Source organism: Okeania sp. SIO2B3, assembly GCF_010672525.1.
Taxonomy (GTDB): domain Bacteria; phylum Cyanobacteriota; class Cyanobacteriia; order Cyanobacteriales; family Microcoleaceae; genus Okeania.
In genome coordinates this window covers 1-42,448 of the sequence record NZ_JAAHGH010000065.1, presented here as the reverse complement: position 1 = coordinate 42,448, position 42,448 = coordinate 1, and the positions used below count along the sequence as shown (strand labels likewise).

Annotated in this window: 29 protein-coding genes; 14 read left to right on the top strand and 15 right to left on the bottom strand. The window is 34.6% G+C overall.

The window, feature by feature from the left end; translation table 11 throughout:
- Positions 1-482: 482 nt before the first annotated feature.
- Positions 483-1,607: a C1 family peptidase gene (locus F6K15_RS27135; protein WP_293066902.1), complete on the top strand. Its 1,125-nt coding sequence runs from the start codon at positions 483-485 to the stop codon at positions 1,605-1,607.
- A gap of 1,092 nt (positions 1,608-2,699) precedes the next feature.
- On the opposite strand, the gene sigC is transcribed toward F6K15_RS27135, so the two are convergent.
- The 3 genes from sigC to F6K15_RS27120 all read right to left on the bottom strand — a co-directional run bounded on the left by sigC (position 2,700) and on the right by F6K15_RS27120 (position 7,666).
- Positions 2,700-3,950 (bottom strand): RNA polymerase sigma factor SigC, encoded by a 1,251-nt coding sequence (gene sigC / locus F6K15_RS27130; protein ID WP_293066912.1) that lies wholly within the window; start codon positions 3,948-3,950, stop codon positions 2,700-2,702.
- Positions 3,951-4,575: 625 nt separating this feature from the next.
- On the bottom strand, positions 4,576-5,478 hold the full coding sequence (gene lipA / locus F6K15_RS27125; protein WP_293066910.1) for a lipoyl synthase: 903 nt from the start codon (positions 5,476-5,478) through the stop codon (positions 4,576-4,578).
- A gap of 802 nt (positions 5,479-6,280) precedes the next feature.
- A complete protein-coding gene (locus F6K15_RS27120) occupies positions 6,281-7,666 on the bottom strand; it encodes an NCS2 family permease (RefSeq protein WP_293066908.1) in 1,386 nt (461 codons plus the stop codon).
- Positions 7,667-8,735: 1,069 nt separating this feature from the next.
- Between F6K15_RS27120 and F6K15_RS27115 the strand changes: the two genes are divergently transcribed.
- Positions 8,736-9,692 carry a DMT family transporter gene (locus F6K15_RS27115; RefSeq protein ID WP_293066899.1) on the top strand — a complete coding sequence of 319 codons (957 nt, stop codon included), beginning with the start codon at positions 8,736-8,738 and terminating at the stop codon, positions 9,690-9,692.
- Between the two features lie 553 nt (positions 9,693-10,245).
- Here F6K15_RS27115 and F6K15_RS27110 read toward each other — a convergent pair.
- From F6K15_RS27110 to dapF, 5 genes are all read right to left on the bottom strand, one after another.
- Positions 10,246-11,679 carry a phospholipase D-like domain-containing protein gene (locus F6K15_RS27110; RefSeq protein ID WP_293066896.1) on the bottom strand — a complete coding sequence of 478 codons (1,434 nt, stop codon included), beginning with the start codon at positions 11,677-11,679 and terminating at the stop codon, positions 10,246-10,248.
- A 582-nt stretch (positions 11,680-12,261) separates the two neighbouring features.
- On the bottom strand, positions 12,262-15,834 hold the full coding sequence (locus F6K15_RS27105; RefSeq protein WP_293066893.1) for a serine/threonine-protein kinase: 3,573 nt from the start codon (positions 15,832-15,834) through the stop codon (positions 12,262-12,264).
- Between the two features lie 995 nt (positions 15,835-16,829).
- On the bottom strand, positions 16,830-17,975 hold the full coding sequence (locus F6K15_RS27100) for a hypothetical protein (RefSeq protein ID WP_293066890.1): 1,146 nt from the start codon (positions 17,973-17,975) through the stop codon (positions 16,830-16,832).
- A gap of 212 nt (positions 17,976-18,187) precedes the next feature.
- Entirely contained in the window at positions 18,188-18,340 is a 153-nt protein-coding gene (locus tag F6K15_RS27095; RefSeq protein WP_293066887.1) for a hypothetical protein, read from the bottom strand.
- An 11-nt stretch (positions 18,341-18,351) separates the two neighbouring features.
- Positions 18,352-19,206, bottom strand: a complete 855-nt coding sequence (gene dapF, locus F6K15_RS27090; protein ID WP_293066884.1) for a diaminopimelate epimerase — start codon at positions 19,204-19,206, stop codon at positions 18,352-18,354.
- A gap of 76 nt (positions 19,207-19,282) precedes the next feature.
- Here dapF and F6K15_RS27085 point away from each other — a divergent pair, with 76 nt between their 5' ends.
- Positions 19,283-19,495, top strand: a complete 213-nt coding sequence (locus F6K15_RS27085) for an RNA-binding protein hfq (RefSeq protein WP_287279187.1) — start codon at positions 19,283-19,285, stop codon at positions 19,493-19,495.
- A 446-nt stretch (positions 19,496-19,941) separates the two neighbouring features.
- Here F6K15_RS27085 and F6K15_RS27080 read toward each other — a convergent pair whose 3' ends face one another.
- Positions 19,942-20,340: a cation:proton antiporter gene (locus tag F6K15_RS27080; RefSeq protein WP_363268801.1), complete on the bottom strand. Its 399-nt coding sequence runs from the start codon at positions 20,338-20,340 to the stop codon at positions 19,942-19,944.
- 555 nt (positions 20,341-20,895) lie between these two features.
- Here F6K15_RS27080 and F6K15_RS27075 point away from each other — a divergent pair.
- Positions 20,896-21,771, top strand: coding sequence for a M23 family metallopeptidase (locus F6K15_RS27075; protein ID WP_293066878.1), 876 nt, complete (start codon positions 20,896-20,898; stop codon positions 21,769-21,771).
- Between the two features lie 190 nt (positions 21,772-21,961).
- Entirely contained in the window at positions 21,962-22,492 is a 531-nt protein-coding gene (locus tag F6K15_RS27070) for a late competence development ComFB family protein (RefSeq protein ID WP_293066876.1), read from the top strand.
- Positions 22,493-22,882: 390 nt separating this feature from the next.
- Here F6K15_RS27070 and psb29 read toward each other — a convergent pair whose 3' ends face one another.
- From psb29 to hemF, 3 genes are all read right to left on the bottom strand, one after another.
- Positions 22,883-23,602 carry a photosystem II biogenesis protein Psp29 gene (psb29, locus tag F6K15_RS27065; RefSeq protein ID WP_293066873.1) on the bottom strand — a complete coding sequence of 240 codons (720 nt, stop codon included), beginning with the start codon at positions 23,600-23,602 and terminating at the stop codon, positions 22,883-22,885.
- 1,922 nt (positions 23,603-25,524) lie between these two features.
- Positions 25,525-25,899, bottom strand: coding sequence for an STAS domain-containing protein (locus F6K15_RS27060; RefSeq protein ID WP_293066871.1), 375 nt, complete (start codon positions 25,897-25,899; stop codon positions 25,525-25,527).
- A gap of 68 nt (positions 25,900-25,967) precedes the next feature.
- On the bottom strand, positions 25,968-27,002 hold the full coding sequence (hemF, locus tag F6K15_RS27055) for an oxygen-dependent coproporphyrinogen oxidase (protein ID WP_293066868.1): 1,035 nt from the start codon (positions 27,000-27,002) through the stop codon (positions 25,968-25,970).
- 504 nt (positions 27,003-27,506) lie between these two features.
- On the opposite strand from hemF, the gene F6K15_RS27050 reads away from it, so the two are divergent.
- From F6K15_RS27050 to F6K15_RS27010, 9 genes are all read left to right on the top strand, one after another.
- The gene (locus F6K15_RS27050) at positions 27,507-28,577 is read left to right on the top strand and encodes an Mrp/NBP35 family ATP-binding protein (protein ID WP_293066865.1); all 1,071 of its coding nucleotides are present in this window, start codon (positions 27,507-27,509) and stop codon (positions 28,575-28,577) included.
- A gap of 149 nt (positions 28,578-28,726) precedes the next feature.
- Positions 28,727-28,921: an NAD(P)H dehydrogenase subunit NdhS gene (locus F6K15_RS27045; protein WP_293066862.1), complete on the top strand. Its 195-nt coding sequence runs from the start codon at positions 28,727-28,729 to the stop codon at positions 28,919-28,921.
- A 1,051-nt stretch (positions 28,922-29,972) separates the two neighbouring features.
- Positions 29,973-30,638 (top strand): HAS-barrel domain-containing protein, encoded by a 666-nt coding sequence (locus F6K15_RS27040; protein WP_293066859.1) that lies wholly within the window; start codon positions 29,973-29,975, stop codon positions 30,636-30,638.
- Positions 30,639-30,917: 279 nt separating this feature from the next.
- Positions 30,918-32,390: a glycosyltransferase family 39 protein gene (locus F6K15_RS27035; protein ID WP_293066856.1), complete on the top strand. Its 1,473-nt coding sequence runs from the start codon at positions 30,918-30,920 to the stop codon at positions 32,388-32,390.
- Between the two features lie 679 nt (positions 32,391-33,069).
- Positions 33,070-33,891, top strand: coding sequence for a 30S ribosomal protein S2 (gene rpsB / locus F6K15_RS27030; protein WP_293066853.1), 822 nt, complete (start codon positions 33,070-33,072; stop codon positions 33,889-33,891).
- 1,287 nt (positions 33,892-35,178) lie between these two features.
- On the top strand, positions 35,179-35,838 hold the full coding sequence (tsf, locus tag F6K15_RS27025; RefSeq protein ID WP_293066850.1) for a translation elongation factor Ts: 660 nt from the start codon (positions 35,179-35,181) through the stop codon (positions 35,836-35,838).
- 216 nt (positions 35,839-36,054) lie between these two features.
- Entirely contained in the window at positions 36,055-37,047 is a 993-nt protein-coding gene (locus F6K15_RS27020; RefSeq protein ID WP_293066847.1) for a hypothetical protein, read from the top strand.
- A gap of 575 nt (positions 37,048-37,622) precedes the next feature.
- Entirely contained in the window at positions 37,623-40,115 is a 2,493-nt protein-coding gene (recG, locus tag F6K15_RS27015) for an ATP-dependent DNA helicase RecG (protein ID WP_293066844.1), read from the top strand.
- Positions 40,073-40,426 (top strand): hypothetical protein, encoded by a 354-nt coding sequence (locus F6K15_RS27010; protein ID WP_293066841.1) that lies wholly within the window; start codon positions 40,073-40,075, stop codon positions 40,424-40,426. The genes recG and F6K15_RS27010 overlap by 43 nt, the downstream gene beginning before the upstream one ends.
- 129 nt (positions 40,427-40,555) lie before the next feature.
- Here the strand turns inward: F6K15_RS27010 and F6K15_RS27005 are convergent, their stop codons facing one another.
- The 3 genes from F6K15_RS27005 to F6K15_RS26995 form a co-directional block, all read right to left on the bottom strand.
- Positions 40,556-40,720, bottom strand: coding sequence for a hypothetical protein (locus F6K15_RS27005; protein WP_293066838.1), 165 nt, complete (start codon positions 40,718-40,720; stop codon positions 40,556-40,558).
- A complete protein-coding gene (locus tag F6K15_RS27000; protein ID WP_293066835.1) occupies positions 40,720-41,949 on the bottom strand; it encodes a transposase in 1,230 nt (409 codons plus the stop codon). The genes F6K15_RS27005 and F6K15_RS27000 overlap by 1 nt, the downstream gene beginning before the upstream one ends.
- A 335-nt stretch (positions 41,950-42,284) precedes the next feature.
- On the bottom strand, positions 42,285-42,440 hold the full coding sequence (locus F6K15_RS26995) for a DUF2470 domain-containing protein (RefSeq protein ID WP_363268805.1): 156 nt from the start codon (positions 42,438-42,440) through the stop codon (positions 42,285-42,287).
- Positions 42,441-42,448 lie beyond the last annotated feature (8 nt).

Sequence of the window (42,448 nt, the reverse complement as noted above, 5' to 3'; positions counted from 1 at the left end):
ACAGCGGTTTTCATTTCAGTAGACCACAGTAGGGGCGAATGGCATTTGCTAACGCAAAGCTCCGCTAACGCCCTTACAAGGTTTTCGTTATGACGATGTGGTTTATCAATCTGAAAAGCGCTGTAATCAGCAGAGCAATAACTATTGGACAATAGATCAATAGAACATCAATAATCGCGAAACAGAGCGATATAGCTGCGGAATGGATGTTAAGAAACCTTTTCATGCAACAAAGCCATTAACAATTAACAATTACCTCTCCTTGAAAACGGATAGGATTGATAAAGCAGTTTTCATTTGAATAGACCAAGGAAGAAGAGGAGAAGGAGAAAGTTTTTTGATCACTAATTATCCGGACATGATATTACACAATAGCATCGTGTATGACAACTGTTCCGTAATTAATAGTTGCAAGATTGTATATCAATAATAGTGGGCATAACCTACCTACCAAGACTATAACTATATTAATGTAATGGGTAATGGTTAAATATTCAAAGTTATTACAATTTTGTACAATTGGGCTAATATTGGGAATAATCTCTCAAGGATGCACTTCTAACAGTCGCAACTTAAAACAAAATCAAAAACTATACAGTAATACTCACTCAACAACCACTACATCAACTCCTTTGTTGCTCAACTCACCCTTGACAAATACTAAAACCCCTAACTCAGAGCAACTACTATCCATGAGTCGAGAAGCATTCAATAGACGTTGGCAACAACTGCGTAACTTTGCAGAATCAAGAGGTTTTCAAGTTGGTCCGAGTTCTGCCTTATGGCGCAGCATCGATACACTTGCCGGAACTCAAGTTCCTGGAAACTTAGCAGAATTGGCAACACAACAGAATTTTCGCGCTCGGCAAATACTCTCCAACATGGAAGAAAGTCCAGGACAAAAACAATCTATCTGTTCTCCTGATGCTTTTACCTTTGACTGGCGCGACGCCGGAATTATTACCCCAGTGCGAGACCAGGGAGAATGTGGTAGTTGTTGGGCATTTGCGGCGATCGCTGCTTTTGAGTCTAGTGCTCTCTATCACAATAACCTTGTTTATTCTCAGGTCGGAGGTTTAGCAGATGGTTCAGAACAACACGTTCTTAGTTGTAGTGGTGGGGGAACCTGCAAGGGTGGTTGGTATGGACCTGTATTTAATTTTATGGTTAACAAAGGGAACTTACCAGAAAGAATGTTTCGCTATCAAGCAACAGATGCTGTCTGTCGTTTCCAACGCAATACACCCTTGAAAGCAGCGACTTGGGGATATGTGCGTAACGACGGTGGTATTCCTTCTGTGTCTCAGATGAAACAAGCTTTATGTAAACATGGTCCGGTTGTTTCTGCTGTATATATGACTGATGCGTTTCATGCTTACAAAGGTGGAGTTTATAACGAGAATGCCTATGGAACTCCTAATCATGCTGTGACTATTATTGGTTGGGATGATCAAAAACGTGCTTGGTTAGTGAAAAATTCTTGGGGTACTGACTGGGGTGAAGATGGTTATATGTGGATCGCTTATAATACTAATCGTATTGGTTATGGTGCAGCTTGGGTTGATGCGAGGAAATATCGTTTGCCACGAAGAAATGCCAGAAATTAGTAAGAGTAAAGAATATTGTGAAGTTAAATGAAATACAAACAATAATGCTAAAGTTATTTGATAAAAGCTGAAAGTTGAGCCAGAGAGTAATATCAAATCTGGTAGCATCGTTATAAAATCTTTTGAAGGTAGGAGTTAGGATGAGAGAGAATCACAAAGATTTAGTAGTTATAACAATTCGAGAATTTTTCTATGTTAAATCAAACGAATTTACAGCAGTTTTCTAGTTGATGAGGTACAAAGTTTTATTGCTTTAGGCAACAGCTCATCTGGCAACAGCGAATATAGGAATAAATAGTCTTATAGCTGTACCTCACTATCCTCAAAAGTGCTGTAATGTAATATAGCAATTTTATTTGAAATACAAGTAATTATGCTATCTGCTCATTTTCCCATCTCTCTATCAATCATTTTTAGTAAACATTAACCTATTTAATATTAAATCCTGGCATTGCTGAATGACTATATGATTTTGCTAGATTATGGGCAGTCCTACAGTAAGCATTCAGCCGTCAGCCATCAGCTATCAGCTAACCTCCTCCGGAGGAACTGCGGACTTCAGCTATTGCTTTTAGTTTAGGATAAAAGCTTGATTAATTGTCTTACTACAAAAGTTGGTTCCCTTGCCCTTAAAATCAGTTGTTAATTTAAACATTACCCTTGAGGAGAGAGTCTTGTTGCTGAGAGCTGACAGCTAATAGCTGTTTGCACAGCATTCCGTAGGAAATGCTTACGTCCTACAACCGTAATGGTATTAATTGAGTTGGGACAAATTACCTAATGATGTAAACTGTTATTACCGATGAAAAGAAAGAGGATGTATTTCGATTTCTTTCCTACTTACAGTAGTGCAGGATGGCAGAAATAACTAACCATTTACAATAGCCTAAAAGCCTTACCAATCAATACTTTTGACTCCCGCGTAGCGGCACTAGGTCTCCCCATCTCCCTCTACCATTACTATGCACCACTACCAAATTATGAATGTGGTTTATAGCTTTTAAGCATCTATTCATGCCCACTCATCAGCAGCGCCTAAATCCTAAAATGTGGCCAGGTACCGACAGCGCCACATTTTTATCTCTTCTTTTCTCAAGTCAAAGACTCCAAGTAATCCTGTACTTGACTACGACGCTTGGGTTGGCGCAGTTTCTGTAGAGCTTTTGCTTCAATTTGACGGACTCGTTCCCTAGATAATTTTAAAGAACGACCAATTTCTGATAAAGAGTAAGGATTACCATCTCCTAAACCATAACGCATCGAAATTACAGACTTTTCTCTTTGAGTTAAATCTTCTAGTAGTCCTTTTAATGTTTGTACTAAAGATTCTCGCATCAACATTTCCTCTGGAGAAGCATCTTCAGTTTCTAGGAGTTCCCCTAGCTCAGTATCCTTATCACTACCTACCTTAGTTTCAAGAGAAATTGAACGTGGAACTTTCAATAAAACTTCTCTTACTTGAGCTGGTGTCATATTTAGTTCTTGGGCAATGTCCTCAAGTTTTGCTATACGTCCTTTTTCTTGAGAAATTTTACGTTGCGCTTTTTTAATTTTGTTTAACTTTTCAGTAATATGAACGGGTAAGCGAATTGTACGACTTTGAGTAGCGATCGCTCTTGTAATTCCTTGACGAATCCACCAGTAAGCATAAGTGCTGAATCTATACCCTCGTCTTGGGTCAAATTTTTCAACTGCCCTTTCTAAACCCAAAGTTCCTTCTTGGATTAAATCTAAAAGCTCTAGGCCACGATTCTGGTACTTTTTCGCTACTGACACTACTAAACGTAAGTTAGCATTAATCATGTGGTCTTTGGCTTTAATTCCATCACTTTGAGCTTGCTCCAGCTCTTTGACACTTAAACCTGCTAATTGTGCCCAACGAAGTTTTCCTGCCGCGAGAGTTGGTTTTAGTTCTACCACAGGTATATCTGCTGCTTTTGCCCACCGTTCCAAAGATGGCTTATGTCCCAACTGAGCTGCCAGACGATTGCGAATTTCAATCAATCGAAGATAACACTGAATTATGCCTTCTTCTTTTGTAGCTGATTCATTGAGTAACTCCCATAACTCCACATAGCGTTTGACTTTTTGAGCTTCAGAGACTTCTTGATCTCTTTCTAGTAAGTCAACTCGACCAATTTCTTGGAGATACAAACGTACTAAATCAGTTGTACCACGGCTAGTACTTTTCTGAGCATTATCTGTTTCTCCATTCTCCATTTCTAGCTGATTGGTTTCTGCTCGATCAGTGATTTGCTCTATCTCTTCAGAAATTTTAGTCTGCAAATTATCATCTTGCAGTTGTTCTTCAGATTCTTCAGTGTAAGGATAAGTAGCTGACATAGCGATCATCTCAGTTGCTCCAAGTGACAAAAGGCTGTACTTAGTGGACAGTCTATGGATAAAATGCCTTAATCTGTGAGAAATTGGCATTTGGTCTAGTTTTGTTTCCTGATGGGTATTAACTACTTAGACTGAATGAACTTAGGCGATCGCTTATATTTAGATATATAAGCTATGACCTTGAGAGTTCATTTGCCTGTGTGTTTTTGCCCCAGGTAACTTCTCTAGGCTTGATTTTTAGTATAGGGAGACTTCTGCTATAGAAAAGTGACTATAGTCAGAAGTTATATTAATGTTCATCACTATTACTGGTTGTTTCCGATCACTTCGGGAATTTTCGGATTTTTGAGTTTAAATTATTATACATCGTTATTGTGATTTTTTCCTGGTTACACTTTTTATTCACTCAACTTAATCTTTTTAGAGCTTATAACTAAATTTATGTGTAGCGTTATCAATATAGTTACTAATTAATTTCTATCTATTAAGTTAGTCTAGACACAATAATAGGCGATCGGTATCACATTTTAGCAGTGATCATTTTTGCTATCAGGGGTGATGGGTGATGTACTTTGGAAGCGATCGTAGCTTTCCTGAGTCGTAAAAATGAGGCAAAATCTAAAATCTACTTCTGACTTTTAGCCTTTGGATGATTTTTCATTAATTCTTTTACCTGTTCTGCATGATATGAGCTACGAGTCAAGGGGGAAGCAACAACTTGTAAAAAACCCAATGAATAGCCCACTTCTCTCCATCGATCAAACTTTTCTGGTTTAACAAAATTAGATACTGGTAGGTGCTTAGGACTTGGTTGCAAGTATTGTCCAATAGTTAAAATGTCACAGTCAACACTCCGTAAGTCCTCCATTACTGTTTGGACTTCTGCTTCAGTTTCTCCCAGACCTACCATAATACCAGATTTTGTGTATACTTCTGGGGCAAATTCTCGCGATCGCCTGAAAAGTTCTAATGTCCGCAGATAGTCACCTTGAGGCCTAACTCGCCGATAAAGTCGTTTAACTGTTTCGGTATTATGGTTAAGCACTTCTGGTTTTGCTTGAAGAATTATTTCCAGAGCTTGCCAATTACCACACAAGTCTGGTATTAGGACTTCTATGCTTGTTTGAGGTGAAGTTTCTCTAACTTGGGAAATACATTTCGCAAATTGAGTAGCGCCCCCATCTTTCAAGTCATCTCTATTAACAGAGGTAATTACTACATGATTGAGCTTTAATCTTTTAACTGCTTCTGCTAGTCGCTCTGGTTCATTTGGGTCTAAAGGCTGAGGCTTTTTCTCAAAATCTATATCACAGTAGGGACAAGCACGGGTGCAAGCAGGTCCCATAATTAGGAAAGTTGCTGTACCAGCATTAAAACACTCACCGATATTTGGACAGGAAGCCTCTTCGCAGACCGTATTGAGATTCAAGTCTCGCAAAATTTCCTTGACATTACCAACTCTTTGCCATTGAGGGGCTTTTACTCGTAACCAGTTCGGCTTAACTACCACTTCTTCCTCTGCTGTGATTTTGACCTTAAGTTTAGTTTAACAAATGTCGCATAATAGCCACAAGAGGTTTAAGTAAGTTTTTCGGTAAATTCCTGAGTTTAGGAAGTAGCGAAAGATTGATAATCAAGTTTATACAAACAGGTATAAATTATTGTATGATAGTATCTAATTCCAACCTTATAAGACCACACTACAATAAAAAAAGTAAGGAAGAAGAAAAAAGATAAATAATATTATGGATAACAGCAATATTAATTATTCTAGTATTGAGAAAGCAGGGGCTATTGCCGTGAATTTACTCTAAATAATTAACACAAATTTATCGCTTTTTAACTCAGATTCCGCACCTCTAATTTGTCACATATAGTCATTTAACTTTAGATTGAGACAAAGCTTTCTTGCTATGAGGGAGTTTCAGACGAAAAAACGTCTCATCTTTAAGTTAAACTACTATAAAAATTACCACAAACATCAGTGGGTGGCTCAGTATTTATGTAAGCATTTCCTGCGGAATGCTGCGCAAACAGCCGTCAGCTATCAGCTATTATAGCAATGTGCGCTGGCATATTTACAAATTGCAGGAGGTGTCCAATAGCTAAAAGCCTTATATTATCAGCAATTTATTCCCCCAGATGAGCTGTTGCCTTCCGGAGCTGTTGCCTGCGCACAGCGCTATAATTTTGGGAAAAGTAAAAGCAACCTTTGAAATTGAGAAAGAATAAAAAGTTACTACCAAGGTCTCATTCCCCAACCTGATTTTTTTCAAGGATAGAATTGACGCGGTAGGGAAATTTTTTTTTATTAATCATCTGAAGTTTGCTTAATTAGAAGTTAATGATTCTTTTCCAACAAGTACAAATTTTAATATAAATATGATTGCTAATAGCCACATAGTAAAAGTAGTTTCATGTACTTTTCCTTGGAATGTTTTGAGAAGAGGATAAATAATTAAACCCATAGCTAATCCATCAGCAATTGAGTAACTTAAAGGCATGATTATAATTGTTAAAAATGCTGAAATAGATTCTGTTGGATCCTCCCAATGAATATTACGAACACTACCCATCATTAATACTCCTACAATTAATAATGCTGGTGCAGTTGCAAAGGAAGGAATTGCTGATAATAAGGGAATAAAAAATATAGATAAAATGAATAAAATTGCTGTAATAACTGCGGTGAATCCACTGCGTCCTCCTTCGGAAATACCTGAAGCTGATTCAATATAAGTTGTGACTGTGGAAGTACCCATTACTGCTCCAAATGTTGTACCAATTGCATCTGCCATAAATGCTTTTTTTAGGTTTAATGATTTTCCTGTTTGATTAAAATAACCTGTTTTTATTCCTAATCCTGTTAAAGTTCCTACTGTGTCAAATAAATCTACAAATATTAAAACAAAAATGATAGTTATTAGCTCCCAGATGTTAGTTTTTATTATACTTTTCAAGCCAATAAATGCTTGACCAAATAAGTGTGTTGGTAATTCAGGAAAACTGACAATTCCTTGAGGTAAAGGTGCAATTCCTAATATCCAGCTTAGTAAGGCAGTTGCTAAGATTCCCCATAATAATGCTCCAGTAATCCTGCGAGCTATGAATCCAGAAGTAATAATAATTCCAGCGATCGCTACTAATATTTCTGGTTGATTTAGATTCCCTAAAGTTGTAGTTGTTGTTTCATTAGCGACAATAATTTTGGTGTTTATCAGAGCTATATAAGCAATAAATAAACCAATACCAACTGTTGTCGCTTGTTTAATAGATTCAGGAATAGCATTAACTATTTGATTGCGGATTTTACTAATAGTTAAACCAATAAAAATCAAGCCTTCTACAAACACAGCAGCTAAGGCAATTTGCCAAGAAATTCCTAACTTCAACACTACTGAAAAAGTAAAATAAGCGTTTAACCCCATGCCTGGTGCTAAGGCAAATGGATAATTACCGTATATTCCCATAATTAGAGTAGCAAATGCTGCTGATATTGCTGTAGCAATTACTAATTCTCCAAATAAATCGCCCGAGTTCTGCAAAAAAATTGCTTTAGATAATATGTCAGGATTTACTACTAAAATATATGCCATTGTCACAAAGGTAGTTATTCCTGCTATTGTCTCTGTGCGAAAGTTAGTGTTGAGCTGGTTAAATTGAAAAAAATCAGCAATAATTCCTAATTTATTTAACTGGTCATTTTCTGGGGTCATGTCGCTACCTAACAATTGAAAATTTGGCTAAAAAACTTATCTTTATTTGTATATTTTGTCAAGTAAAAAAAAGTGTTTTTTCTACGATTCTAAATACCGTTTCTATCAACCGAGAATATTTTGAGATAGTGCTGTTTCAGTCTTTTGTAATACCAATTTCGTAAAATATGGCTATGGTCACGACACAAGGAACAGCGGTGCGACCCCGCGTCAGCGACATACCCAAGGGAATACTGACTCCTGTGAAGGAACAGGGAAAGAAAAACATCATAAAAAAAGAGGAAAAAAGTTTGAATTTTTAGAATTTATGTAATTTAGATTTTTTTATTGTAGAAATAAATCACAAATTTAAGATGTAACTACCTTTTTTTGAATTTTGTATAAAAAGTATTATGCCTACACTATCTTTAGTAATATTTAATTGATTTTTGCAAAAATACATAAATCTTAGTTTGATTATCATTTTCTTTTTATTTTAGGTTTAATACCCCATCATCTACACGGTGTTTACAATTGGTTGGGGTTTGAGTCCCCATCCACTTTTTCCTTTTTCTTCCTTCCAACTTAGGTCCTTCTTCCTTCTTCTTTGTTCAATTTTCAAATTTTATCTTTCATCATAAAAAAAAAATTGATTTTGTTAAAACCATACTGTATAATTATTTATATATTTATAATTTATTTAGAATTGTCACAGCAATTTTGCCGATAGATTCTAACCATGAGTAAACCCTAAATAAATTAGTAATTTTTTTTTGATTTTTTTTTCACATTCCCTGCTGTGGAAATCGTTTTTTTTTAATTCATCGATCAAAAAAAATCTTGAGTTATAGATTGTATTAAGAAAACTTATGCAAAAGAAGATTTTTCTGCAATTTCGAGCCCGTCAGCATTGCAGAGCAAAGCAATTTTAAACTCATAGGGTGCATCACAGACTCCTAAGTCCCGTTTGATTTTCATCGCTAAATAATTCAAATTACTAAAGAACTAAAAACTCTTTAGTTTTTCTACAAAACAGGACTAATATGTAAATTTTTTTCTAGCTTATACAAAACTTAAAGGTAAATTTAACATGACAAGTCAATTACAATTACTACCCCAAAATTCAGCACAAAAATCCACATTGTTATCTTTAATAGCATTATTAATAGGATTATTAGCCGTATCCTTAGCCGCAATTTTTATTCGATTAAGCGAACGAGAATTAGGACCTGCTAGCACAGTATTAGATCGTTTTGTCATCTCTGGTTTTGTCTTATGGTTTTGGGGTAATTTCCAAGCTCACAAAAATCAATCATCAACTAATAAAAACGAACAATATTCAACTTATACACTTAGTGATTGGATTTGCTTATTAGCTGGTGGTTTTACTTTTGCTCCTAGTTTACTTCTGTGGGCATGGTCTTTAACCCAAACTAATGTAGCGAATTCAACTATACTTCATAATATGATTCCCATCTTTACTGCTCTGGGAGGATGGATATTTTTAAGTCTTCGTTTTGACCGTAGATTTTTAATAGGAATGGGAATAGCTGTAGTAGGAGTAATTACCATTGGAGCAGATGATATACAAGTAGATTTAGAACATTTTACTGGCGACGTAGCAGCATTTGCATCTGCAATTTTATTTGGTGCTTACTACTTATTAATTGAAAAACTTCGCTCCAAATTTTCAGCGATAACTATCTTATTATGGACTTGTATAAGTGGTAGTTTATTTACTCTTCCTATTGCTTTGCTCACCGAAGATCATATTTTGCCTTTTTCTTGGGGAGGATGGTTATCAATTATTGGTTTAGCAGTAATTGCCCAAGTTTTAGGTCATGGGTTTGTTACTTATAGTCTCAAAACTTTTTCTTCTGGTTTTGTTGCTTTATGCTTTTTATTGGAACCTGTAATTACTGCTTTAATTGCTTGGGGATTATTTTCAGAACAACTTACTATAATTAGTTGGTTAGGATTTTCTATAGTATTGTTAGGATTATATTTAGCTCAATCAAGTCCTTCAATTCAGAAAGCTAGTAATTGAAATAGCAGTCAGCAGTCAGCATTCAGCTATCAGCTTTTCAAGGTGTGTAATAAGGGATTTAAATTCCTATTAAGCCACACCACTAATTTTTCAAATATAGTGGAGTGAGGCTCTTAAACTCTTAGATTTTTAACTGATAACTTAATGCTTTTTACAGAGTATTTCATCAGGAAAAGCTAATAGATAGTTAACTAATATCTAGTGAAAAATAACGTAGGGACGTTCCATGGAACGTCCCTAAAAAGTTTGAATAAAAAGTTTATTTATTTGGTATTTATCGAGATTTATAGTACATGAATAATTCATAAATCAATAATTGGTGAGTAAGCATTCAGCTATCAGCTATTGATTTGGAGGAGGATATAAAAGAAATTGAGAAATTGATGGAGAATTCAAAGTAACTATCAAAGCACTTTCCTTTAAACTTAGAAGTAATTATTCATTATTAATTGTGATTCTGTTTGTGTAACATTCGGCAGGAGAGGAAAAGCTGACTGCACTTAGCTAAATGCTTACCTGATTAGACCATAGCTGAATACTTACATTTATAAATTTAAATGCTTAAATTAATCCCACTATCAAATAAATCTTCTATAGTTTGTTTATCTCTGAGAATAACTCCTAGTTCATCTCTATATGTTAAATTAGGGTCTGCTCTAAATGATAAAAAGTTAAAACTGGTTACTATGGCAAATTTATCGTCACAAATAATTTGTTTACGATGACTATTTTCAGTTTTGTCAAATTGAAAATTTTTCTTGTAATTTTCCTTTAAAGTTTCTAATTGTTTAATCGACTGAGAATCATTTTGAGAATTTGAACCTTTAATTCCATAGATTATATGAACTTGAACTTTTCGTCTGAGGGTAGCTTCTAAAGTTGATAAAAATTCTTTGTCAACTACATTTGCTTTAATCCAAGGTGAAATTATCATTAATCTATTTTTTGCTTTTTTTAAAGCTTTAAGTAAATATTCGCGAATTTGATAAGTATGAACTACCTCTGAAATTCTAGTTTGAGATTTTATTTGTTGTAGCTCTTGTTTCAGCTTTTGTATTTCCTGTTTTAGTGAATTATTTTTAGTTTCGATAAAATTATCTGGGTCATCAAGAGAGTCAATTTTTGTAGTTAGCTTTTCTACTCTTTGAATATCATCATCTTTAATACTAAAAATAACCTCATTACCTAAACTTTCCGGTAGTTTATCCTGTTCCATTTGTTGAAAAATTGGCTCCAGTATTTTTTTTCCTTCAGCATACAATTTTTCTATAGTATTTCGATACTCTACTTGAATAGAACCTCTAGAAAAAAACTCATATTCAATTTCGCGATCGCCAGGATTATTTTTATACAAAACCAGCAAAATTTCATGCCATTGAGGATATATTATTTCTAGGTTATTAACTTGCAGTAATTCTATGGGATTAGAATTATTAGGATGAGAACTCTGCAAGAGTTTTTCAATCTCTGGATAATAATCAACTAAATCTTCTATATGACCTTTTCTCGGTTTTTTGATTACTTTATTTATCGAACTATTTTTATAATTTTTACTATCAAAAATTTTTAGAGAGAAAGAGTTTGTCAGTTTTCCATTTAGAGCGTCTAGATAAAATGTCTGAGTTTCAGAAATAGGAGCTAAAACTGTTTGTTGTTCTAAAACATCCACACCTGCTGCTGTTAACTTTAAATTTTCTTCTCTTTTAACTAAATCTCTGGAAATCAATTCTGATAATACTTTTTCTATTTGATAACTTTCCATACCAAGAAAACTAGAAATTTCTTTTGGTTTTACCAACCCATTAGTAATAGATTTCAATACAAATTCTTCTAGTAATTTTAATTCTCTATTCGCCAAATAAGTTAAGTCAAGACGTAAGACATAGAAAGGATAACCAACTGGTTTAGAATCAAGCACTATTGCTTCAGGAAGTGAATGATATTTTCTAATCTTATTTTCAAAGTCTTTAATTTCGTTCTCCATCATTAAGTTCCTCAAATAAATTTTTACAGCTTTTTATTTATTCTAGAGCTTTAGTCTCTAAACCCTTTTCAAAAGTTAGTTGCTATGATTTTCTTAATAGCTACATTCAAATTCTCATTTTCTGGAGCGCATAACTTCCGAATCAAATATTTCCATAATTCCTTCTCCATAGAAAACACCTCATCCAATCATTTTCTGGAGCGCATAACTTCCGCATCAAAGGTTTCCATAATTCCTTCTCCATAAAAAACACCTCACCCAATCATTTTCTGGAGCGCATAACTTCCGCATCAAAGGTTTCCATCCTCCCCCAAATTTTGATACTATAGTATTTAGATGAAGTCGTTCGTATATACCCATGACTTTTTATTCAACCCAAAATAGTACAGTTTTGAGCGCGATAGAACTCCATTCCGCTCCGCGATCGCTAAGGTTGTAGAAAGGAAAATCTTTTACAGCTTTTTAGAGGTTAATTGTAATAATTTTATTAATAACTCCATTTTTCCGAATTTTTCCAAATTTTCATCTGTAGGAGTTTGGTCTCTAAACCCCTCTTAAGAGTTCGTTGTAATAAAGAGTATTTCATCATATAAATTTACCAGACTCAAGTCGAGAGCAAACTTTACTACTATCAATATATTCAATTAAATCTTTAAATTGATTAGGAATGTTACGAGGAGTCTTTCCTTCATAAGCCATATTATCATTGCCTACCATAATTAATAACTGTCTAGCACGAGATAAAGCCACATTTAATCTGCGATAGTCGGAAGTAAAGCCTAATTTTTTCTCAGAATTACTCCTAACTAAATCATAAATAATAATATCCTTTTCTCCACCTTGAAAAGCATCAACTGTATGAATAACAATATGTAGATGTTTCCACAACTGCTTATTTTTAGGAGCAATAGTCGATTCCAAGATACCAATTTGTGAACGATAAGCAGAAATAACACCGACCTCTTTTGATAAATTATTCAACTCACAATTTTCTTGAATTTTTGCCAAAACTCCCTTAATAACTTTAGCCTCATAAAGATTACTAAAACTTTTTCCTATTCGTTTTTCTTGAGATTTTTCTTTTGAAACATCGCTAGTAGATATCCAATAAATACTGCTCTTAAATTCTGTCAAACCATGTTGTTTTTTCTCAAGATTGACAAATTGGCTTTTCACCTTACTTTCGTAGAATAATTCGCTGACTAAATTACCAATATCTGGGTGCATTCTATATTGATTAGTTAGAGTTATCTTATTATTATCTGGCAATTTTTCATAAAGATACTCAAACAAACTTATCTCCAGAATTTTCTTTTCAATCTGTTGTTCATTCCACGCTTTTTCCTGAATTTCTCTATCAATAATTGGCGGTAACTGTTGATGGTCTCCCACTAAAATAACTTTCTTTCCTTTCGACATTGGTACAAAACTTTCCGGTGCAGTCGAGCGAGCAGCTTCATCAATTATTACCCAATCAAAATTACGGTCTTTAAATCGCGCTACCCCTAAACAAGTTGCTCCTACAACATTTATTTCATCTAGAAATATAGACATCAAATCTTGTTGTTTTCTCTGCAATTTTTCATTCCATTCTTTATTTAACTTCTGTAAATTGATGAAATTCTGATAATTTTCTTGATTATCACCCAGGATAGTTTCCAAGAATTTTGACTCTTGATTAATCCAATTTGAAAGTTGCTTTTGTAGAGGATATTCGATGCCAAATTTATCAGTATATTTTTTTATCGATTTTAATATTTTTTTTTCCAACTCTAGCTTTTCATAAATTAGCTCTAAAGCAATATCAGAAAATTCTATAGATGCTAAATTATCAGGTTCAATAACCAATTCCGAATTAAGTCTGGCAATTGTTTTTGTTAATCTTGCCGCCAAACTTTTTAACTCTTGATTTTTATCTTTAATCTCTTCTAGCTCAGAAATCTTTTTCACCCCTGATAAAATTTGCTGATTTTTCTCCTGAGACTCCTGCCAATAAGCAACAGATTTTTTACTAATAGATTTTTGCCAGTTAATAATAGCCTTCCCCACTTCAAACTGTTTAGCACTTTCTTCTATTTTTTCTTCTCTACCAATTCTAATACACTGAATTTCTTCACCTTCCACATTAAATATTCTCGTCAAGACATTATCTACTGCCACATTAGACTGAGAAGAAATCAAAATTTTATCATTAGGATATTGTTTGAGAATTTGCCGAATAATTTCTGTAATCACAGAAGTTTTTCCAGTTCCTGGAGGTCTTTGAATTAAAAATATTTCTTCAGTAGCTAAAGCTTTACATACAGCATTTTTTTGTGACTCGTCTAGTTGTTGATTAAAAAATTCATTAATTAATATAGGCTCAATTAATTTAACATCAGAAGGATTAACTATAACCTGACATAATTCTGGATTTTCTGAATCACCATATCTAATTTCTCTTAAAGCTTTACGTCTTTTTTCAATTTCAGATTCTTGGTCTTGTAAATTTGTTTCGATTTTTCCTGTGTTCGATATAGACTGAATAATTTCATCAGGGCAAAAATCTCCTATACTGATATGTAGTTTTTCAATTAACTCTCCGTTACTAGATTTTTCCCCATCAATAATATCTCCAATAGGGAACTGCTTGAATTTTTTTCGACTAGAAGATGATTGTTTCGTAGTGGAAATATTTACAGGTAATGGAGGAGATGTAATTTTTTCCAAATCTTCACTAGAGATAGGTTTTGTTAAAGTTAAAATTACAATTTCTCTTTGCTGTTCATAAAATTTTTGTTTATATCCAAAAGTTGATTTTTGCTCTTGAATAATCTCTTTTTCAATATCAATTACAGATTGCCATTGTTCAAACGTTGCTGCTAATGTTTGATTATTTTCTCTTTCCTTTTTAACCTGTTGTTCTTTCTCCAAAATTTGATTAACTAACTCATTTAAATCGCCTAAATTTCTTTTCCTTCTTCTTGAATTAGAATCTATTTCAACGATTGGCTCAATTTTTATTTCTACTCCATTGTCAATAATTCTTTCTTGTATTTGAGGATTAACAAAGAATTGTTCGTTATAAATAACAATGTAATTAGGTTCATCTAACTCAATAAAACCTTGGTAAATTTTAGCTAAAGTTTCTATAAAAATTTCTACATTCAGCCGATTATCTTTTTCTTGCTTCCGATTCTTTTGAGTATGTTTTTTAATATATAAGATTCCTGAATTAGCTTTTAAATCTGACTCAATATGTCTTTGAACTCTTAAACCTTGTCCTTGATAATTATTGCTTTTATCTACTTTTTCTCTAAATCCAGGAGTCACCCTAAATACTATGTCCGTTGTTTCAGATAATATTTCTAAAAAATCCGCAATAACCTTTCTCAAAATATCAAGTTTAGGGCGTTTTTCGCGGTCTTTATTTGTCGCAGTTTTAAAACTTTCTATTAAATTTTGATAATTTTCATAACCATTTAAAAATTCTTCAACAGACTCATAAAGAATATTTTTATCCCTTTCATCTTGAAAATTAATTCGCTCCGACTGACTTGATAATAAATATAAAAAAGTCACGCCCAAAGAATAAACATCCGAATCTCTAGAAACTCTCTCAAGATTAATTTGCTCCGGCGCAGAAAATAAAGGTGTATGATAACTTCTAATCGTATTTGTTAACAAAGTAGTAGTAATAATAGCTATCCCAAAATCTAAAATTTTTGCTTCCGGTTCCTCATCAATATCTACCACCTTAATATTATCTGGCTTAATATCCCGATGAATAATACTCTTTCCATGAGCATGACTAATTCCATCAATAATCTGCAAAAATAAATTCAACTTTGTTTTTAAATCAATGCCACCATCAAAATAATTTTTAATATCTTGACCATCTAAATATTCCAATACCAAATAAACCAGTCTGTGACGCTCTTCATAACCAGCTTCGATAAATTTCACAATATGAGGATGATTTAAACGTTTTAAAGTTTGAGTTTCTCTCTCCAATAATTTAATTGCATTTTTTTCATCGGTAGAAAGTGTTTTGATAGCATAACGCTCCTTAGTATTTAACTTTTCAGTCAAATAAACAACACCACTTCCACCTTTGCCAATTTCAGTAAGAATGTCATACTTACCACCAATAATTTTACCTATAATAGAATCAGACATGATAATTTCTAACTTATTTAGCTTTAATAGAAAAATGTTATACCAATTTTATCTGAGACTGCATATAATTAGGCGTTATACCAATTTCAAAAAATAATTTTACTAATTAATTTAGGCAATTAAAATGCTTTACCGAATAATTAATAATTAATAATTAATAATTAAATAATTCGCGCCTTGAAGCCTCCCCTTTTAAGGGAAAAAAAGCGGTCGTTTGCGGAGCAGTCCGTTAGGATGGGATGGCGTTTGCTACCGCAAAGCTTTCCGTTCCGGAATGCTACCGCAAACGCTAACAGCGGAGCGGCTCTGATAAGAGCGGGTCTCCTCGCCATATCCATGAGACCAAGAGAAGAAATAATATTTCCTTATATTCAATTCCGTAGCGGTTTTAACCAGAGGTAATTATCAATTATAAATTATCAATTAATGAAAGGAGATGTCTCTTGAACTAAAAAGATAAATTCCGACCTAAAAACTGCTATTAAAGCCATTCATTCTTACTCCTGACTCCTAAGAAATATCCTATCTATTTGTAGCAAACATTTATCAATTTGGTATTAGATTTTAGGTGTTATACTAATTTGGAAAAAAATATTACGAATAATCAGAGCAGGACGAATTGCCATTCGCTTTACAGGAATGGCAAATATTACTTATTAATTATTAATTATTAATAATTAATTATTAATTATTAATTATTAATTATTAATTATTCAAGCGTATTTCCATTAATAGCTAATTAAAGAAACAAAATTTGAAATATAGCAGTCGAAGGAAAGATTAGGACGTATTAAAAGCTTAAAACTCAGACAACGCCACATTTTTTCTTCTTTCTTCTTCTTTCTGCTATATCTTTGAACTAGGCGATCGCCACTTTACCATTTTCAATCTAAATAACTTTTAAATACCTGGTTAATGGCTATTATTTCAGTCACCTTTATATTTAATTACAACTGATAACTGATAACTGATAACTGATAACTGAAATTACCAATTCAAACTTGATTAACTTCCTCAATAATCCAATGAAAAGTTTCTATTACTTGCTGTAATGCTACATCATCTTGTAATGTCGATAAACGTAAACTAGGCGCTCTAAATTCTTCTGAATTTCCAGGTAGAGCTAGACCAATTGAACTAAGTTTAGCTCTTAATTCCAACCATTTACCATTGTTATTAAATGGAGGTTGACAACTATATTTATTCGAGTAAATTTCTAGATGACCTGAAATATCAATACTAAATAACTCTAGACTCTTTTTTTCTGGTTGATTAACTATTATAGTAAAGCCACCATAAACATCTCCAGTCCCCCATTGAATTGAGGTTATGGGTTCTTGGTTTTTAGCCCACTCATGAATTTTTTTGAGTATTGCTGCCTCATCAGCGCCCCATCTAGTTTTAAATTCTTGAAAGAAAGATACTTCGTCCCACCTTCTTCTCTCGCGAGTTGTGCTTGATTTTTTCAGTTGCGCTTCAGTTGTTTGACCAATTAATCTTGGAACTAAAGTTCTTAAACCTTCTTGACTCACATACTGTTTAATTTCTAATGCTAAAACTTCTACTGGGTCTATCTGCTCATTGAGAAATTCTACTACTCTCCGTAGTTCTGCCGGAATATTATCTGCCACAAACACTAAACGAATTTTATTTGCTTGCAAATTAGTTTTAACTTTTTGCCAGAATTTCTCTTCGTTAGCATCTAAACCCAGAAATTTTTCAAACACTTGTTCTGGATCACGACCATGTTCCCGGCAGTTGACTTCAAATTGAGCAACAATTGACTCTAGAGGCCAATAAACTCCTACATTAGCAGCATAATCAATCATTTGACCTACTACTTGTTGGCGAATTTCTGCTTTATAAGCGCTTTTAACTATTACTAATGTTGGAATTGCTTCTTGGTCAATAAATAAATGAGATAACGCCCATTGTTGTGTAATCTCTTCTTCTGTCGATATTGCTATTTCCCGTGATATTAATAACCATCTTCTGGGAGTAGCTCTATCTATATCATCTCCCGCAAGTAAGTTAGGATAAGTTTCTATAAATTCTTGTAGTTGATCTTCAGACTCATAAGCTTGTTCTGTCATTTCCACAAGTTGATCGTTGTCACGAATTAAGTAAATACCTCCGCCCATGAATATACCTCTATTTTTAAGTCAAAATTCCCAGCAAAAATCAATATAACTTTTAATTTTTATTTATAGCGCTTTGCGCAGGCAATAGGAGGAATAAAAAACCAATTTTCTCAGACTTTTAGCTATTTAGTAGTTCCTGCAATTTGTCAACATACCAGCGCGCAATGCTATAAAAGTTATTCTAAGTATTGAAAATAGTACAGCTAATTTTTTTATAGCAGTCGAAAGAAAAGTAAGGAAATATCAAAAGCCGAAAACTCAGGCAACGCAATATTTTTCTTTCTTCCTTTTTCCTTCTTCCTTCTTCCTTCTTCTATAAAATTAATTTTTAAATTGTCAAAAAATTCATTTTCAACAATTGCCAATCTCTACATTTTTATGAACTCATTATTGATTCATTAATAACTCCTGTAAATACCTTTTCTGTTGGTCCAGTCATATAAACTTTTTGATCTGTAGTTGACCATTCAATCTCCAAACAACCTCCAGGTAGTTCAACTGTAACTTTGTTTTCGTTTCTTTGAGTTAAAACTCCTGCTACTACTGATGCACAAGCACCCGTGCCACAAGCTAATGTTGCACCAGCACCTCTTTCCCATACCCGCATTTTCACATAATTTGGGCTAACAATTTGAATAAATTCTGTATTAGTGCGTTCTGGAAATACCGAGTGATCCTCAAATTGAGGACCTACTATTTCTAGAGCTATATCAGCAACATTCTCTACAAAAGTTATACAGTGTGGGTTTCCCATATTGACACAGGTAACAGACCAAGACTTTCCAGCCACTTCTACAGTTTGATTGACAATTTTCTCATCAGCATTACCTAGAGTTGTGGGTATTTCCGATGCCAATAGTTTTGGTTGTCCCATGTCAACTTTTACTTGGCCATCTGGTTGTAATTCGATTCCAAGTAGACCTGCACCAGTATAAATTTTATATTTAGTTTTATTATCATTATCTATTTCAGCAATAAACTTAGCTAAACACCTAATCCCATTGCCACACATTTCTGACTCTGAACCATCAGAGTTAAATATCCGCATGGTATAATCTGCTTGATCTTGTCTAGGCAGAGCAAAAATCACACCATTTGCACCAACGCCAAAATTGCGATCGCACAATTTTATCGCCTGTTCTGGTGTTACTATAGGTTGCGGGAGGTGGCGATTATCTATCAAAATAAAATCGTTGCCCAGGCCATGATACTTGGTGAATGATACTGTCATGATGATGCTCCAGTAATTGAGTTGAAATTTACTTTTAAATGAAAAGATTACGTGGGAAATATATTGAATAATTATTATGTCTGATTTTGATACCAGTTTACCTAGTGTTCGCCAGATTCAAACTTATATCACAGATAAGAAAGAAGTAGAGCTAAAACTAATTACTAATGACCTCCATGTGGGAAAAGTTTTCTGGCAAGACCCAAATTGTATTTGCCTCTTAGACCAGTATGATTTACCAATTATAATTTGGCGACAAGCTATTGTTTATCTCAAACCCAAAAACTAATCCTAATTTTTTCACGAAACTTCTTCTACCTTCTTATTTTAAGAGAATCAGAAATAGACAATTCCAAAATGATGTAATTACAAAATTTGTGGCAAAGTCAAATAGGACAAATATAGCGCTACGCGCAAATCAGAAGTCAGAAGTAATATCTGACGCTTCTTTGAGTATTTAGGAATGTTCTAAACTTTGCTTCGACTGCTATAACTATTTAGACATAGGAGTAGAAATTACACATATAGAGCATTTTTTATGTATTTTTTCATAAATTTTCTTCCCTGTTGCCAGATGAGCTGTTGCCTACTTCTGCAAAAAGTCTATTCTTTTTCACTAGATGTCAACGCTAGATTTCTGTAGTTTCATTAACTGCTGTAGTTAACTTTTGTTTTTGAAGATATTTCTGAGTCTGGGGAATTTTCAATTGCCTTACAGCCATTGTACCTAAGTATTTATAAGTATACCCGACGAGAAACTAATCCTAATGTTTGTCCCGCACTAGCAAGCACAAAGGAAAATTCTTCTATTTGGGCTAAACCCAAACCTGCCAGAATAACTATTTTCAAAGGATAACCAAAAATTCTGACCATGGGAGTGACAATCAAAAATTTTCCCACTAGAACTAGAAATAACAAACCCAGGATAATTTCTAAATGACTCCATAAGAAAAATGGGTCAATTAACATCCCGATCGCCACAAAAAACAGAGCTGCAAAAATATCTCGGATCGGTTCAACGTAAGTTAAGGTTTGATCGGCATACTCTACCTCAGATATCATTAGACCCACCACAAAAGCACCCATCTCAATCGAAAAACCCAAGTCTATGATTAATCGAAAGTCTTCTTGCACAGATTTTTATAAGTATCACAATATTGTCAAGGTATATTAACTTCAAGATATAATATTTAATGTTTGATTAGTTATGTCTTAAATTATGATTCAAGAATCATAATTTATTGACATTTTATCGATTTAGTGTTAACTACGTTAAATTTGATTGATTAATAATCAAATAACTTAACTTTAAAAATTAGACCTTGGTGAATGAGTCTATAATTTTTTATATTTTTTATATTGGATTAGGTTGATAATTTTCAGCCATCTATCCATACCAAAAATTAGCAAAGCTCAAAATTAATTATCAAAGCTACGCTTCCTTTGGTGGTAAGTTTTAGGTGTAGAAAACACACCCTTTTCAATTGGGTTAGATAACTCCTCCATCACTCACCGTTTCTGCAATTGGTTAGTTTTGAACCCCCTAAAAATTGAATCTAATACCTAAAACTTACGACCTAAAACCTTCTTCAAATAGATTCCTCCTGAGATGAGAGGATATTTTTAATTTGAACCTGCAAATATAATTTAGTCTTTAATTAATCGGAAAAATCTTAAATAAAAAAACTAATGTTTTGGCCTATCAAAATTAAACAGTTTATCCCTAGCTTAATCTTAGCTATAGTTACAACAATATTAGTAATAGCTAGCCCTGGATTCAGCCAAACTGTACAAATAACTCCTACTAACCCACAACTTGGAGATACTTTATCAGTTGTAATTCAAGAATCTATTGGCGGAGCAACTCCTAAAGTTAATATGGATGGAAAAACTTATTCATTTTTTTCAATTGGACAAAATAAGCTGAGAGCATTATTACCAACTACTCCTTTAGACCGACCAGGTACACGACAGCTTCAAATTAACACTGAAGCAGGTATTCAGAATGTAAATGTAAATCTGCAAAGTCGCTCCTTTCCCACTCAGTCTATTTGGCTACCTCCTGGCAAAGATTCTCTCAAAGGAACAGACTTAGAATTTGACAGAGTAGGAGCATTTAAAAAACTTGTCACTCCAGAGAAGTTTTGGAATGGTCCATTTATTCGACCTAACCAAGGTCCTGTAAGTACAATTTATGGGGTACGACGGTATTACAATGGAGAGTTTGCTGAAAACTATTATCATCGTGGGGTAGATTATGCAGATTATAATGGCTCTCCTGTAGTAGCTCCTGCTGCTGGTCGTGTCGCTCTAGTGGGATTAGAATCTCAGGGTTTTGAAATTCATGGTAATACTGTGGGCATCGATCATGGTCAAGGAGTAACGAGCATTTTTATCCATTTGAGTCGTATCAATGTTCAAGAAGGTGATTTTGTCAAAGCTGGCCAGTTAATTGGTGCTGTAGGATCTACAGGGGCATCTACAGGTCCTCATCTACATTGGGGACTATATGTATCTGGTCAAGCTGTCGATCCTGTTCCTTGGAGATACAAAGGTATTGAATAAGACTTTTCTAATTAACACATCAAGACTCAGAGAATTTTTTTCCACCGACTTACTTATATTTGATTTTTAAGTTATGCTCTGAAAAGTAGGGTGATAGTTGATATTGACTTTGATTAACTTATAACCTTAGTCTGATAAATATGTAGAAACCTTATTTGAAAATTCTTTTGAGTAAACTTAAATAAAACTTATGAGTATAGAAAAAATTGTTGAACAAGCTTTACAAGATGGTTATTTAACACCTTCTATGGAAGCAGAGGTAGGACTAATTTGTAATACAGCTTCTGAATTATCAATTGAGGAATATATGGCTCTTGACCGTCTAATGGGAGCTTTATTGACAGGAGAAGTTGTCGTTTTACCTCGTAAACAATTTATTAATGTGATGGAAGAATTAGTCCTGTCTGAAGCGATCGCACGAGTGGCAGAAATTGAGGCCACTAGCGACAAAACCCTTGATGTGGGGGATATTGCAGCTTATGCTTTAAATAGACTTCCTCCTTTATATGCTACTACGGAAGAGGGTGCTCAGTTTCAAAGGTCTAAGGCTAAAGATGAACTTCAAAATCTAATTTCTCAGCGGGTAAATGAAGCTATTGCTCAAAATATAGATAGACAACCAATTAACCCTACACCTTTTGGTAGTTCTCCTGATGTTGGTTCACAGCTTAGTGAATTACTTAAATTTAATGCTCCACGGTATGAACAACAGTCTGATTGATAATTAAATTATCCTTACTAGACAGGAAAATCAAGGTTGTTTATTCTCAGGATTAAAATAATTATATAGAAAAAAATATTTTTATTATTTGTATTCGTAATTATGAAGTATTCTAAATTGTTATTTACTATTTTTTACTAAATAGATAGTCTTTTTAAAATAAAAAATTGACAATAATTATATATAATTGTTCGTCAATAAAGTGGGCTAAATTTTAGAAATATTACTTATGGAATTAATTAGAGTAGAGATATTTGAAAACATCTCATACTCAAAAAATAAAAATGAAAGAATAGCAAGGAGAATGTCTGATGAACCAGTAACATATTATCTGAGATAATACAGTCAAAATACTCAAGATTCAATAATTCAATCTTTCGTTATTTATAATTAATTACTATTATTTGAAGTCTTGCTAGTAGAAGTAGGTATATTCCCTTTTTCCAAGCTACGTTTCTCTCGTTTTTTCCGAGCTGCCATCAGAGTATCTTCCATAGCACTACGAGCTTGAATTATTCTCTCTAAATTGCTACGATAAATTTCTATATCTTTTAATGATTTTTCTTCTGGCAAGTTTAAAGCCTGGGAAATTTCCTTGATAGCTTCTGTACGCTGCTGTTCTTCCTTAACTAACTCTGTATCTGCTATTTCTAGTAAAGTGAATAAACCTATAACAAATAAGCGATTATACTTAAATTTATAATGATCGGAAATAGCTCTTAAATTATCTTGCAAATGTTGAGCATCATCTCTATCTGTTGATAAGCAAATCCACGAGAGCATATCCTTTCCAGACATTTGCCTAGCTAAATCTTCTAATCCTTTAGCATCTGCACGGTATTTATCTGGTTCTTCTTCTTGTGCTTGAATCAGAGCATTAAAAATAGAAATTTTGTCCTGTTCAGGAGAATATCCCTCCATAAAACGGTCAAAAGCTGTGACTATACCCAAAGCATAAAATGGATTATAGCTATAATTAGCATTGACGGAAATCAGGTGCATTTCCACTAGCAGCTCTTCAACAACTCGATTGTATATAGAGTTAATTGGACGGGTGTGAGAATTATAAAAAGCTTTCTTAGTATCTGAAACAGTACGAATATTATTCACCTGGTGTTCTAATTCTATAATCCCATCCCTGTCAGCTGTTGGTTTCCTACTAGGTCAGCTTGAAAGCATATAGTACTGGAAAAGCAGGGTGGGTTTGACTTTGTGAAGTACCTACAGTAATAACTAAACTGTAAAAAATAAAATTAAAATAGTTAACTTATTCTTACTGGTTTAACTAATCTTGACTGTATGGTACAGTTGAATATTCTATCAACTTAAAGGGCAAGTGCGAATTACTTTAACCTTCTCGAAAACTACTACACAAATATTTGGCCAACTACCTTGTCTTTCCGATGAGGAATTGTGCTGACGCAACCTGGTATAAACAAGATAATTGTTTTGCCTGACAAATTTGATTGTCGCCCCTTGTGTATATATAAACTATATATATAGTACAACTTTGCTACAGCTAATGTTTTAAAAGTTGTCGCTCCCAACCTTTAAATTATCAGAATTTCCTTATTGACATCCTCCCGACGCTGCACTTGCGTGAAAGCGCGGGATTCCTAACCATCGCTGATTAGGTCTTTCTGCTGCCTCTTGCAGAGGAGCTGCGCTAACAATGCACCAGCCTCCAAGGTCGAGCCTCTTTTCGGTCTAAAGGCGCGCTCCACAGACTGACACTGCTAGCCCAGCAGCCTAATTTTAAGTCTAACATACTATTGACAAAACCTCAAAATTGATTGGTTTTCCCATCTCTCCGCTCCCCTAATAGCTGCCGCACTTGCTCCGCCTTTTCCTGACGGAATGCTCCGCTTTCCATGTCGGCGACAGCCGTTAACGCAGTTATGCGAAGCGCAAAACGGGAGAGCGCGGGTCAAGGGCCAACGTTGAGATAATAGCACAAGTAAGGATTAAAGATAAAAATATAATTAATTTTCTTTAATTTTAAAGTTGAAAATAGCCTTCAGCCTTCAAGATTACGGAATGCTCTAAAACAATTGCAACTCAGGATATATTTTACCAAGGCTCTACAGCAATTTTAGTTCAGAACTGATTTTATAAGTACTGCAGTAATATTCTAATTCGGGTTTGCGTACGGAAAGTATGAGTGGTAGGGGTAGGAGTCAGAAATCAGGAGTCAGGAGAAATGGGAATGATAGAAGAGGTAGTCGGAAAAATTGTAAGAGTGATTTTTCTGCCATAATCGTCCCAAAATACTAGCTTTATGCAGCTCTTTCCACTGAAAAGCTGACACTTTTTTCGACAAAAAAATGCTACAACCAATATCAGTCAATACTTTGATATTTAATCAGCAAGCCCTAATTCCTCAAAAAAGGCCACCAGAATTTAAGAATTGGCAGCCATTCAGATGATTAAGCTTAACTCTGAGTTCAACTAAATATATATTTCACCAAATAACAAGTCCATACTCACTGAATTTGGATCGATTGCAAGTAAGGTAGACAATATGGCAAAATAATACATTTCTAGGTATTACTTTAACTATCAAGGTATTATTTGAATGCACAGTCAGCTAAACTAAGTGCAATTACAATTGTGATTGGGTATTTTGAATACATGTCAAGCTAGAACAAATTAATGTTTGTATTTGCTCATCAAAAAGTAGGTTTCTACAACAATTGTGAGAACTTTTGGTTAAGCCAACTTCAGAATATTCAGTAGATTCACAATCAAACTTTTTGTTAAACAAAATTAATTGTCAGTCTTTAATCTCAGGAAAATTTACCAATAGTTCTAAATAGTAATGGTAAATGGGATTGAAAAACCCAATATACCCTTACTAAAATAATGACAATTTACGATAACCAATTGACAATTATGTTGTCAGCTATATGCTTTTACTCTATTTTGACTGGTCTTGGTAATCCCATTTCAATCGAATTTTAATTTATTAAAGAAGTACTTTGCTGGACAGTTTGTTCAGATATAAAATTGATTAAGTTCTGCTTCAAAACTGTTTAAGCTCTATTCTCTTCACGGACATCACCATATTCAAGAGCTTCTTCTTCTGTTTCAAAAATCTCAAACACAGAATCCATCATAGTTACTTCAAATACCAGTTTGGCTTCTGGATGAACACTACAAATTCGGAAACTACCCTTAACTTTGTCAGCATCTCGCATGCCTGCTACCAAAGATGTAAGTCCAGAACTATCAATAAAGTTAACCTGACCTAAATTGACCACTACATGACGACTTAGTTTGGAGATACATTCCTGCAACTTGAGGCGAAACTGCCAAGCTGTTGTTATATCCAAGCGTCCAGTTGGTGCTAGGACGATTACTGTTGTGCCGTCCTGAGTTGTGTGGGTTTTTTGCTCAATATGAATCACTGACCCTTCCCTCGGGATGATATTAGTTATGGTGGTTGCCCATCTGACTGTAATTTAACTCAGAGTAATTAATGATTTTGTTTCCAGTTAGCCCAATCATGAGGTTTTAAGAATACTTCATATAGTTTAGCTTCTGGTGTATTAGGTTCTGGACTGTAGCCATATTCCCAACGAACCAAAGGTGGTAAAGACATCAAAATTGACTCTGTACGACCATTGGTTTGCAAACCAAAAATTGTACCTCTGTCATACACTAGATTAAATTCAACATAACGGCCACGTCGGTATAGCTGAAAGTTGCGTTCCCGATCGCCATATTCCATGGGTTGCCGTCGCTCTACTATTGTTTTATATGCTGGTAAGAATGATCTACCACAATTTTGTACGAATGTAAATAATGATTCCCAACTACGGGATTCAGGAACTCCTAACTGCTGACTATAGATTGCTGCTGGTCCTTGACTATCTGGCCCTTTGTATAATTCCCCTTGACCATCTTGATAATCAAAGAAGATACCCCCTACACCTCGCATTTCTTGACGATGCTTTAAGTAAAAATACTCGTCACACCATCTTTTAAATACAGGATAATACTCTTTATGGCTTTTGTCACAGGCTGCCTTAATAGTTTGATGAAAATGAGCTGCGTCTTCGGCATAGGGATAGTAAGGTGTTAAATCTATACCTCCACCAAACCACCATACAGGTCCTGCTTCAAAATAGCGATAATTAAGATGCACTGTTGGCACATAAGGATTTTTAGGGTGCAGCACCATTGAAGTCCCTGTAGCATAAAAACCATGACCTTTGGCTTCTGGTCTTTGTGCTAGTATGCTTGGTGGTAGTTTATCTCCCCACACTTCTGAAAAATTCACTCCTCCCTGTTCAAAAACCGCACCGTCTCTAATTACACGAGACCTTCCTCCACCACCACCTGGGCGTTCCCAACGGTCTTCTTTAAATTTGCCAATTCCATCTAGTTGCTCCAGTCCTTGACAAATTTCATCTTGTATATCCTGCATAAATTTACTGACTCGACCTTGGGTACTACCCAGTGATAGAGATAGAGGTGTTGTTTTTTGAGTTTCAGTGGAAGCTGTCATAGGTACAATATGTGTTTCAAATTTGGCTAAAAATTATATGTATCTTTCCAGACTTTTTATCCTACCATGCTATCGATCGTCTAGTAAAATTTTCCTGTTTTTTCCAGTTTTTCTTGAGTAAATCAACCTATCTTGTAATCAGAATATTTCAAATACTCAACTATGATTCTTAATTACTGAATTAGTCTTGCCTGTTGATTTACATCTAAACTATATGATTATGATATGGCAGACGATAAATTATTGATGGATTAAAAAAGATTTTGTAGCTAGTTATTATTGATTCTTTTACTAATTACTAAATTTCATTTTTTATCTCATTGGCAATCATTTCTATAGGCTACCTAAATTACATTAATTCTTAGGTTAAGATTCATTACTTTTATTAAAATATCAAATTAATAATTAATTTAATTATTAGTAATTAAGTGAAGAAAGTATTTAACATTATCTTGCAAATAACAGATATAATTTAAGAAAAATTTAATTTTTGAAGGATGTTATATGTCCACTATACCTGAGACTCAATCTATTTTAGATGTTTTACGACCAGTACAAGACCCCGAACTGCAAAAGAGTTTGGTGGAACTAAATATGATTCGCAATATTAAAGTTAAAGATGGACAAGTTGAGTTTACTTTAGTATTGACAACTCCAGCTTGTCCATTACGAGAGTTTATTGTCGAAGACTGTCAAAAAGCTGTCAAGCAACTTCCCGGGGTGAAGGAAGTAATAGTAGATGTCACAGCAGAGACTCCTCAGCAGAAAACTATACCTGACCGCCAAGGTATTGATGGAGTGAAAAATATTATTGCTGTTTCTAGTGGTAAGGGTGGAGTTGGTAAAAGTACAGTAGCAGTGAATGTAGCTGTGGCATTGGCTCAAATGGGCGCTAAAGTGGGTTTGATTGATGCTGATATTTATGGCCCTAACGACCCAACAATGTTAGGTCTAGCAGATGCTAAAGTTATGGTACAAGCAGGACAATCTGGAGAAGTCCTGGAACCAGCTTTTAATCATGGAGTTAAGTTGGTTTCTATGGCTTTTTTAATTGATAAAGATCAACCTGTAATTTGGCGTGGTCCAATGTTGAATGGAATTATCCGACAATTTTTGTACCAAGTGCAATGGGGTGATTTAGATTATTTATTGGTAGATTTGCCTCCCGGTACTGGTGATGCTCAATTAACATTAGCTCAAGCTGTTCCTATGTCTGGAGTGGTAATTGTGACAACACCTCAAACAGTGGCATTATTGGACTCTCGCAAAGGTCTAAAAATGTTTCAGCAGTTAGGAGTTTCTGTATTAGGAATAGTTGAAAATATGAGTTATTTTGTCCCTCCAGATATGCCAGAGAAAAAGTATGACATTTTTGGTTCTGGTGGTGGTAAAAGAACAGCAGAGGAACTAGGTGTACCGCTACTTGGAGGAGTTCCTTTGGAAATGCCTGTTAGAGAAGGTGGAGATACTGGAGTTCCTATTGTAGTTAGCGCTCCTAATTCTAGTTCTGCTCAAGAACTCAAAGCGATCGCTCAAAAAATTGCTGGTAGAGTTTCTGTTGTGGCCTTGGCTTAACGAAGTCAGAAGTCCCCAAGTCAGAAGTCAGAAGTTATTTTTGTAACTTAGGGCAGTGTTGGGAGGATATCAAAGATGCTAAAAATATTACAATAAAACAGCCTTCAATTTCCTAAAATTGAGAAAATTTTTGATAGGAGTAGAAAACAATGATTTTACCTGGTGTAGCAGTTCAAGTTAAAAATATTAGTGATACTTATTATGGATTTCAAGGACAGGTTCAACGAGTAAGTGACGGTAAAGCTGCTGTATTATTTGAAGGTGGAAATTGGGATAAGTTAGTAACATTTAGACTCTCAGAATTAGAGTTAGTGGATGCAACGGCAGGTCGCAAGAAAAAATAATTCAGTTAGTGCCGCTACGCGGAAGTCAAAAGCGAGTGCGTAATTCTGAGGGGACCTCAGAATGTAAGACGCACATCTGACAGTCAAAAGTCAAAAGTATTGCTTAGTAAGGCTTTTAGGATTTTGTAACTGGTCAGTTATTTCTGCCATCCTGCACTAGGAGACTAGCTGAATACTAAAAACTAAGAGCTGATTTATAAAGTAAATATTAAGAAGATAAATGCCTTACAGTGTAAGGGTTTGGGTATATCTAATCCCCTAGGGCATAATTTTCGACAAACCCCTGCTAGAAAAGGGTTTCAGCTCAGTTTACAAATCAGCTCTAATAGCTAGTTAAATATCTTCTTTGAAGAAAAAATAAAGATAAAAAATCCTGTTTGTTAACTCTATAATTTTAAGGAGAGACAGGGTAATTTCATTCTAGATTTTGGCAATGAGTTTATTGATTTTCATACGGCGAAAGATATAATTTCCTAACACTTGAAATAACGTGGTTTAATCAATACATAAAACGGCATAGTTTAGAATGAAACAACCCTGAAGGAGAAGTAATTATTAATTGTTGAAAAAAATCAAGAATGGTATGAGTTTTTGGGTAAAATCTTAATTGTCTACAAATTCTGCTTTCCAATTCTATAAATTTTAAGGAGAGGTAATTATTAATTGTTGAAAAAAGTAAAGAATAGTATGAGGTTTTAAGTGAAATATTAATTATCTACCAACTAAAACCTACAATTTACCGAATAATTAAGGTTTAAAGCCTCTCCTTTCAAGGATAAGCAAGAAAAAATTTTCCTTTGAGTCAATTCTCTCCTTTTCAAGGAGAGGTAATAATTATTAATTATTAACTGGAGAGTACAAAGTTCTGTCAAAAAAGGATCTGTCTTGAAGACTGAAAGTCTGACGGGAAAAGGCTTGCAGTACTTACAGCTCTGAATAAAGACTTTTTAACCTTTAGATCGCTGAAAGCGTTAGCTAGCAATAGTTATTCCCAGAACTTTGTACTGTCTAATTATTAATTATTAATTATTAATTATTAATTATCTACATTATGCGTCTTCCTTTACCCCAGTTTGCTAACACAAATCGCCATAAAAATTACATAGCTGAAGTAATAGAAACAGCAACTACAGAATTTTTGGCTCAATGTTTAGAACCAGAAGAATTAGATTTTCCGATGATGCCTGCTTTTGGTACTTGGGTAAAATCGGAAGATGAACAATCAGGAAATCAGATTTATGGAGTGGTTTATTATGCAACTACTTTACCTATTGATTCAGTACATAGGGCAAGAGCTTTGGGAATGTCTTTAGCTCAGTTACGGGAACAACAACCACAAATTTTTGCTATGTTGAAGACAGAATTTAGGGCAGCAATAGTAGGTTTTAAATCTCAAGAAGAATTAAATGGTTCTACAGCAGAAAATGGCAGAATTTACCAATATCTTCCACCTCGTCCGCCTCAAATTCATCAAGCAGTTTATTTATGTGAACCAGAAGAAATAGTTAGATTTAGTGAAAAGTTAGATTTTTTGCGGACTTTATTACAGTTATTTAATGCTCCTGTTGATGCTTTAGTAGCTGCTACTATTAGAGAAATTTATCAACTGAGAAAAGCAGACCGTAATTGGTTAGTTCAGGCAGGTAGAAATATGAGTGTTTTGTTGAGAGATGATTATGACCGTTTAAAAATAATATTAGGACAAATACATCCTTAAGACCTGATTTATCCAGTAAATATTGAACTATTTGCAATACAAGGTTTTTGTCTGTTATAGTTAGCAGAACTACAATTTAATCAAAGCTAGATTAAACTAAGATATTGAGTTAAGTTGACTAATCAAATTCACAACTCAAAAATGGGGTGCATCTCAATTTTGAATAAAGCCAAAAATTTATCGCTTTTAGGCAACAGTTGATTTGGCAACAGGCAACAGGGAATAGGGAATATATCGGAAAAAAAGTATTTTTGCAAATATTTGAGATGCACCCCAAAAATGATGATTAAACGAAAAGTATTTTACATATCTTTGCTTCTACTGTATCTAGTACTAGCAATTATCATAGTAGCTATAATTTTTCCCTTAAAGGAGGAATTCCAACTCAATTTTGATGAAGGACTTCAATTAATGAGGGCTTCACTTTATATGCAAGGTTACTCGCCGCAGACAGAAATTTGGAGCGATCAGCCTTTCTTTTTCCCAGCACTGCTTTCATTATGGTTTAGTATAGTTGGAAAATCTGTTTTTTCAGCACGACTTTTAACCTTAACTTTTTCAGCATTACTAATATGGTTTTTCTTTGAAACTATTCGTATTTCTTTAGGAATATTCCCTGCTATTATTGGAGCAATATCATTGGCTGCTTCATCAGGGTTTATCAGATTTAGTAGTGCTGTTATGATCGGAATTCCTGCATTATCTTTAGCCGTAATTTCTATCTACTTTTTATTTATTTACAAAAAGAGTCAGCAAAAATATTTATTGATTATTTCCGGTGTTCTTTTTGCATTGTCTTTAAAAATTAAATTTTTTACAGTTTTTTTAAGCCCAATCATTTTACTTTTTATCCTTGATCTCAAGAAAATTAATTTTGAATCAAATCAGAAGCCAAGAAGTAAATTGATTTACCCTTTATTACTTTGGATAATAAGTTTAGTTGTTATTTTCTTGATTGTTTCATTATTATTGAATGAGTTAAGCTATGAACAGCTTTTTGGCACTCATTTTGGAGAGGAAATTCAAACTGCATTTCCCATCAAAGATGGTTTTGAAAGGCTAAGTAAAGTCATCATCAATAAAGATTACGATCTATTTTATTTAGCTATTTTAGGTATATTAGTAGTTTTTGTGAGACATCGATGGGAAGGTCTATTTCCAGTTGCATGGCTAGGAACAGGAATATTGCTTCTTTTAAATCATAGACCAGTATGGCCACATCATTATTGTCTCATTGCTATTCCTATGGCTTGGTTGGCAGCTTATGCATCTGTTCCATTATTTGACCTTTTTCAGCAACGAGAGTTTAGATTAGGAAATTATTTTTGGGCAAGTATTTCATTAATTTTAATGATATTTGCATTATTGACATTAAAACCTAAAGTTTCAAAAGATATTCCTAGTCTTCAAACAAACTATGAACCACAATTTGCAGTTATAAATCGTCTAATAGAGCATAAAAGTTCAACAAAATGGCTATTTACAGATGTTCCAATTTATGGTTTTTATGCAGATTTACTTGTTCCTCCAGAAATTGCGGTTTTCTCTACTAAGCGCATAAAGACAGGCCAATTGACTCAAAATGAAATATATGAATTACTTCTAAAATACCGTCCTGAACAAATTTTAATCGGTAGATTTAAGGGTTTTATATATACATCCAGTGATGTTGACTCATACATAAATAAATTCTATTCAAAAAGCAATGATATTTCTGTTGTCGATCACTATGTTTTAAAGTCTTTAAAATAAGCTTTTTAATTTGCCAAGCAACCATTAAATTTTTTCAGATTGGTATGTTAGTAGTATTGGTAGGAATTTATATAGCAATTAAGAATCAGTTGTGAGAATTGAGGTGTTCCTGAAAAGTATAGAATATAGCAATTATTATATTCATATGATACGTTTTTTTCTTCTTCTCTGTTCCCAGATCCGGTGTTCCCTGTTGCCTAAAAGTTTCCAATATCTCACAACTCAAATCATATTGCTATATGATATCAAGTCCGGGGGAATTGGACTTAATGAAGTCAGAAGTCAGAAGTTATTTTTGTAACGGGGATTTTGAGCAACCCTCCAAAAATATTTCGCCAATCAAGGCGGGGTTTTAGACCAAATTATTTTGAGAAAAAAATTCTCCAATCGTCATAACTACGCTCATCAAAGTGATTCTCTCTACTTCTGACTCCTCCTGTACAGGCGTTTTGCTCCGCAACATGTAAAGCGACAGCTTTGCGTCAATAAATGGCCATTGACCCCTACGACTCCTGACTCCTAAAGACTTAACCATTCTATAACTGTTTAACCGGATTTGATATGATACACTAGAAAAGTTGTCTAAAATCGCACATCTGGGTAGTCGGGTGTTCTACAGATAAGAATCTGTGAGAATGCACCTGGATGGAGGATTAAACCCGAATAGGAGATTATAATTATGCCAGTTGTTAGTTTGGCTCAATTGTTAGAGTCAGGAGTCCACTTTGGGCATCAGACCCGTCGCTGGAATCCAAGAATGTCCCAGTATATTTTTACAGAGCGTAACGGCGTTCATATTATCGATCTTGTTCAAACAGCTCAATTAATGGAAGAAGCTTACGACTATATTAGAACTGCTTCTGAACAAGGAAAAAAATTCTTATTTGTTGGTACGAAGCGTCAAGCTGCTGGTATTATCGCTCAAGAGGCTAGTAGATGTGGGGCTTATTATATTAATCAACGTTGGTTAGGGGGGATGCTCACTAACTGGACTACTATTAAAACTAGGGTAGAAAGACTCAAGGACCTAGAGCGTCGTGAAGCAAATGGGGCACTAGATTTACTCCCGAAAAAAGAAGCTTCAGTCCTCCGTCGTGAAATGGCTAAGTTACAAAAATATCTGGGGGGTATTAAAAATATGCGTCGCTTGCCAGATGGAGTTGTTATGGTGGACCAGCGACGAGAGTATAATGCTGTTCAAGAATGCCAGAAGTTGGATATTCCTATAGTTTCTTTGTTGGATACGAATTGTGACCCGACTCAAGTTGATATTCCAATTCCAGCTAATGATGATGCTATTCGCTCAATTAAACTTATAGTGGGTAAGTTGGCTGATGCTATCTATGAAGGTCGTCATGGTCAACTAGAAACTCTGGATCAAGAAGATTATGATAGCTATGAAGAATATGAAGAAGATTATGATTATGATGGAGCGGAAGAAGAATTTAATGTAAGTGATGATGAAGAAGAGTCATCAGCAGAAAATAATGAAGAAGAATAACAAATTCTAGGTAAGCATTTCCTACGGAATGCTGCGCAAACAGCTGTCAGCTATTAGCTATCAGCTATTAATTTTGAGTCCGCATAAAAGTAACCTTTAAAATTGAAAAAGAATAAAAAGTTACTGCCATGAGTCCCTGGACAAAACCTTAGAAGTAATGAATAATTACTAATTGCTGTTTGCGTAGCATTCCGTAGGAATAGCTGACTGCTGATAGCTGTTTGCCCAACATTCCGCAGGAAATGCTTAGAATTCTAGTAATATTGTTGAGTAGTAGAGGTGGAGGGTAAATACAGAAGGGGAAAACTTATCTAAAGTTCATCAAAATTACTCATAACTAAAATGAGTAAGTCTATTCAGTTGTCTATCCATTGAGTCGTTATCAGCTACAATTAAGATATGAAGCTAGTTGAACGTCATGTTATTACCAAATAACATAATTTGTGGTTAGAAATTGAACACAAGGCTTTTTTGTCAAAAAATTTGTTCAATTTAGCTAATTATTATTATCACCAATATTTCTTTGAAAACAAAAAGAAATTAAATTTTAATGATAAGTTTAGTTGAGCGGTTTTTAGGGATAAAATACAGGTTCAAGAACTAAGAATTTAGAATGCGCGAATTTAGAATTACCTCTTCTTATAAATAAAAGGATTGGTTAAAAGGATTTTTTCTCTTCTTTCTCCATTAATGAAGAGGCTTTATATCTGAATTTTGCGGTAAATTATTTCTAAAAAGCCTATCTTAAATTAAGAAGCTAAAGTAGGATTAATTCCTAAATAATAAAGTTGTATTGACTTCTCACCCGACTAAAGTACGGGTGATTCTAAGCAGTCCCATCAGAATCGGTTTAAAAACACGATTCTCAAAAGCTACTAGCTGTCACTGGACTTGATTAAATTTTTTCCAGTGGTGGTAGTCAAAAACCACCTACAGACTCAAAGTTTGCTGACTCCGAATGTCGCATAGATCGCCCTTACTTTTGTCTCACTTTCAGAGTGGTTTTACTCAAGGAGTGAGCTATAAATCTCTATCCTTGCTGCCTGCTTGTCTGTGGTAAGCGTGTTGGTAGAACTATGCTACCAGTTTCTTCCCGACAGGAGTTTTACCCCTACAAGCATTGAGTCTATGGGACAAACCTTGTTCCTACTTGCATCCATTAGTATTATCCCACATTTTTGGGATACTTGGGAATAAATTCCCACAACTTGTTTTCATCCAAGGGCTAAAGTCACTTGGCTTTCAACTGCACGTTTTTTTGTAAAGTTAAATTGAGGAATGAAAAATATGCCGGAAATATCTGCAAAGTTAGTTCAAGAGTTGCGTAAAGCAACAGGTGCAGGCATGATGGACTGCAAAAACGCTCTCACAGAAAATAATGGCGATATTACTAAGGCTACAGAATGGTTAAGACAAAAAGGTATTGCTTCTGCAGGAAAACTTGAGGGTAAGGTAGCAGCAGAAGGACTGGTTGAGAGTTATATTCATACAGGCAGCAGAATTGGTGTTTTAGTAGAAGTAAATTGTCAGACAGATTTTGTAGCCCGGAATGAGGCATTCAAAGAGTTAGTGAAAAATATTGCTATGCAAATAGCAGCTTGTCCACAGGTAGAATATATTTCAGTTGATGATATCCCTACGGAATTTGTGGAGAGTGAAAAATCTATAGAAATGGGTAGAGAAGACCTTAGTAAAAAGCCGGAAAATATTAGGGAAAAAATAGTTCAGGGAAGAATAGAAAAGCGACTCAAAGAATTAACATTAATGGATCAAGCTTATATTAAAGACCAAAATGTCACAGTGGCAGAGTTGGTTAAGGAAACTAGCGCTCAGTTAGGTGAAAAAGTACAAGTACGTCGTTTTACACGATTTGTTTTGGGAGAGGGTATTGAGAAAAAAGAGGATAATTTTGCTGAAGAAGTAGCAGCACAAATGGGTAAAGAATAATTGATAAATCTTGAAGAAGAAAGAAGAAGGAAGAAGGAATAAGGAATAAGGAAAAAGTTGATGGGGACTCAAACCCCAACAAATTGTAAACACCGTGTAGACGGTAGGGTATTAAACCCATAAGGGAAAAAATAATCAGAATTAAAAATTAAAAGTAGCAGAGATAATCTGTTTATTTTTAATTTTTAATTGTGGATAGATAGAAAATAATCTACCATGGTGGGAGCAGAAAAACAAATAGAGGAAAAATTGAAAGAAATAGAAGTAGCGATCGCTGAAATTGCCAAGGAATTTTATGATACTTATGAAGGTTATTTCAAAGTATTAGGTGAAGGGATAGGCCAACAATTAATTTTTGCTAGTTATCATATATGTACTCAAGGGTATCCAGAAGCTTTTCTGAATTTATCATTTTCTCAGCGACAAAAAATGCAGTCTGAGTTACGAGAAATAGCAAAATTTCCAGTTAGAGAATTAGAAGAATTATTAGAACAAATTCCAGAAGAGCAGCAAAATTCAGATGAGACTTCCGCACCAGAATTAATTATGAGTTTTTTGAGTGAAGGAGATGGGGAGGAGAAAGAAGTAACATCTCTACTAAAAGACGAAAAGATAAATATAGAATTTGATTCTGCTGTATTATTTTCAACTAAAACATCTAATAATGAGGAGCCAAAACTGGCAGACCGGATAGAGGAAAATCTGAATAAAATTGAAACAGAAGAAATAGAAAATTATCCAGACAATATTATTGATAAATTAGAGAATTTAGATACATTAATATCTTGGCAAGAGAATATAGAAAAGCAAATACCTGAAATCCTCAAAAAAGTTTCCGACCGGGCAAACTCCATCCTGCAAAATGCAGAAATACTACCAAATAAAATACCGAAAAAAGTTTTAGAAGCTGCGACGAAAATGGAATCAGGCGATACTCCTTTGGGTGGAAAACCTAATTTATTAAATTTATTAATTGAAGCAGAAGATCCAGAAGAGGAAAAAAAACCTAGAGTTACTAAAGTTATGGCAATAAATCTTAGGTTATCTGAAATAGAATTTACTGATATTAATGTTAGTGCCTGGCGTAATAAAATTCGTAACCTTTTAGGAAGACTTAATCAACTGCAACGAGAATATCGTAAAAAGCAACGCGAACGAGCTGTAATAGAAGCAGAGTCAGCATGGCGTTCTAGTTGGTATCAAGAATAATTACCGAATAATGAATAATGAATAATTAAGAGTTGATAGTTAATAATTATTCATTCAACAATTCACGCCTTGAAGCTGACCCTTTTAAGGGGATAAAGCGGTCGTTTGCGCAGCATTCCGTAGGATGGGATGGCGAGGAAACCTGCGCCATATCCAATCGACCAAGAGAATCAAAAAAAATCCTTTTAGTCAATCATATCCGTTTTAAGAAGAGGTAATTATTAATTATTAATTGTTAATTGTTAATTGCTGAATTAGGAGTCAGTCCTCAGGAGTCGGGAGGGAAGAAAGAAGAAGTAAAGAGGATATTTAATGAATTTATTAATTATATAGATAAATTGCTTTCCTCAAAGAAAGCAAAATAAAAGAAATCAAAAAAACTGGGAGTTGCTGAATCAGAGGATGAATGTTTTTGGAACAGGTAAATCTCATCTTTAATACTTCATACTTATTTTTTATCCAGGGCTACAATTCATCCCACAAATATGCAACGCCAAAAACTGAATGCTGATATTGATTGAAGTATGACTTTCTATAAATGAGCGACTAAGAAAATATTACAGAAATAATCTGCCATGAATAACGAAAGAGAAAATATCGACTGGGAAAGACTACAAAAAGCTTTGTCAGTAGAAGTACAATATGGTTTTAAAAATATCCAGGGAAAACAATATATATTTAATGACTTTTTAAGTATCAGTTTGAGACAACCACCAATAATTTTACAAGGTTATCAAAATCAATTTCAGGAGATCTCTAATAAATTTGTCAGCTATCCAGAAATGACCAGAGAAGAACGACAAAGATTACTAGAAACAACTAAATATTTTTTAGAAAAAATGCAGTATATATCTGAAGGAGTAAAGCCTGAAGAAACAATACAAAAAGAGAGAGTTAAACCAGAAGAAAAAACTCAAGAAATACTAAAACATAAATCTGTTACTGCCCAAAAATACAGCGATAAACTTGATGTAGAACAACCATTAACAGAAGTCAAAGATATTAGCAAAAGAAACAGCGATCGCCTAGAAACATTAGGATTATATACAGTTAGAGAATTACTTTATTATTACCCAAGAGACCATATAGATTATGCTCGTCAAGTAAATATTCGTGACTTGGAACCCGGAGAAACTGTCACAATAATTGGCAAAGTTAAACGATTCAATTGTTTTTCTAGCCCGAAAAATAAGAAATTAACTATTCTCGAACTGACTCTCACAGATGCTACAGGTCAAATTAAAATAAGTCGCTTTTTTGCCGGACCTAGATTTAGTAATAAAGGTTGGCAAATGCAGCAGAAAAAAATCTATCCAGTCGGTGCAACAGTAGCTGTTTCAGGTTTAGTTAAAGAAAACAAATATGGGAAAAATTTAGATAACCCAGAAATAGAAGTTCTTGATAGTGAAGGGGGTCAAATTGAATCCATGAAAGTTGGTCGTTTAGTACCAGTTTATCCCTTAACAGATGGAGTAGGAGCAGATGTTGTTAGACGAGCAATATTTACAGTTTTACCAACAGCAGAACAATTGTTAGATACATTGCCTGAAGGATTACTGAATCAATATCAATTAATAGATTTAAAAAATGCGATTAAAAATATTCACTTTCCTATAGATAGAGATTGTTTAGCAGCAGCTCGTCGTCGCTTAGTTTTTGATGAATTTTTCTACCTACAATTAGGATTATTGAAACGTCGGCAATTGCAAAAAAAAGTAGAAACAGGAATAGCTTTACCAACTACAGGAAAATTAATTGAGCAATTCTATAAACTCCTGCCATTTGCGTTAACTAATGCTCAAAAAAGAGTAGTTAATGAAATACTTAACGACCTACAAAAACCTGAATCAATGAAAAGATTAGTACAAGGAGATGTAGGAGCAGGAAAAACAGTAGTAGCAGTAGTGGCGATGTTAGCAGCAATTCAAGCAGGTTATCAAGCAGCTTTAATGGCACCAACAGAAGTATTAGCAGAACAACATTATAAAAAATTAGTTGCTTGGTTTAATCTTTTACATTTACCAGTTGAACTATTAACTGGTTCGACAAAGGTAGCAAAACGCCGAGAAATTCACTCTCAACTTGAGACTGGAGAATTGCCTGTATTAGTCGGTACTCATGCTCTAATTCAAGAAGCAGTAAATTTTCACAAATTAGGTTTAGTAGTAATAGATGAACAACATAGATTTGGGGTTCAACAAAGAGCAAAATTGCAACAAAAAGGAGAATCTCCCCACTTTTTGGCAATGACAGCTACCCCAATTCCGAGAACTCTTGCTTTGACATTACATGGAGATTTAGATGTTAGTCAAATAGACGAACTACCCCCAGGAAGACAACCAATTCAAACAACGACTTTAACTGGAAGACAACGCAAAAAAGCTTACGATCTAATCCGCCGAGAAATAGTTCAAGGTAGACAAGTTTACATAGTTTTACCCTTAGTTGAAGAGTCGGAAAAATTGGATGTAAAATCCGCAGTTGAAGAACATCAAAAGTTAGCAGAAAAAGTTTTCCCAGAATTTCAAATAGGTTTACTTCATGGCAAAATGACAAGTGTAGAAAAAGACCAAGCAATTAGTACATTTCGGGATAATCAAACTCAGATTTTAGTATCTACAACTGTAGTGGAAGTGGGGGTAGATGTGCCGAATGCCACAGTAATGTTGATTGAAAATGCAGAAAGGTTTGGTTTATCTCAGTTACATCAGTTGCGGGGGCGAGTGGGTCGTGGTGTCCATCGGTCTTATTGTTTGTTGATGAGGGGTGCGGGTTCCACTGATGCTACGGAACGTTTGAAAGTGTTGGAGCAGTCTCAGGATGGGTTTTTTATTGCGGAAATGGATATGCGTTTGCGGGGTCCCGGTCAGGTTTTGGGAACGAAGCAGTCTGGGTTGCCGGATTTTGCTTTGGCGAGTTTGGTTGAGGACCAGGAGGTTTTGGAATTGGCGCGGGGTGCTGCTTTTCGGGTAATGGAGAAGGATGAAAGTTTGAATAGTTGGCCTCTGTTGAGGAGGGAGTTGGAATGGCGGTATCAGAAGATTATGGGAGGGTCGATTTTGAATTGATTTTGAATATTTATAATAGATTAATCCTAGAATTTTCAGGAGGTATTATTAGAGATATGCAAAGATGTCCAAAATGTAATTCTGAAAAGTTAATGCACAATGTCAGGATAATTGATAGGGGACACAATGACTGGATAAAATCTTTAGAAGTTGAAGTATTCACAAAACCAGACGCTATATTTTTTAAAGGGTCACATAGAGAGGCTCTAGAGGCAACTATTTGTGGAAAATGTGGCCATACAGAATTGACAGTAACGAATCCAGATAAGCTATATCAAGCTTATCTTGAATCTCAAAGGAACTCAATCTAGATCATAATTTTGTGTTAGACAAACAAACAGGAGTGTATCAGTCCAGTAGGGTGCGTTAATGAAATGTAACGCTTCATTTTAGCAGTATGGGAAGGTCCAGTAGAAGTAACGTGCCATTTGAGAAGATTATTATGTACTTAAATGAGTAGAAAATCTTTCAGAAGTTGTCCGTTTTCCGAGTCCAGTAGGGTGGGTTTCGGTGCGTAACGCTTCGCTAACACACCCTACCTTTCCTTCTCTAGATGTTGAGCGATCGTTCCAGACAAACAAACAGGAAGTGACATACTCCCACACTAAGCTGAAGCTATAGTGTGGGCTTCTCGTTTCCCAGTCCCGGTACCCCGTCGGACTCCACGAGCTTTAAGGACGGAATGTCCTACCGCCCTATTTTTTATATTTATCGCGGCATTTAAGTCGCGGTCTATTACAACACCGCAATGCGGACAAGAATGAGTTCGTATATTTAATTCTTTATCGACTTTTTCCCCACAATTTGAGCAATCTTGGCTGGTATTTTTGGGGTTCACTCCTATAGTTTTCTGTCCAGCATTTTCAGCTTTGACAGTCAAAATAGACAGGAATTGACCCCATCCAGCATCGTTAATTGATTTACTCAAACGAGTCTTTGCTAGCCCTTTAATATTTAAGTTTTCATGGGCTATAACATCCGCTTTTGATAACAATTCATTGGCTGTTTTGAAATGAAAATCTTTACGCTTGTCAGCTACCTTTTTATGTTGTTTAGCTACGGTTTTGACAGCTTTTAACCATCTTTTGCTTCCTTTCTTTTTACGGGATAAGCGTTTTTGTAGAGTCTTTAATTGCTGCTGAGAAGAGCGATAGTATTGAGGTATGGGGATAGACTCTCCTTCACTTGTTACTAAGAATTCTTTCAGCCCCATATCAATTCCTAGAGTGTTTTTTAATGTTGGTTCAACTTTAGTTGTTAAAGCTGGAACTGATTTATCTTCTAGGGATAAAGTCACATAATAACCATCTGCTTTACGACTAATTGTTACTGTTTTAATTTGAAAACCATCAGGTAAAGGCCGATGTTTAATTAACTTTACCTTGCCTATTTTGGGCAAATTAATTTGATTTCCTTCAATGCAGTTAAGTTTAATTTGAGGATAAGTAAAACTACGATAACGTCCTTTTCCTTTGAACCTTGGCTTTCCTAATTTCTGTCCATTTTTGTCTGCTTTAAACCATCTATCAAAGGCAAGTTTTACCCGTTTTATGCAATCCTGTAACACCTGAGAGTGAATTAGCTTGTATTCCGGAAACTTGTCTTTGGTATTGACCAAATCTCGTTTTTGAGAATAATAGTCTGGATTATCTCTTAGTTGAGGAATTGGCATCACCAAGGGGCAAGCGTTAACCGGACAACGGTTTTCGTCCCACCACCAGAACCGCTCGCCTAACCTATAGTTGTACTGCCGACGCAATAATTCCAACCACATTTCTATGGTGGCTAACTGTTCTTTATTGGGCCTTAATTTATATTGGTAGGCAGTGCGCATGGTGGAAAATTTCCAGGGTTATTGCAAGATAATCATACAAGTTTTTCTACTAGGGCGAAAGCTTCTGCTGTGATGTTGGAAAATTGAATGGGCATCGAACCTATTCAATTTGCCGCCGATTCATCTTACGCCAATTTTTCAAATATGGCGTGAGGCTTCTCGGCGATGTAGCTAAACTAAGAGTGAGTTACTCTCCCATCAAACTATTCTGAGCAGAAGAGTAACTATACAAATTCACTTCAACAATCACCTAAAACCCCAATTTGTTAAACTTTTCCGCAAAAAGCATCTCACTTTTGATTGTTTATTTTAACCTTCGTAAAATTGCTCATATTTCATTTTTGAGTACGAGCTAATTTGAGCATATCAATAAGAGTATGGTGAGCATCTTCAGCATCCTTTAAAGTATGGTCAAACTCAATTCTTATAGGTAAACTTTCCCCACTAACTTCAGCAGTTAAATTCATACCTTGAGCATCAATAGAAAGCATTTTTGCTA

Bases quoted from the DNA above. Each gene is read 5' to 3' on its own strand.
- F6K15_RS27050 (WP_293066865.1), top strand. From the start codon at position 27,507: ATGTCCACTATACCTGAGACTCAATCTATTTTAGATGTTTTACGACCA.
- F6K15_RS27110 (WP_293066896.1), bottom strand. From the start codon at position 11,679: ATGATGGAGAACGAAATTAAAGACTTTGAAAATAAGATTAGAAAATAT.
- F6K15_RS27120 (WP_293066908.1), bottom strand. From the start codon at position 7,666: ATGACCCCAGAAAATGACCAGTTAAATAAATTAGGAATTATTGCTGAT.
- recG (WP_293066844.1), top strand. From the start codon at position 37,623: ATGAATAACGAAAGAGAAAATATCGACTGGGAAAGACTACAAAAAGCT.
- F6K15_RS27040 (WP_293066859.1), top strand. From the start codon at position 29,973: ATGCGTCTTCCTTTACCCCAGTTTGCTAACACAAATCGCCATAAAAAT.
- F6K15_RS27075 (WP_293066878.1), top strand. From the start codon at position 20,896: ATGTTTTGGCCTATCAAAATTAAACAGTTTATCCCTAGCTTAATCTTA.
- F6K15_RS27035 (WP_293066856.1), top strand. From the start codon at position 30,918: ATGATGATTAAACGAAAAGTATTTTACATATCTTTGCTTCTACTGTAT.
- F6K15_RS27100 (WP_293066890.1), bottom strand. From the start codon at position 17,975: ATGGGCGGAGGTATTTACTTAATTCGTGACAACGATCAACTTGTGGAA.
- F6K15_RS27045 (WP_293066862.1), top strand. From the start codon at position 28,727: ATGATTTTACCTGGTGTAGCAGTTCAAGTTAAAAATATTAGTGATACT.
- F6K15_RS27070 (WP_293066876.1), top strand. From the start codon at position 21,962: ATGAGTATAGAAAAAATTGTTGAACAAGCTTTACAAGATGGTTATTTA.
- F6K15_RS26995 (WP_363268805.1), bottom strand. From the start codon at position 42,440: ATGCTTTCTATTGATGCTCAAGGTATGAATTTAACTGCTGAAGTTAGT.
- F6K15_RS27020 (WP_293066847.1), top strand. From the start codon at position 36,055: ATGGTGGGAGCAGAAAAACAAATAGAGGAAAAATTGAAAGAAATAGAA.
- tsf (WP_293066850.1), top strand. From the start codon at position 35,179: ATGCCGGAAATATCTGCAAAGTTAGTTCAAGAGTTGCGTAAAGCAACA.
- F6K15_RS27000 (WP_293066835.1), bottom strand. From the start codon at position 41,949: ATGCGCACTGCCTACCAATATAAATTAAGGCCCAATAAAGAACAGTTA.
- F6K15_RS27085 (WP_287279187.1), top strand. From the start codon at position 19,283: ATGTCTGATTTTGATACCAGTTTACCTAGTGTTCGCCAGATTCAAACT.
- dapF (WP_293066884.1), bottom strand. From the start codon at position 19,206: ATGACAGTATCATTCACCAAGTATCATGGCCTGGGCAACGATTTTATT.
- F6K15_RS27010 (WP_293066841.1), top strand. From the start codon at position 40,073: ATGGCGGTATCAGAAGATTATGGGAGGGTCGATTTTGAATTGATTTTG.
- F6K15_RS27105 (WP_293066893.1), bottom strand. From the start codon at position 15,834: ATGTCTGATTCTATTATAGGTAAAATTATTGGTGGTAAGTATGACATT.
- F6K15_RS27115 (WP_293066899.1), top strand. From the start codon at position 8,736: ATGACAAGTCAATTACAATTACTACCCCAAAATTCAGCACAAAAATCC.
- hemF (WP_293066868.1), bottom strand. From the start codon at position 27,002: ATGACAGCTTCCACTGAAACTCAAAAAACAACACCTCTATCTCTATCA.
- rpsB (WP_293066853.1), top strand. From the start codon at position 33,070: ATGCCAGTTGTTAGTTTGGCTCAATTGTTAGAGTCAGGAGTCCACTTT.
- sigC (WP_293066912.1), bottom strand. From the start codon at position 3,950: ATGTCAGCTACTTATCCTTACACTGAAGAATCTGAAGAACAACTGCAA.
- F6K15_RS27135 (WP_293066902.1), top strand. From the start codon at position 483: ATGGTTAAATATTCAAAGTTATTACAATTTTGTACAATTGGGCTAATA.